Annotated in this window: 48 protein-coding genes and 1 riboswitch (2 of these 49 only partly in view); of the genes, 17 read left to right on the top strand and 31 right to left on the bottom strand. The window is 53.1% G+C overall.

Annotated elements, in window-relative coordinates:
* The 3 genes from MKZ24_RS06280 to MKZ24_RS06270 form a co-directional block, all read right to left on the bottom strand.
* Nucleotides 1-150: the start of an ABC transporter permease gene (locus tag MKZ24_RS06280; RefSeq protein ID WP_340781741.1), read on the bottom strand. It extends 558 nt beyond the left edge of the window; 150 of the gene's 708 nt are visible here — the first part of the coding sequence; its start codon is at nt 148-150; its stop codon lies off the left edge, out of view.
* Nucleotides 134-1,072, bottom strand: coding sequence for an ABC transporter ATP-binding protein (locus MKZ24_RS06275; protein ID WP_042240581.1), 939 nt, complete (start codon nt 1,070-1,072; stop codon nt 134-136). The genes MKZ24_RS06280 and MKZ24_RS06275 overlap by 17 nt, the downstream gene beginning before the upstream one ends.
* A 221-nt stretch (nt 1,073-1,293) precedes the next feature.
* Nucleotides 1,294-1,983: a response regulator transcription factor gene (locus tag MKZ24_RS06270; RefSeq protein ID WP_042240584.1), complete on the bottom strand. Its 690-nt coding sequence runs from the start codon at nt 1,981-1,983 to the stop codon at nt 1,294-1,296.
* A gap of 402 nt (nt 1,984-2,385) precedes the next feature.
* Here MKZ24_RS06270 and MKZ24_RS06265 point away from each other — a divergent pair, with 402 nt between their 5' ends.
* From MKZ24_RS06265 to MKZ24_RS06250, 4 genes are all read left to right on the top strand, one after another.
* Nucleotides 2,386-3,093, top strand: coding sequence for a futalosine hydrolase (locus MKZ24_RS06265; RefSeq protein WP_340781740.1), 708 nt, complete (start codon nt 2,386-2,388; stop codon nt 3,091-3,093).
* Nucleotides 3,093-3,944 (top strand): 1,4-dihydroxy-6-naphthoate synthase, encoded by an 852-nt coding sequence (locus MKZ24_RS06260; RefSeq protein WP_340781739.1) that lies wholly within the window; start codon nt 3,093-3,095, stop codon nt 3,942-3,944. The genes MKZ24_RS06265 and MKZ24_RS06260 overlap by 1 nt, the downstream gene beginning before the upstream one ends.
* A 111-nt stretch (nt 3,945-4,055) precedes the next feature.
* Nucleotides 4,056-4,880 carry a class I SAM-dependent methyltransferase gene (locus tag MKZ24_RS06255; RefSeq protein WP_340781738.1) on the top strand — a complete coding sequence of 275 codons (825 nt, stop codon included), beginning with the start codon at nt 4,056-4,058 and terminating at the stop codon, nt 4,878-4,880.
* A 124-nt stretch (nt 4,881-5,004) separates the two neighbouring features.
* Nucleotides 5,005-5,679 (top strand): hypothetical protein, encoded by a 675-nt coding sequence (locus MKZ24_RS06250; protein ID WP_340781737.1) that lies wholly within the window; start codon nt 5,005-5,007, stop codon nt 5,677-5,679.
* 1,013 nt (nt 5,680-6,692) lie between these two features.
* On the opposite strand, the gene MKZ24_RS06245 is transcribed toward MKZ24_RS06250, so the two are convergent.
* Genes MKZ24_RS06245 through MKZ24_RS06230 form a run of 4 tightly spaced genes read right to left on the bottom strand, consistent with a single transcriptional unit; the run spans nt 6,693 to nt 10,519 of the window.
* A complete protein-coding gene (locus MKZ24_RS06245) occupies nt 6,693-7,766 on the bottom strand; it encodes an ABC transporter substrate-binding protein (RefSeq protein ID WP_340781736.1) in 1,074 nt (357 codons plus the stop codon).
* Nucleotides 7,763-8,602 carry an ABC transporter permease gene (locus tag MKZ24_RS06240; RefSeq protein WP_042240597.1) on the bottom strand — a complete coding sequence of 280 codons (840 nt, stop codon included), beginning with the start codon at nt 8,600-8,602 and terminating at the stop codon, nt 7,763-7,765. Before MKZ24_RS06240 ends, MKZ24_RS06245 begins: the two co-directional genes overlap by 4 nt.
* Nucleotides 8,599-9,405: an ABC transporter permease gene (locus MKZ24_RS06235; protein WP_340781735.1), complete on the bottom strand. Its 807-nt coding sequence runs from the start codon at nt 9,403-9,405 to the stop codon at nt 8,599-8,601. The genes MKZ24_RS06240 and MKZ24_RS06235 overlap by 4 nt, the downstream gene beginning before the upstream one ends.
* Nucleotides 9,395-10,519 carry an ABC transporter ATP-binding protein gene (locus tag MKZ24_RS06230; RefSeq protein WP_197073006.1) on the bottom strand — a complete coding sequence of 375 codons (1,125 nt, stop codon included), beginning with the start codon at nt 10,517-10,519 and terminating at the stop codon, nt 9,395-9,397. The genes MKZ24_RS06235 and MKZ24_RS06230 overlap by 11 nt, the downstream gene beginning before the upstream one ends.
* A gap of 293 nt (nt 10,520-10,812) precedes the next feature.
* On the opposite strand from MKZ24_RS06230, the gene MKZ24_RS06225 reads away from it, so the two are divergent.
* Complete coding sequence (locus MKZ24_RS06225) at nt 10,813-11,913, top strand: FUSC family protein (protein WP_340781734.1); 1,101 nt, start codon at nt 10,813-10,815, stop codon at nt 11,911-11,913.
* A 449-nt stretch (nt 11,914-12,362) separates the two neighbouring features.
* Nucleotides 12,363-12,456: riboswitch (cyclic di-GMP riboswitch) on the top strand.
* A 102-nt stretch (nt 12,457-12,558) separates the two neighbouring features.
* Nucleotides 12,559-14,184, top strand: coding sequence for a flagellar assembly protein A (locus MKZ24_RS06220; RefSeq protein ID WP_340781733.1), 1,626 nt, complete (start codon nt 12,559-12,561; stop codon nt 14,182-14,184).
* Between the two features lie 61 nt (nt 14,185-14,245).
* Here the strand turns inward: MKZ24_RS06220 and MKZ24_RS06215 are convergent, their stop codons facing one another.
* The gene (locus MKZ24_RS06215) at nt 14,246-15,163 is read right to left on the bottom strand and encodes a DMT family transporter (protein WP_340781732.1); all 918 of its coding nucleotides are present in this window, start codon (nt 15,161-15,163) and stop codon (nt 14,246-14,248) included.
* A 96-nt stretch (nt 15,164-15,259) separates the two neighbouring features.
* On the opposite strand from MKZ24_RS06215, the gene MKZ24_RS06210 reads away from it, so the two are divergent.
* Both MKZ24_RS06210 and MKZ24_RS06205 read left to right on the top strand, forming a co-directional pair.
* Nucleotides 15,260-16,195: a LysR family transcriptional regulator gene (locus MKZ24_RS06210; RefSeq protein WP_340781730.1), complete on the top strand. Its 936-nt coding sequence runs from the start codon at nt 15,260-15,262 to the stop codon at nt 16,193-16,195.
* A gap of 5 nt (nt 16,196-16,200) precedes the next feature.
* The gene (locus tag MKZ24_RS06205) at nt 16,201-17,169 is read left to right on the top strand and encodes an aldo/keto reductase (protein ID WP_340790073.1); all 969 of its coding nucleotides are present in this window, start codon (nt 16,201-16,203) and stop codon (nt 17,167-17,169) included.
* A gap of 369 nt (nt 17,170-17,538) precedes the next feature.
* Here the strand turns inward: MKZ24_RS06205 and hcp are convergent, their stop codons facing one another.
* Nucleotides 17,539-19,191 (bottom strand): hydroxylamine reductase, encoded by a 1,653-nt coding sequence (gene hcp / locus MKZ24_RS06200; RefSeq protein WP_340781729.1) that lies wholly within the window; start codon nt 19,189-19,191, stop codon nt 17,539-17,541.
* A gap of 144 nt (nt 19,192-19,335) precedes the next feature.
* Here hcp and MKZ24_RS06195 point away from each other — a divergent pair, with 144 nt between their 5' ends.
* Both MKZ24_RS06195 and MKZ24_RS06190 read left to right on the top strand, forming a co-directional pair.
* Nucleotides 19,336-20,040 carry a Crp/Fnr family transcriptional regulator gene (locus tag MKZ24_RS06195; protein WP_340781728.1) on the top strand — a complete coding sequence of 235 codons (705 nt, stop codon included), beginning with the start codon at nt 19,336-19,338 and terminating at the stop codon, nt 20,038-20,040.
* Between the two features lie 71 nt (nt 20,041-20,111).
* Nucleotides 20,112-21,503, top strand: a complete 1,392-nt coding sequence (locus MKZ24_RS06190; protein WP_340781727.1) for an aldehyde dehydrogenase — start codon at nt 20,112-20,114, stop codon at nt 21,501-21,503.
* Between the two features lie 151 nt (nt 21,504-21,654).
* Here MKZ24_RS06190 and MKZ24_RS06185 read toward each other — a convergent pair whose 3' ends face one another.
* A complete protein-coding gene (locus MKZ24_RS06185) occupies nt 21,655-24,609 on the bottom strand; it encodes an ABC transporter substrate binding protein (protein ID WP_340781726.1) in 2,955 nt (984 codons plus the stop codon).
* A gap of 339 nt (nt 24,610-24,948) precedes the next feature.
* On the opposite strand from MKZ24_RS06185, the gene MKZ24_RS06180 reads away from it, so the two are divergent.
* Nucleotides 24,949-25,926, top strand: a complete 978-nt coding sequence (locus MKZ24_RS06180; protein ID WP_340781725.1) for a LacI family DNA-binding transcriptional regulator — start codon at nt 24,949-24,951, stop codon at nt 25,924-25,926.
* Nucleotides 25,927-26,840: 914 nt separating this feature from the next.
* Complete coding sequence (locus tag MKZ24_RS06175; protein WP_340790071.1) at nt 26,841-27,329, top strand: DinB family protein; 489 nt, start codon at nt 26,841-26,843, stop codon at nt 27,327-27,329.
* A gap of 248 nt (nt 27,330-27,577) precedes the next feature.
* Here MKZ24_RS06175 and pgmB read toward each other — a convergent pair whose 3' ends face one another.
* The 5 genes from pgmB to MKZ24_RS06150 all read right to left on the bottom strand — a co-directional run bounded on the left by pgmB (nt 27,578) and on the right by MKZ24_RS06150 (nt 36,041).
* Nucleotides 27,578-30,589, bottom strand: coding sequence for a beta-phosphoglucomutase (gene pgmB / locus MKZ24_RS06170; protein WP_340781724.1), 3,012 nt, complete (start codon nt 30,587-30,589; stop codon nt 27,578-27,580).
* Nucleotides 30,590-30,725: 136 nt separating this feature from the next.
* Nucleotides 30,726-31,817, bottom strand: coding sequence for a carbohydrate ABC transporter permease (locus tag MKZ24_RS06165; RefSeq protein ID WP_340781723.1), 1,092 nt, complete (start codon nt 31,815-31,817; stop codon nt 30,726-30,728).
* Nucleotides 31,817-32,932: a carbohydrate ABC transporter permease gene (locus MKZ24_RS06160; RefSeq protein WP_340781722.1), complete on the bottom strand. Its 1,116-nt coding sequence runs from the start codon at nt 32,930-32,932 to the stop codon at nt 31,817-31,819. The genes MKZ24_RS06165 and MKZ24_RS06160 overlap by 1 nt, the downstream gene beginning before the upstream one ends.
* A gap of 239 nt (nt 32,933-33,171) precedes the next feature.
* A complete protein-coding gene (locus tag MKZ24_RS06155; protein ID WP_340781721.1) occupies nt 33,172-34,602 on the bottom strand; it encodes an ABC transporter substrate-binding protein in 1,431 nt (476 codons plus the stop codon).
* A gap of 434 nt (nt 34,603-35,036) precedes the next feature.
* Nucleotides 35,037-36,041, bottom strand: coding sequence for a LacI family DNA-binding transcriptional regulator (locus MKZ24_RS06150; protein ID WP_340781720.1), 1,005 nt, complete (start codon nt 36,039-36,041; stop codon nt 35,037-35,039).
* Nucleotides 36,042-37,051: 1,010 nt separating this feature from the next.
* Between MKZ24_RS06150 and MKZ24_RS06145 the strand changes: the two genes are divergently transcribed.
* From MKZ24_RS06145 to pepT, 4 genes are all read left to right on the top strand, one after another.
* A complete protein-coding gene (locus MKZ24_RS06145) occupies nt 37,052-38,068 on the top strand; it encodes an LLM class flavin-dependent oxidoreductase (RefSeq protein WP_171719127.1) in 1,017 nt (338 codons plus the stop codon).
* A gap of 547 nt (nt 38,069-38,615) precedes the next feature.
* Nucleotides 38,616-39,644 (top strand): hypothetical protein, encoded by a 1,029-nt coding sequence (locus MKZ24_RS06140; protein WP_340781719.1) that lies wholly within the window; start codon nt 38,616-38,618, stop codon nt 39,642-39,644.
* 28 nt (nt 39,645-39,672) lie between these two features.
* Entirely contained in the window at nt 39,673-40,332 is a 660-nt protein-coding gene (locus MKZ24_RS06135) for a sortase (protein ID WP_340781718.1), read from the top strand.
* A gap of 96 nt (nt 40,333-40,428) precedes the next feature.
* A complete protein-coding gene (gene pepT / locus MKZ24_RS06130; RefSeq protein ID WP_340781717.1) occupies nt 40,429-41,661 on the top strand; it encodes a peptidase T in 1,233 nt (410 codons plus the stop codon).
* A gap of 44 nt (nt 41,662-41,705) precedes the next feature.
* Here the strand turns inward: pepT and MKZ24_RS06125 are convergent, their stop codons facing one another.
* The 5 genes from MKZ24_RS06125 to hxlA all read right to left on the bottom strand — a co-directional run bounded on the left by MKZ24_RS06125 (nt 41,706) and on the right by hxlA (nt 45,371).
* On the bottom strand, nt 41,706-42,113 hold the full coding sequence (locus tag MKZ24_RS06125; protein ID WP_340790069.1) for a winged helix-turn-helix transcriptional regulator: 408 nt from the start codon (nt 42,111-42,113) through the stop codon (nt 41,706-41,708).
* A gap of 217 nt (nt 42,114-42,330) precedes the next feature.
* Nucleotides 42,331-43,467: an NADH-dependent flavin oxidoreductase gene (locus MKZ24_RS06120; protein WP_340781715.1), complete on the bottom strand. Its 1,137-nt coding sequence runs from the start codon at nt 43,465-43,467 to the stop codon at nt 42,331-42,333.
* A gap of 40 nt (nt 43,468-43,507) precedes the next feature.
* Nucleotides 43,508-43,891, bottom strand: coding sequence for a winged helix-turn-helix transcriptional regulator (locus MKZ24_RS06115; protein ID WP_042240661.1), 384 nt, complete (start codon nt 43,889-43,891; stop codon nt 43,508-43,510).
* A gap of 283 nt (nt 43,892-44,174) precedes the next feature.
* Complete coding sequence (gene hxlB, locus MKZ24_RS06110; protein ID WP_042240663.1) at nt 44,175-44,732, bottom strand: 6-phospho-3-hexuloisomerase; 558 nt, start codon at nt 44,730-44,732, stop codon at nt 44,175-44,177.
* 6 nt (nt 44,733-44,738) lie between these two features.
* Nucleotides 44,739-45,371, bottom strand: coding sequence for a 3-hexulose-6-phosphate synthase (hxlA, locus tag MKZ24_RS06105; RefSeq protein WP_042240666.1), 633 nt, complete (start codon nt 45,369-45,371; stop codon nt 44,739-44,741).
* Between the two features lie 290 nt (nt 45,372-45,661).
* Here hxlA and MKZ24_RS06100 point away from each other — a divergent pair, with 290 nt between their 5' ends.
* Nucleotides 45,662-47,041 carry an MATE family efflux transporter gene (locus tag MKZ24_RS06100; RefSeq protein ID WP_340781713.1) on the top strand — a complete coding sequence of 460 codons (1,380 nt, stop codon included), beginning with the start codon at nt 45,662-45,664 and terminating at the stop codon, nt 47,039-47,041.
* Between the two features lie 209 nt (nt 47,042-47,250).
* Here MKZ24_RS06100 and MKZ24_RS06095 read toward each other — a convergent pair whose 3' ends face one another.
* The 11 genes from MKZ24_RS06095 to MKZ24_RS06045 all read right to left on the bottom strand — a co-directional run.
* Nucleotides 47,251-48,576 carry an extracellular solute-binding protein gene (locus tag MKZ24_RS06095; RefSeq protein WP_042240672.1) on the bottom strand — a complete coding sequence of 442 codons (1,326 nt, stop codon included), beginning with the start codon at nt 48,574-48,576 and terminating at the stop codon, nt 47,251-47,253.
* Nucleotides 48,577-48,688: 112 nt separating this feature from the next.
* Nucleotides 48,689-49,489 (bottom strand): response regulator transcription factor, encoded by an 801-nt coding sequence (locus MKZ24_RS06090; RefSeq protein WP_042240676.1) that lies wholly within the window; start codon nt 49,487-49,489, stop codon nt 48,689-48,691.
* Nucleotides 49,473-51,248 (bottom strand): cache domain-containing sensor histidine kinase, encoded by a 1,776-nt coding sequence (locus MKZ24_RS06085; RefSeq protein WP_340781712.1) that lies wholly within the window; start codon nt 51,246-51,248, stop codon nt 49,473-49,475. Before MKZ24_RS06085 ends, MKZ24_RS06090 begins: the two co-directional genes overlap by 17 nt.
* A 154-nt stretch (nt 51,249-51,402) precedes the next feature.
* Nucleotides 51,403-51,651, bottom strand: a complete 249-nt coding sequence (locus tag MKZ24_RS06080; protein ID WP_042240679.1) for a hypothetical protein — start codon at nt 51,649-51,651, stop codon at nt 51,403-51,405.
* Nucleotides 51,652-51,858: 207 nt separating this feature from the next.
* Complete coding sequence (locus MKZ24_RS06075) at nt 51,859-52,089, bottom strand: cold-shock protein (RefSeq protein WP_039304815.1); 231 nt, start codon at nt 52,087-52,089, stop codon at nt 51,859-51,861.
* Nucleotides 52,090-52,288: 199 nt separating this feature from the next.
* On the bottom strand, nt 52,289-52,489 hold the full coding sequence (locus tag MKZ24_RS06070) for a cold-shock protein (protein WP_019914790.1): 201 nt from the start codon (nt 52,487-52,489) through the stop codon (nt 52,289-52,291).
* Nucleotides 52,490-52,769: 280 nt separating this feature from the next.
* Nucleotides 52,770-53,048 (bottom strand): hypothetical protein, encoded by a 279-nt coding sequence (locus MKZ24_RS06065; RefSeq protein ID WP_340781691.1) that lies wholly within the window; start codon nt 53,046-53,048, stop codon nt 52,770-52,772.
* Between the two features lie 69 nt (nt 53,049-53,117).
* Nucleotides 53,118-54,230, bottom strand: a complete 1,113-nt coding sequence (locus tag MKZ24_RS06060) for an MBL fold metallo-hydrolase (RefSeq protein ID WP_042240685.1) — start codon at nt 54,228-54,230, stop codon at nt 53,118-53,120.
* Between the two features lie 30 nt (nt 54,231-54,260).
* On the bottom strand, nt 54,261-54,974 hold the full coding sequence (locus MKZ24_RS06055) for an HAD family hydrolase (protein ID WP_042240689.1): 714 nt from the start codon (nt 54,972-54,974) through the stop codon (nt 54,261-54,263).
* 17 nt (nt 54,975-54,991) lie between these two features.
* On the bottom strand, nt 54,992-56,308 hold the full coding sequence (locus MKZ24_RS06050) for a hypothetical protein (protein ID WP_340781689.1): 1,317 nt from the start codon (nt 56,306-56,308) through the stop codon (nt 54,992-54,994).
* Nucleotides 56,274-57,671, bottom strand: the 3' portion of a protein-coding gene (locus MKZ24_RS06045; protein ID WP_340781688.1) for a DUF2339 domain-containing protein. It continues 1,173 nt past the right edge of the window; 1,398 of the gene's 2,571 nt are visible here — the last part of the coding sequence; its start codon lies off the right edge, out of view — the gene reads right to left on this strand; its stop codon occupies nt 56,274-56,276. Before MKZ24_RS06045 ends, MKZ24_RS06050 begins: the two co-directional genes overlap by 35 nt.

Here is a 57,671-nt window from a genome sequence, read left to right as displayed (position 1 = left end):
ATACAAGGACGCAAATACACTCTCATATCCGGTAAGTTTTCCTTGATCCAGCATAAGGAAGCCGCCCAGTACTATAGACAAAGCCAAAAGGATAAAAAAGCTCCGGTCATGCACCAGCTTGTAAATTTCTGCTTTAATGAGACAATGCATGCTTCTCTCCTCCAATACGGTCGAGGAAGTAACTTTCCAGAGTATCTCCAGCCATTGTCATCCCCGTAATCAGGACGCCTTCCTTCATTAATGTGGACGAGATGCCTTCCATGTCATCCAAGTGATCATACAGCTTAATGGTTCCGTCAGGCATAACCTGATAATCTTTGATATGCAGCCGGTTTTCTAAAGCAAGCAGGGCATTCTCTACATGATTGGTCTGCAGCGCAATATGGCGTTTGCACTTCTCATTCAGCTGGCTTTGTGTTAATTCTTCAATCAGGACACCTTGATTAATAAGGATATACTGCGACACCGTCTGATAAAGCTCGTTAAGGATATGGCTCGATATCAATATCGTGGTCCCGCGTTCCGCATTTAAGCGTTTCAGCAAGATCCGCATTTCGGCGATCCCCATGGGGTCTAGCCCATTAATCGGCTCATCTAAAATAAGCAGTTCAGGGTCATGCAGCAAGGCAATCGCAATACCCAGCCGCTGGCGCATTCCCAGAGAAAAATTACGGACCGCTTTTCTGCCAGTAAGATGATCATCCAGACCGACCAGCTCCAGCGTCTCCCTGATAACATGCCGATCGGGTATTCCCCGCTGAATCCGCTGGACTTCCAGATTCTGCACAGCAGTCATATTGGGATATAGAGCAGGCGTTTCAACCATACAGCCGATCCGTTTACGCTGCTCTTGCAGCGCCTGCTTCCCTGTCTTGCCGAACAGGTACAACTCGCCGCTTGTCGGAAAGGATAACCCTACAATAAGGCGGATCAGCGTTGTTTTCCCAGCCCCATTTTGACCAATGAAGCCATACATCTTTCCTCTTTCAATGTTCAGATTAATATTATCCAAGGCCAATGTATGATTATATTTCTTGGTGAGATTGTTGGTCGTAAGGATGATGTCACTCATGTCTGTCACGCTCCAGTTCTACGGTTAAGCATTAAGTATATATTTACCGTTACTGACTATAGTAAGAGGTAATCTTAAAGAAATTCTTAATTTCCTCCGGGATCTCTTTAAAGAATTCTTAAAGTTATGGTTCATGCGAGCTTTTGCTCCCAACAGGAAGAGCCGCTTGCGCCATGAGCAAACGGTTCCTTCATAATAAGGCATATAATAATCAACCGGTTCTAGTCTGTTTTATACAAGCGGTAGCCTATTCCCCAAACGGTTTCTATGTATAACTTATCCGGACTGGCTGCCTTCAGCTTATTGCGTATATTGCTAATATGAACATTTAGTGTATTGTCTTCACTCATATATTCTTCATTCCAGATGCTTTTGAACAGATTGGCTTTGGAGTATATTTTCTCCGGATGTTTCATAAGCAGTTCAAGAATTCCATATTCTTTGGCTGTAAGCGCAAGCTCGCGACCCTTAACCTCTACATTATGCTTCATCTCATCGAGCTGAATATCCTGATAGGTTAAACATCTGTTTCCCGCAGTATCCTGGTTCATTTTATTCCGCCGTAAATTACTTTCTATCCGCGCAAGGGTCTCATCGAGATCAAAAGGTTTAGTGATATAATCATCTGCCCCGATCCGTAAAAGCTCAATTTTGGTTTGCGTTGTATCCTTGGCTGAGATCACAATCACTGGTACTGCAGAATGTTCCCGTAATTCACACAGAAGCTGATCTCCGCTCTTATACGGCAGCATCAGGTCTAGCAGAATCAGATCATAAGATTCTCTTTGAATAAGTTGCAGGGCCTCTAATCCGTTATACGCAGAAGTAGTCAAATAACCGTGTTCCGATATGAAGCAGCGAAGCAGACCGTTAATTTCTTTCTCATCCTCAACTATCAGTATATGCTCCAATTTTCCACATCCTTATATACCTGCATTCACTGCTCACAAATCCGGCCAATCTCGGACTCATGGAATTTTTACGTATATTTTTTCCTCTTATCCTTTATTTTAACACTTATTCTTGAAAAAACGATTATCAACATCCTGTTATATCTTTGCGCATAGAACACATTTTTTTCAACATAAGATCAATATTTTCCAGTCCGATAGCCAAAGAAATACTGTTCGGAATAGCATTTGTATCTGCCGTTATACACGTCTGGAGATTCCGTTAGAACACCCCCTGCGAATTTGACCTGTTCTCAGAAACGGCGTAGACTTTCAAAGGTAAAGATGAATTGAAGGAACAGAATCCCGGCAAGCGGTTTTATCGAAGATCTTTAGATACAAACATATAAAGGGAGGCAGATTATGGAAGCGAAGGTTGAGTTGAATTCGCAGACCGCCGCGGACCTTGTTGCAGCGCAAGAAGCACGCGCGGCGCGCGTGCTGATCGTAACCGCTGTCGCAGCCGAGCGGGATGCCGTCCTGCGCGGCCTGCAGGGCAGCCGCAGGTTCCATGTCATCGCAGCGGGAGCCGGCACCGCTGCGGCGGCGGCGGGCACCGCCGCCGCTCTGGCAGCCGGCTCCTACGGCTGCGTCATCAGCGCCGGGATCGGCGGCGGCTTCCCCGGCCGTGCACCCGTAGGCTCGCTGGTCGTCGCCAGCGAGATGCTTGACGCGGCCCTCGGCGCAGAGACGCCGGAGGGCTTCCGCAGCGCTGCCGAGCTCGGCTTCGGCAGCGTGTCCGTGCCTGCGCCGGGCGGCACGGTCCAGGCCCTTGCGGCCGCGCTGGCAGCGGCCGGGCTCACGGTAAGCACGGGCACCGTGCTTACCGTGTCGACCGCGACCGGCACCGCCGGGACGGCCGCGGAGCTCGCCGCGCGCCATCCGCAGGCGGCGGCGGAAGCGATGGAAGGCCACGGGGTCGCCGTGGCCGCCAAGGCCCTGGGAATCGCAGCTCTGGAGCTGCGCGCGATCTCGAACCCGGTCGGCCCGCGCGACCGGGCCGCGTGGAAGATCAAAGAAGCCCTGGACGCCCTCACAGCGGCAGCGGCTATTCTACTGGAGGTGCTGTAATGACAACCGAACTTCATATTGCTTTTTCTCCATGTCCCAACGATACCTTCGTATTCCATGCCTGGGCGCACGGTCTGGTGCCGAATGCACCCAAGCTGGAGGTAACCTTTGCCGATATCGATATCACCAACGGCCTCGCGGCAGACGGCGCCGGTCCGGAAGTCCTTAAGATCTCCTACGCCGCGCTTCCCTGGGTGCTGGATAAGTACAAGCTGCTGCCTTGCGGCGGTGCGCTTGGACGGGGCTGCGGCCCGCTCGTACTGACACGCAAAGGTGCAGATGCCATCAAACATCCGCGTCAGCTATCCGGCCGCAGAATAGCCGTGCCAAGTGAGCGCTCCACCGCCTACCTGCTCTTCCGGCTGTGGGCTGCGCAGCAGGTGCCGGACGGCCCGGCTGAGATCGTCGTCATGCCCTTCGATGAAATCATGCCTGCTGTACAGAATGGCACGATTGATGCCGGGCTGGTCATTCATGAAGCCCGCTTCACCTACCCGTCCTATAATCTTAACCTGCTGACTGACCTCGGCAGCTGGTGGGAAAGCGACACCGGCCTGCCTATTCCGCTGGGCGCAATCATCGCCCGCCGGGATCTGGACCACGAGGCCATTACCGGCTGGATCCGCAGCTCTTTACAGTATGCCTGGGATCATCCCCTGGACTGCCAGGAATATGTCCTGAGCCATGCCCAGGAGCTCTCCCCGGAAGTAGCCAAATCGCATATTGATCTTTACGTCAACGAGTTCACGATGAACCTGGGCGAGGACGGCTACGCGGCAATCTCTGCCCTGCTAACCCGCGCCGCCGCTGAGGGTCTCGTGCCTGCCATTGATCCGGAGCTGCTGCGCTAGCTCAGAAGTTGCTAGCTTTTTATCCGCCTATGTTTATCCGGATTTTTGAATATTGACGCTTAGACTATCTATGATAAAGCACAAACACAACTCATATGGAGGCTGATTCCTATGATTCCTGCAGGTAACAGCAAGCCTAATATTGACCGCTTCTTGGGATATCAGGATGAATACGACCGTTACCGGCCCGAAGCGCCGCCGCTCGTTATTGAGCTGCTGAGTAATTACCTGGGCAGCCGTCCGGCCGTGGTCGCTGATATAGGCTGCGGCACCGGTCTGTCCACCTTCCTGTGGAAAGACGCCGCCGACTCCGTAACCGGAGTGGAGCCTAACCCGGATATGCTGAGCAAAGCGCAGGAAAAGCTGAATCGCCTGGGCGACGGGGCGCAGGTCTTGTCTTTTGTCCAAGGCTACTCCAATCAGCTTCCCTTCGCCTCAGAGGGCGTCGACATCATTACCTGCTCGCAGTCTTTCCACTGGATGGACCCGGCCAGCACACTTCAGGAAATCTCCCGCTGTCTGCGTCCGGGCGGAGTGTTCGCAGCCTATGACTGCGATTGGCCTCTGGTACTGAACCCTGCTATTGAAGCCCGTTACAATAGGCTGATCGCCACTTCAGACGCCCTGCTTAAGGAGCTCCAGCCTGATTCCGATCAGGCCCGCAAGTGGGATAAGGAAGGACATCTGGGCCGGATCAAAGCCAGCGGATGTTTCACTTACGCGCGAGAAATCGTTTTTCACAACACAGAAGCCTGCAATGCAGAGCGCTATATCGGCCTGGCCCTCAGCCAAGGCGGAATGCAATCGGTTCTGAAGCTTAGCCCGGCCTCACTTGAGCAAGATATTGCCGAGTTCTCGGCAGAGGTTAAGAACTACTTCCGGGGCCGGACATTGCAGGTGCTGATTAGCTACCGGATGCGGATCGGCGTGAAATAAAGGCTTTTCATGCTGTCATTCTAGCCATATCCAAGCTTAATAACAGCGAGACGAAGAACGTCCCGGTTTTCCCCCAATTGGGGGAGCCGGGGCGTTTTCTATTTTCGGGGGAGGCTTGAGAATCATGACATTTGAAGAAGCACATCTGCAGTTTATCAACGGGCATCTGGGCAGCAGACCTAAAGGAGAACGCCGGGCGCGCTTGGAGCGGGGGCATAGGCATGCCGAGATCCTGTTTCTGAATAAAGTCTGGTGGCCGCTGCGGGGACATTTTGAAGGGCTGCATCCAGAATACGAGGTCATGGACTGGCGGGGAAGATCGTATTTTGCAGATTTCGCCTGGTTACCGGGATACGTGAAGCTGCTGATCGAGATCAAAGGCTATGCCTCACATGTACGCGATATGGACCGGACTAAATACTGCGGCGAACTTAACCGGGAAACTTTCCTGTACGCCATGGGCTATCATGTGATTTCATTTGCGTATGATGATGTTGAGCAGCGCCCTGAGCTTTGTATGACCCTGCTGCGGCTCGTACTGGGCAGATATCAGCCTGCCGAGGCACCTGTGTCACGTGTACAGCTAATGGAGCAGGAGGTAATCCGGCTGATTATCCATCTGGCCCGGCCCATCCGCCCGCAGGATGTGAAGGAACATTTCTCTGTCGATTACAGAACCGCAGTCCGGACGTTACACAATCTGGCTGACAAAGGCTGGCTCCTTCCCGTCCCCACCAGTAATCAGGAACGGACTGCACGGTATGAGCTGAAACGCAGTGTGCTTGAATATTTTAATTAGTCTCATATGGAGCAATCTACTTGCGTTTCCGCAGCAGACCAAATTTAATGTAACGGCTGCGGGCTGGGGCTGCGGACCAGCATTAATGCGACCCGTTGCGGGCCATACACTGACGTAGACGAACATTGCAACACAAGTGGATCTCCACTATACTTTGTCCGCTCGACGTTTGCCCAGTAACATGTATCCGAAAAGTACGCTGAGCTTTAACCAGAACCGCCAGCAACGTTCAGGTGGATCGTTGAACCCGCTGCTGGCTGTAGGCTGTAGTGCCGCGAATCAACTGCTGTAACAGTAAGTGGAAAAAGGTATCTTAATTTATCGATTTCGTTGGATCGTGGGCAAGCAAGTGGAAAAACAGCAACTAATTGGGGTGGTTTCAGCTACGTGGGGTGAAATGTAATAATTTAAGTGCTGTTTATCCACCTGCTGCATTCGCAGGGTTCATTCGTTCACCAGCAAGTGTAGAAAATCCAACTAATACTGCCTCTATTGCCTCAGTAGCCGGTGAGGGCCATACAATTCTCCAACAAGTCATGCCCCTCACCAGTGCTCTGACCCTAGCCTTCAGCTTCGCCCGTCTAGCCAACCCCTCTGACCCTAGCCTTCCGGCTTCATCCTTCTCACCCTCCCTTTAATCTCATCCTTAGCTTCGTCCTACTCCCCCTTCCTCTAGCCTCAGCCCTCCAGCTAACTCTTTCTCTTCAATCCCTCTAGCCCCAGCCTCCCCCCTTCCTCTCCCTCCAACTTCACCCTTCTAGCCCAATCCCTCTAGCCTTATCCCTCCAGCTTCCCCCTTCTCTCCCTCAAGCCCTAGCACCCAGCTTCATCCCTCTAGCCTTAGCCCTCCAGCCTCACCCTTCTCCCCCTCCCTCTAGCCTTATCCCTCCAGCCCCATCCATCTATCCCATCCTGCCAGCCATCCCGCTCTGCAGAAGCTCCCCCTACCCTTCCCCAGCAAAAAAACACCCGCATGCGAAACCTCCGCATGCGGGCACTCAATGACCGGCAACCTACTTCTTATTCATCTTAAACTTCAGGAACAGCTCGTTATAATGGGCAAGCATCCGCTTACCGAGGTTATCGTAGACCTCCAGCCGGTCTGTGATCTCGGCGGGCGGGTAGAAGCGCTCGTCGCCGGAGATGTCCTCCGGCAGCAGCTTCAGGGCAGGAACGTTCGGCGTAGAGTAGCCGACATATTCCGTATTCTGCGCCGCCACATCCGGGCGGAGCATGAAGTTGATGAACTTATGTGCCCCTTCGATATTGGCTGCGCCGCGCGGAATGACCATGTTGTCGAACCATATGTTCGAGCCTTCCTCCGGCACTACGTAATCCAGCTTGTCGTTCTCATCCATAATCTCCGAAGCATCGCCGGACCAGACGATTCCGACAGCCGCCTCCTCGTTCGCCAGCAGCATCTTGATCTCGTCGCCGACGATCGCCTTCACATTCGGCGACAGCCGGTTCAGCTTGGCCAACGCCTCCTGCAGATGCTCTTCATTCCTGTCATTGACGGAATAGTGCAGACTGTTCAGCGCCATGCCCATCACCTCGCGTGCTCCATCGACCAGGAAGATATTATTGTCCAGCCGCTTATCCCAGAGCGAATCCCAACTGCTGAAATCGATGCCCTCCGTCATCTCGGGGTTGTAGATGATACCTACCGTCCCCCAGAAATAAGGCACCGAATACAGGTTACCGGGATCAAAGGACAGATCCATGAATTCGGACCCGATATTGGCCAGATTCGGAAGCTTGCTGTGATCCAGCGGCAGCAGCAGGTTCTCTTCGCGCATCTTGGCAATGGCATAGTCGGAAGGGACCACGACATCGAAGACCGTACCGCCCTGCTCAACCTTGGTCAGCATCGCCTCATTAGAGTCAAAGGTCTGGTAGATCACCGTAATGCCGGTCTCCTCCTGGAACTGCTCCAGCAGCTCAGGATCGATGTAATCACCCCAGTTGTAGATCGTCAGCGTATTGCCGCCGGAATAGCCCTCGGCCGAGTTCAGCCTGGAGGCCAGGAACATCAGCCCGAATGCCACGATCAGAATCGCCAGAAACGTATTTACCAGCTGTTTCATCTAGGCACCCCCGCTTCGGCAACCGGTTCTGCAATCTGCATAGGCGGGCGGCTCTTCCGCTGGTTAAGGTAGTAGTAACCTACTACAAGCAGAATCGTGAAGAGGAAGATCAACGTCGACAATGCATTAATCGACAATGAGACCCCTTGGCGTGCCCGGGAATAGATTTCAACCGACAGTGTGGAATATCCATTACCGGTTACGAAGAAGGTTACCGCGAAATCGTCCAGGGAATAGGTAAGCGCCATGAAGAACCCGCTGAAAATCCCCGGCTTGATGATCGGCAGAACTACCTTCGTAAGCACATCGCGGCGCGTAGCCCCGAGATCCCGGGCAGCGTCAGTCAGTGTCAGGCTCATCTCCTGCAGATGGGGCAGGATCATGATGACGGCAATTGGAATACTGAACGCCACATGCGAGAGCAGAACGGAGGTGAAGCCAAGCTTGATCCCGACAATGGTGAACAGGATCAGGAACGAGGCTCCGATAATCACATCCGGGCTGACAATCAGCACATTATTCAGCGAGAGCAGCGTGTTCTTGGCCCGGCGGCTGCGGACATGCTGGATTGCCAGTGCTCCGATGATCGCAATCAGTGTCGCAATCGCCGAAGACAGGAGCGCGATCACCAGCGTGTTAATCACAATAATCATCAGCCGGGTATCAGCAACGACCTCACGGTAATAATCCAGTGTGAAGCCCTCGAATTCATGCATGGTGCCGCCGCTGTTGAACGAGTAGTACATCAGATAGAAAATCGGCGCATACAGAACAAGGAAGACCAGCACCAGATAGATATTGGCAATCCCGTTTTTATTTTTGCTTTTGTTTCTCACCCGCGCACCCCTTTCCGCGAGCTGCCCGTAAGAATCATGAACAGCGCCATAATGGCGATCAGGAATACCGCTACCGTAGAGCCCATGCCCCAATCCTGTGTGACCAGGAAATGCTGCTCAATCGCGGTGCCGAGTGTAATTACCCGGTTGCCGGCAATCAGTCGTGTAATCATGAAGAGCGACAGCGCCGGAATGAATACCGCCATAACGCCGGAACGGACCCCGGAGATCGTCAGCGGAAACACAACCCGCCGGAACGTCGTCCACCCGGAGGCACCCAAATCGCGCGCCGCATCCACCAGCGACAGATTCATCTCATCCAGTGCACTGAAGATCGGCAGAATCATGAACGGGATGAAGATATAGACGGATACAAATACAAAGCTGAAGCCCGTGAAGAGAATCTGCTGCTCTCCTATCCCCATTAAATCGAAGAAATTGTTAACCGGGCCGAAGGTGCCGAAGATCCCGATGAAGGCATATGTCTTCAGCAGCAGATTGATCCATGTCGGCAGAATAATCAGCAGCAGCCACAGCTGCTTGTGCTTCGTGCGCGTCAGCAGATAAGCAGCCGGGTATGCCACCAAGAGCGAGAACAGTGTGATCAGAAAAGCATACCAGAAGGAATTCAGCATCATTCTCATATATACCGGCGTGAAGAAATTGACGTAGTTGTCCAGCGTCAGCTTCCCGTCCAGATCGAACAGGGAATAATAGACAACCAGCAGCACCGGTGCAATAACAAACAACGCAATCCACAGGTAATACGGGATGAGGTAGTACGACTTGCCCTTACTCTTCATCGCTCTCCACCTCGCCGTAAGCCTCCAGACGTTTGTCGAACTCTTCCTCCGTTTCGCCGAAACGCATAACATGGATCGCTTCCGGATCAAAATACAGCCCGATTTCGCTGCCTACCTCCGCCTTGCGGGTGGAATGGACCAGCCATTCATGGCCTGAGCCGTCATAGCAGCTGATCTCATAATGTACCCCGCGGAACAACTGGGAATCCACGCGCACCTTCAGCTTTCCCGCTTCTACTGTGGCAATCTCCAGATCCTCCGGCCGGATGACGATCTCCACCGCCTCATTCGGCTTCAGGCCGGCATCGACGCACTCGAACCGGTGGCCGTTAAATTCAACTACATAGTCCTCAATCATTACGCCCGGCACGATGTTCGACTCGCCGATGAAATCCGCCACGAAGCGGTTGATCGGCTCATCGTAGATATCGTTCGGCGTACCGCTCTGCTCAATCTTTCCGCCGTTCATGACGAAGATCCAGTCGGACATCGCCAGCGCCTCTTCCTGGTCATGGGTAACGAAGATGAAGGTGATGCCCAGCCGCTGCTGCATTTCCCGCAGAATATACTGCATCTCCGTGCGCAGCTTCAGGTCGAGCGCGGACAACGGCTCGTCCAGCAGCAGTACCTGCGGCTCGTTGACAATCGCTCGCGCAATTGCGACACGCTGTCTTTGTCCCCCGGACATCTCATTTATCGCCCGCTGGTCATAGCCGACCAGATTGACGAAGCGCAGCGCCTCCTGCACCTTTTGATTAATAACATCCTTCTTAAGCTTCTTGATCCGCAGTCCGAAAGCCACATTCTCAAATACGTTCAGGTGCGGAAACAGCGCATAGTCCTGGAATACCGTATTGACCTGCCGCTCATTGGCGGGAATATGGTTGATGATTTTGCCGTTCAGATAAATGGAACCTTCAGTCGGCTCAGCGAAGCCGGCAATCAAACGCAGAATGGTCGTTTTCCCGCAGCCCGAGGGGCCCAGCAGTGTATAGAATTTACCACGTTCAATTTCGAAGCTCACGCCTTTTAATACAGCCTCTTCATCGTCATATTGCTTAATAACCTGATCAAAAGAAATAATAGTGCCTTCCTGGGTAGCTATAGCTAACAACCTCCCTACCTTATGTAGTACAACCTATTTTACCCGCTTATTGCGGGAGACAATCCATAAGCAGCATCCTCAGCGCGGATAAGTGACATTTCCTCCCTTTGTTCGACAGACTTCAATATATATAGCATATAGGAATCATTCGATATATGCGATAGCTTACATTATTAATTGCAGTACAGAAACTTAACAAGTTCGTAAAAAATGGACCCGGCGTGGCCTGTTTTGAGGTGCTATAATGAAAACGGCTGAAAAACATAAAATTTTTCTTACATTTGCGAAAGAAGATGACTACCATGAACGAGGGGTTACAAGACCGCCTTGAGAAGTTCGGATTATCCCTTTATATGATACGTGTTACCCTTGCTGCATCACTATCCTGGCTCGCGGTACACAGCTTGTATGGCGACCGTTATCTGTACTTTGCGCCGCTGGCGGCGATTCTTATCACCCAGAGCAGTGTCAAAGCCTCGCTTGAAAAAGGGGCATACCGGCTGCTCGGTATTGTGCTAGGCGGAATCGCCAGCCTGGTCGTGGGCCGCTTCTTCGATGTTGGTGCGCTCTCGATTCTGCTGATGCTGCTGCTCGGTATAGGCGTAGCCACCGCCTGCCGGATTAATATCCAGGCCGTTTCGCAGGTTGGCGTCACTTCCGTCCTGGCGCTCACCTTCTATCAGGATGGGTACATCGTCTGGAGAGTCGCCGAGACCCTGATCGGCGTGCTGATTGCCTTAATTATAAATATGATTATCGTTCCGCCCAAGGGGTTCGTCAAGGTCAAGGACTTGGCACTGAGGGGCAGCCTGACATTGTCCGATGCCTTAACCGGCCTGACGTCCGGCGGACGGGATGCTGCCCAGGCACTGACCGCGCTTAAGCTTTCCGGTGAACTGCTTGGCAAGAGTAAGCAACTGCAGAACGAGCTTCACTTCACGCTCTCCCATTACCAGTGCCGCAAAGAGCTCGGTACACTGTCACAGGCTACCTCCCATCTTAGCAGGGTGCATTCCTACGTCAAAGGAATTTCCGAAGAGCTCTCCCTGCTTCCTGCCCATTATGCCGCAGCCGACTGGATGACAGAGGTTGTGACGGCAACGGCAGACTGCATTGCCTTATATGGTACCCGGACGCTGTCGGATGCGGAATGCGGACGTTCGCTCCCCGAGAGCCTTCGCCGCGCCCGTGATGTGCAGCTGGCCTGGTTCTCTGAGCTGCAGGGTCAATGCCCGCTCGCCGCATTCCGTGATCTTGGCGCGGTGTTCTCGCATCTGAACCGGATTCTTGAAGAGATTGAACGCGCTGATTATGCGGCAATCTCAGCTGGCGCGCAGCCCGCCAAGGCTGCACCGGCGAGCGCGATACGATTCATACAGAAGGGACTCTCCCATAAGCTATAGGCTTGGGAGAGTCCCTTTTTCCTGTGCGGTAAAGCCGAATCAGATTTAGTTCCCATCCTCATGATTTGTTCCCGTAACGACACTATGCCCTCCCGGTTCAACTGGAAGTTACACGCATTGATTTTTAGCGGATTATTGGCAGTCATAGGGCGGAAATATATTATTGTTGTACAATAATTCAATTAGCAGTACGGTTTGAGCAACAAGGGCTCTTGCAGAAGGGGTCCTCCCATAAGCTGTAAGCGCTGGGAAACCAGTTTTCCAGACAACTTAGAGCTGCACATTTTAAGATTATTGATAAATTGGCAGAATAGAGTTGAAAAATAGCTCCTTAAGTACTAGAATTAAGCTTGTTTGCAGAAGTTCCTGCAGCGCAGGAACCAGTTATGACCTTTTTTGTCGATTACAGTCGATTTAAATCGCCTCATGCTGAGTGTATATCATTGATCTATTTCTAAAGGCAAACTTCCTGAAAGGGTAGGACGCAAAGCAATGGGCCTAAGAATGCAGAGAATCCGCGTTTATGGTCGCCAGGCTGCCAATAGAGACCACGTAAGCCATCAGTCACCGGGAGATCCCCCAGGCTTTATGATGCTCTTTTCTGTACGAATGCCATTGATTATACGAAAAAGCGAGGTTAAGCTAATGCCGCAGCAATTCATCGAACCAACCCGATATGATTTCGTGGAATCCTTGATGCTTGAACGTACGGGATTCCTGGATTCTTTCTCTGTGGAGGGCCAGACTTCCGGCGGGATGAATGGAGATAAGGATGGAATTATCCTTGTGCAGAATAATCAGATCTTCATTACTCCCCCGCTCTCTGGCGGCAAGCCAGCCCGGATCTCCGCTGTGCATCCTGTAGTGCTGAAGATCAACTGGAAGACCGTTACAGAGCCTACTGAGGTGACCTCAGCGGATCATATAACCTGGGAAATTTGCGAGAAGCCACAGTATCAGATTACCGTTTCACCTGACAAGCTCAAAGTGCATTTCACCTTGTACCGTGCAGAAAAGTACGCCTGGAATCTGGTTAATTGCCCGGCTTCCTTCGAAGCCGCAGTCCGGGCTGAACCTAACCGGGCGATGCTGCTGTCCACGCTCACTATAGAACAGATTCTCTCTTCGCTGGATAACCGCTCCATTCTGCGGAATCTGAATATCCCGGCCCTATACGCCGAACTGAACAACCCTACATATCTCCCAGTCTGTATCGTAGAAGGGAGAGCCCCGCTGCCCGGCAAGAAATCAAGGCTGCAGCTGTCCCTCCCGGAGCATACGCTCACAGGCAATGGAATGCTCCGGGAGGGAAGAACTGCGGAAGCTGCAGATTTCTTAGATTATCTCCGGTTTCCGGGAGCCCCCTTCGCCAGAGAGGGAGAGGTCTTTGCCCGCAAGTTGCCGCCAGAAGAGGGAATTCCCGGATTTGACGTAGAAGGAGGCGTCTTGCCTCCACCTCCACCCCAGGATATTTATTTCGCAGCCGGAGACCATGCACAGCTGCTTCCAAACGGAGAGATCGCGGCTCTACGTACGGGCAGACCCCGCATCTGCGGAGACTCCGGCAGCGTCACAACCTGCGATTTCCCTGCCCTATGCCTCATCACCAAGGAAATGGCGGCAACGGCCGGTGAGATTATATTTGCAGGTGACATCGTTGTACCCTCAGATATTGAAGGCCCTATGTGTATTGAGGCGTTAGGGAATGTGTATGTCTACGGAAACGTCTGCCAATCTACAATTACGGCTACCGGCAGCATCTATATAAGCGGTCAAGTAACCGGCTGCAGCCTGCATACAGGACTTGCCGGCGTACACCAGCACCGCCTGCACCGCTTCTCCAGTCTGCTGCTGACTGAAGTCGGCGGACTGCGGGAAGCCGCCCGTCTGCTGGCCAAGAATGTAGAATCCCGCCAGCAATCCGTGAAGTACGGTCTGGTAGTTATGCTACTGATGGAGGATAAGTACAGCCATTTGGAGGGTTTGATCAGCGACCTTAAATCCGCACTGCTGTGCATGGAAGGGGCTTCCCAGCCCGGTACGGATCAGCTCAAGCAGATGCTGGAGGTTTTCACCCATCCGGGGCAGTTCACCGAGACTATCACTGACAGAGTTCTGAACAGCTTCTCCCGCCTGCTGCGTAATCTGTGTGAGTACATTGAACTGCTCCAGGAGGAGCATGTCCTCATTAATATCGCCCGTTCCCATAACAGTATTCTGGAGTCCGGCGGAGAACTGATCCTGCGGGATTCGGACAGAGCTCCTGTCTGACCCTGCGGTCCCCCCGACAAGAATAAACGGCTGCTCCTCATCCCTGAGGGCAGCCGTTTATTTATTTCTTGCCCAGACCGGGTACCGGGGTCTGCAGGACACTCCCAGCATTCGGGCCCAGCCTGACATTCACCAGAATAATGCTGCTCACAATCAGCAGCATGCCGATGACCAGATTCACCGTAATCTGTTCATGCAATAAGACAACACTGGAGCCGATGGAAATCAGCGGAATCAGAAAGGTGAAAGATCCTACCTTGCCTGCCTCTCCTTCATTGATCAGCTTGAAGTATACCATCCAGCCCAGCGCAATCACGAAGACCGCGATGAACATTGTATTTAATATAAAAGTACTACTCCAGGTAATATCCGCCCAGCTCTCTGAAGCCGAGCCTGCTGCCAGCAGGATTACCCCGCCGATCATGATCTGCATTGCGGTCATCCACAGCATATCTACTCTGGCTGCGTTACGTTTAGTGTAGACCGTGGCCAGAGCCCAGCTGAGTGCACTGGCCAAGGCCAGCAGTACGCCTATAGGCGAGATACTTCCGGTTAATCCCCCAAGGCTTAACGAGGCTACCCCGAGGAAGCCGATCACAAGGCCGGCGATCTTAAGCCCGTACATCCGCTCGCCCAGCCAGATCCAGGCAAAGATTCCGAGCAGCACCGGCTGCAGGAATACAATGGCCGAGAAGAGGCCGGACGGTACATACTGCAGGCCAATCGTCTGGAAGCCATAGTAGAAGACGATACTGAGGAAGGCTGACACCAGATAGACGGGCCAGAGCTGCCGCAAATTCAGCTGCTTCCGCTTAGGCAGAGCCGCGATGATTAGTATAATACCGGCAATGACCGTTCGGATTCCGGCGAACAACAGGGGCGGGGCATACGTTAAGGCAATTTTGGAGAGCGGCCAGTTGATGCCCCAGACAATAACCAGGAACACTAATAAGCCAATGGTTTGCTTCCGCTTCTGCATGAGTTCACCTCTTGTTCTGATTTCTTCCCAAATGATACAATAGAATCAGTCATAATTGAAATGAATTATAATCATGAGGGGCATACCAAATTAGATATGAACAACACTCAAATCCGCCTATTTGTTTTAATCGCTGAAAGCCGCAGCTTTACCAAGGCGGGTCTTGAGCTGAATATGACCCAGCCCGCAGTCAGCCGGGCCATCTCCGCACTCGAAGCCGAGCTGGACGTGAGGCTGCTGCTGCGAGACCGGCGCAGCGGATTGATGCTGACGGATATCGGCAAGCGGATTCTGGTTATCTGCCGCGGAATCCTCAGCGGCCTCGATAAGATAGATCAGGAGATTGCCGCCGAGAAAGGCCTGGAGAAGGGCCTCATCCGCATCGGCGCCTTTCCGGTTGCCGCTGCCTATTTTGTCCCGAAGATTATCAGCGCCATCACTGTCAAATACCCCGGAATTGAGATCAGATTATATGAAGGTTCGGTCGCAGAGGTGAAGGAGTGGCTGGCCTCACGGTTCATTGACGCAGGCCTGATGATTCCGCCGGTCGAAGAGTTCGCCTCCCTGCCGCTGTTCCGGGAGAAGCTCTACGCCGTATTGCCCGGGGATCACGAGCTTCGGCACAAGCAGATCATCTGTGTGAAGGATCTGGAAGCTCAGCCCATGCTGCTCTGCCGGTCGGGCTACGAGCCTCCGGTAGTGGACTTATTCAACCGGGCCGGAAGCAGGCTGAATGTGAAATACGAGGTCAACAGCTACATTACCGCGCTGAATATGATCAAGGAGGGGCTCGCCGTCGGTGTGATGTCCCAGCTCTCCCTACTGTCGCTGCCGCCGAATGTCGTGGTCCGGGAGCTGGTACCTGATGCTTACCGCGATATTCATATCGCCGTCCATTCCCTGGAGGAGACTTCTATTGCCGTACAATTATTCATTGATACTGCACTGCAGCTGTTCTCCGGCAGTGAAGCTGCTCCCCCGTCTCCGGCCGCAGTTGGCCTAATTAACGTTAATGATAAGGAAAAGGAGTGATTATGATGCATTATAAGCGTCTCGGGAATAGCGGCCTTCAGGTATCTGCACTGGGTCTTGGAACCAACTCGTTCGGCAAACGAGCCGATCAGGAGACCTCGATCCGCATTATTCATGCCGCCATGGATCAGGGAATCAACTTCATCGATACCGCTAATATCTATGCCGGCTCCGAGTCAGAGAGGATTATCGGCCTCGCGCTTGAGGGCAGACGCCATGCTGCCGTTCTGGCTACCAAAGCCGGCCTTCCGAAGCATGACGGGCCTGATGGAAGCGGCTCTTCCCGCCGCCATCTGATGCAGGAGCTGGAAGGCAGCCTGCGGCGGCTGAAGACGGATCATGTAGATCTGTATCAGATTCACACCTTCGACCCCTATACCCCGCTGGAGGAGACGCTGCGCACCCTCGATGATATGATCTCTGCAGGCAAAGTACGTTATATCGGGGCCTCCAATTATGCTGCCTGGGAGCTGATGAAGGCGCTGGGCATCAGCGAAGCGCGCAGCTGGGCCAAATATGTCTCCATCCAGTGCAGCTATTCGCTGGCCGACCGCACACCTGAAGCAGAGCTGCTTCCGCTGTGTCTGGATCAGGGACTGGGCATCATCCCGTACTTCCCGCTGGCCGGCGGCATTCTCACCGGCAAATATACCGGCAGTGCCCCTGCCGGTTCCAGAGCGGAAACCGACCCGAATTTCCGCCGCTTCCTTACCCCAGAACGCATCTCGCTCGGGGAGCAGGTTAGCAGTATAGCGGAAGAGCTGGACACTTCACCGGCGGCGCTGTCTCTGGCCTGGCTGATGAGCAGGCCGGCCGTCTCCACGGTGATTGTCGGTGCCACCCGGGTGGAGCAGGTACAGCATAACCTGCAGAGCCTCTCCGTCCGGCCGGATGCGGCAACGCTTGAGAAGCTGGATCAGGCCAGCGCCTCCTTCCGCAGCGGGGAGCCATTCGCCGTCTACCGGCTGCCGTAACAGCTGTCGGCTCATACACAAATAAGCGGGTTCCCGGTATACCATGGGCCCGCTTTTTTTGTGCGTTACATATTTGTTGTACGTTTTGCAACTTTGATTCATTGATAGCCGGGTGTGGCGAAGGATTGTTGTATGAAATACAAGAATTGTTCCGCTAAGCCGCATGAAGCAGGAAAATTCCTGCTTTTATACAACAATTTTAGATTTGGGCCGGTTTAACGGGCAAGATGTTGTATGCCATGCAGGATTTTTGAATATTACCAGATCTCTGTCACGAATAATGGATAACTCAGGAAATTCCCGGCAAAAGCGGCCATCCGATAGTCTTGTGAGACTTAGCGCTGCAGGTTAGAAGGTCAGCATTCTGTGTTACACCGCTGCAATAAACCGCTCCATGTCTTCCTGTACGGTGGTAATGCCGCCGATACCAAAGCTGTCTACCAGCACCTTAGCTACATTAGGTGACAGGAATGCCGGAAGTGTAGGGCCGAGGTGAATGTTCTTCACACCCAGATGCAGCAGTGCCAGCAGAACAATTACCGCCTTTTGTTCATACCAGGCAATATTGTAGGAGATCGGAAGATCGTTAATGTCGTCCAGGCCGAAGACTTCCTTCAGCTTCAGCGCTATGACCACAAGGGAGTAGGAATCATTGCACTGGCCGGCATCCAGCACGCGGGGAATTCCACCAATATCGCCAAGCGCCAGCTTATTATATTTGTATTTGGCACAGCCTGCAGTGAGAATCACTGTATCCTCAGGCAGCTCCGCCGCGAAGTCCGTATAATAGCTCCGGCTCTTCATCCGTCCGTCACAGCCCGCCATCACGAAGAACTGTTTGATTGCGCCGCTCTGGACGGCCCCGACTACCTGATCGGCCACATTCATCACTGCCGCATGGGCAAAGCCGCCGATAATCTCACCTGTCTCGATTTCTACCGGAGCACTGCAGCCTTTGGCCTGCTCAATCAGAGCCGAGAAGTCCTTGACCCCGTCTGCTCCTGCTGCAATATGCTGAACTCCCGGATAACCTGTGTTGCCTGTTGTGTACAACCGGTTCTTATAGCTTTCTTTTGGCGGTACGATACAGTTCGTAGTCATCAGAACCGGGCCACAGAAGCTATCGAATTCTTCAGTCTGCTTCCACCAGGCATTGCCGTAATTGCCCACGAAGTGGCTGTATTTCTTGAAGGCCGGATAATAGTGGGCCGGCAGCATCTCACTATGCGTGTACACATCGACTCCTGTACCCTCCGTCTGCTTCAGCAATTCCTCCATATCCTTGAGGTCATGTCCGCTGATCAGAATGCCGGGGTTCGTACCCACACCAATATTCACTTTGGTAATCTCCGGACTGCCGTAAGATGCCGTGTTCGCACGGTCGAGCAGCGCCATCACATCCACACCGAATTTGCCGCATTCCAGGACCAGGGCAGTCAGCTCGCCCCCGTTCAGGGTATCATCCAGCACGGCTGTCAGGCCTTTTTCCATAAAAGCATGTGCACCCGCTTCATAGAATCCCAGCACCGCCGCATGCTCCATGTATGCAGCCATTCCCTTGAGACCATAGGTGAGCAGCTCACGCAGAGAGCGGATATCCTCATGCTCTGTAGCAAGCACACCCACGGTTGCCGCCTTATCCATCAGTTCCCCGTCCGTACCGGCGCTCCATAGCGCTGCATCATGTTCTGACAGATACGCGATCACTCCGGCAGCCGCAATTCTGCTGCGCCAGTTATCCCGCAGGGCAAGCCCCTCCCGGATCTTCGCAGTGAAGAGTTCCGGAACAAAGTTAGCATTGGTAATCGTAGCGAACAGGCTCTCAATAATAAATTTCTCTGTGACCGGATCGGTAATGCCCAGCTCACGGCCGCTGCGTGCGAACACCGCAATACCCTTGAGCGTATACACCAGAAGATCCTGCAGATTGGCTACATCACTGGTCTTGCCGCATACTCCCTGAATCGTACAACCCGTTCCCTTGGCTGCCTCCTGGCACTGAAAACAAAACATGTCGCTCATTACTCATTCACTCCTCATCATGAATTGGATAGCTGGACAGGACAGCGCTGCGTCCCGCCTTTACAGTTACCAGTAATTGTAGTAGACTTTCGTCTATCAATCGGTAACGGATGTTACCGATTATTATGAATTCGGAGGAAATGTATGAAACTGGAGCCTGCCGCGCTGCAAGCCTGCCTGTTATTCCGCGGGAAGTCCGCAGAAGAGATCGAACTGCTGCTGCATACGCTGGCCTACACCGTCAGCACTTACCGCAGGAATGCCATCATCCTCGCCGAAGGCGATCCGGCTGACCGGCTGGGAATTCTTCTCTCCGGCCGGGTCGAGGTGCAGAAGACGCATTCCACCGGCAGCAGCGTTACCATCGCCCATCTCAAGGAAGGACAGACCATCGGGGAGGCCGTGTTATTCCGCAGGGATAATGTAGCCCCCGCCACGGTAACAGCAACGGGACCCTGCAAGGTGATGTTCATCGGCAAGCAGGAGCTGCTGCGAATATTCGCAGCGGACACAGATATTCTCACCCGCTTCATTGAGAATCTGTCCGAACGGCTGGTGCTTGTTAACCGGAAAATCGAGAACCTGTCCGCCGGGCCGCTGCGGCGCCGGATTATAGACTTCCTGCTGGAGCAAGGCACGCAGCAGGCCTCCGATACGCTGAAGCTCCCCTTCAGCCGCAAAGAATGGGCCGGGCATTTGAATACCGCCCGTCCTTCACTGTCCAGGGAGCTTGGATTCCTGCGCGATCAGGGCTGGATTGACTTCAAGGGCAGTGAAATCACGCTGCTGGACCGCAGCCGGATGAATGATTACCTCCTGAGCCTGCCCTCTACAGCAGGCAATCTGTGAAGATCCCCGGTGCAGAGCAAACCGGGCTAGACTAGACGAACCCTATAGATTCACCCGAGGAGGATGCAAGCATGTTGCAATTAACCGCACCCCATATCGACCAGTTGCTGGAAGATCATAGACAATGGTTCAGCAGCGGAATCACGAGAACCCCCGGCTTCCGCCTGGAGCAGCTGCAGAAGCTGAAGGACGCTATCAAGCGCAGCGAGCCCCGGATTATCGCCGCCTTGAATAAGGATCTGCGTAAGAGTGAATTCGAGGCCTACGCCACGGAGATCGGCTTCACGCTGGACAGCATCGGTTATATGATGAAGCATCTGCGGCGCTGGATGAAGCCGGTTAAGGTAAGATCACCGCTGCACATGTTCCCGGCGAAGAGCAGCATTCTAGCAGAGCCTTATGGGACTGCGCTCATCATCGGACCTTTCAATTATCCGTTCCAGCTGCTGATTGAGCCGCTGATCGGCGCCATTGCCGCCGGCAATGGCGCGGTATTGAAGCCTTCCGAGAGTACCCCGGCTACTTCGGCAGTCATTGAAGACATGATCCGGGAGACCTTTGACCCCGCATATATCCGGGTGGTGCAGGGTGAGAAAGAGACGACAAATCTGCTTATTCACGCGAAATTCGATTATATATTCTTCACCGGCAGCGTGCCTGTAGGCAGAATCGTCATGGAGGCGGCAGCGAAGAATCTGGTGCCTGTAACCCTTGAGCTGGGCGGTAAAAGTCCGGTCATTGTTGACAAGACCGCCAATCTGGAGGCCGCGGCCAAACGGATCGTGTGGGGCAAGCTGATCAATGTCGGGCAGACCTGTATCGCCCCGGATTACCTGCTGGTCCATAGCGATGTTGCAGCTGAGCTGATCGGGCGGATCAAACACAGCATCACCGCATTCTACGGAACGGATATCCGGCATAACACAGACTACGGACGGATTGTGAATGAACGCCAGCTGCGACGGATTGAAAAGATGCTTGAGCAGGACCGCGATAAGCTGATCCTGGGCGGCAGCGTTGTGCCGGAGGATCTCTACATCGAGCCGTCCCTGATCTACCCGGCTTCCTGGAGCGATGCCTCGATGGAGGATGAAATCTTCGGACCCGTGCTGCCGATTATGGAATACAGCCAGATTAGCGAAGCTATCCGGAGTATCAACGATCACCCCAAGCCGCTCGCCCTCTATCTGTTCACTGAGGATAAGCAGATCGAAGAGCAGGTAATGGACAGCGTTTCCTTCGGGGGCGGCTGTGTGAATGATACCATTACCCATGTCGCCAGCACCCATCTGCCGTTCGGCGGTGTGGGGAATTCCGGGATAGGCGGCTATCACGGCAAGCATAGCTTTGAGCTTTTCTCCCACCGCAAGAGCATTGTTAAGCGAAGCACGAGACTGGATTTCGGGATTGTCTATCCGCCATACGGCAACAAGGTCAAGCTGGCACGGAAGCTGCTGAAGTAGAGAATTAAGGAGACCGGATAGCTCCCCTACCCCACTTTGCGAAAAAGAAAAAACAAAAAGGAAGCCTCCCTTGTTTTGAAGGAGGCTTCCTTTTTGTTTTTATATTACATACCTATACTATAAACGGAGTACATTTCGTATACTTATTGCTTCAGCCCGCACGCCGTCCGGCCACCCAGCCCGCGACCTCTTTCTCCGGGATAGGCCTGCTGATATAATAGCCCTGAATCTTGTCACAGCTCGTCCGCTCCAGAAAAGCCAGCTGCTCCGGGGTCTCCACCCCTTCTGCGGTAACATTCAGACCCATATCGTGGCCGATGGTCACAATGGAGCTGGCCAGCGACATGTTGTTCGGGGTATCGATACTGTCGATGAAGGACTTATCAATCTTCAGTGTGGTAATCGGCAGCTGCTTCAGATAGCTCAGTGAAGAATAGCCCGTTCCGAAGTCGTCCAGCGCGATGCCGATTCCCTTAACCTTAAGTGCTTCCAGCTTAGAGCTGATAGCCTCGAAGGATTCCATGAAGATCGACTCTGTAATCTCCAGCTCCAGATATTCCGGGGCAAGTCCGGTATCCCGCAGCACCGTAAGCACCATGTCCGTGAAATCATCCAGCATCAGCTGAATGACCGAGATGTTAACCGAGATATGACAGCCCGTATACCCCTGGCTCTGCAGATCCTTGATGAACTGGCAGGCGGTGCGCAGCACCCATTCCCCGATGGGCACAATCAGCCGGCAATCCTCGGCAATCTTGATGAAGGACAACGGCGATACGAAGCCCAGCACCGGATTATTCCAGCGGATCAGGGCTTCGAAGCCCCAGATCTCGTTCGAACCGACATCTACCAGCGGCTGATAATGCAGCGAGAGCTCGTTATTGGAGATGGCGTTTCTTAGATGCATCTCAATAATCATCCGCTCATCAAAATGCTGCTGCATCTCACGCCCGTAGATCACATAAATGCCTTTGCCCGCTTCCTTCGCTTTATACATGGCAATGTCGGCATTCTTCAGCAGTTCCTCCGCGTTCACGCCATTCTCCGGATATTGAGCAATCCCGATACTGGCCGAGATATGTACAACACTGGCACTCAGCTGAAACGGCTCCTTGAAGCCCTGCACCAACGAGTCCGCATAGCGGATCACTTCACTATACCCGTCTACATCCTTGAAAAGGATCACAAACTCATCGCCGCCGAAGCGGAAATGCTTACTGCGTCCGTCGGACAGCTCCAGCAGCCGCTCACCGACCTTCACCAGCAGCTCATCGCCGAAGGTGTGGCCCATCGAATCATTGATATACTTGAAATTATCAATGTCCAGGAAGAACAGTGCCGCATGGCCGCCGGAGTGCTCCTGAATAAATTTCTTCAGCTCTTCGGAAAGCGACAGCCGGTTCGGCAGGCCGCTCAGTACATCATTATAGGCCAGCAGGCGGTACTTCTCTTCACTGGTCTGCAGCAGCGCCTGATTCTCCACCACCTTGTTATACTGCTCCAGCAGCTCATCCTGCAGTGCTGTCAGCTCCTCATAGGTAGACTCCAGCTCCTGATAGCTCATCTGCAGCTTGCTCTCATACCCTTTGCGGTCGGTGACATCGACCATCGACCCGGCAAACCGGATATATCCGCCGCCTGCATTACGCAGCACCTTGCCCCGGGCCTGGAACCATTTGTATTCCCCCGACTTGCTGCGCATCCGGTATTCGGCGTAGTAATACGAAGAACGACCCTCCAGATGCTGGGTCCGCAGCCGGTCCTCCTGCTCGGCATCCTCAGGATGCAGGAGGTCTCTCCAGCCGCCGCGGGTCTCATTGACCTCATCCCGTTCATACCCCAGCAGCTCGTACCAGCTGTCCGAGAAGTAATAGATCATCGTGGACATGTCCACGTCCCAGATTACCGCGTCCGCGCCATAGGTGGCCAGGCTGAAGCGTTCATTGCTTTTTTCCAGATTGCTTCTGATCCGTTTCACCAGCTGTACATAGAATAATAAAACAAAGATAAAGGTCAGCAGCACGGCAAAAGCGGCAATAATGCTCAGTACCAGCGCTTTGTAGGTCTGATAGAAGGAGAACGGCTTGTTAATGACTTCGCTGCCCTCCGGCAGCTTGTCCAGCGGTACGCTGAAATGCTGAAGCTCATTGTAGTCAAATACATTGCGGACATTGCTGTCAGTCACCACAGGGATATTATCCGCACGCTCCCCCTGCAGGATACGCAGCGCCAGCTCCGCTGAGGTCTGGCCCTGAATTCTGCCGCTGATCAGACTGCCGCCAAAGGCGCCGTGGTTTAGTCCAAAATCATAGATATGGTACACCGGAACACTGCTGCTCTTGCCCAGTTCACTTGAGAACCTGTCAAACTCAACAATCCTTCCGGTAGAGTCACTATAGTATGTAGTCATCAGCACGATGCTGTCCGGAGACAGGGCGGATGCCGTTGCTTTAATTTGTTCAATAGAAAAACGGTTCATAGGGAAGATCTCCAGCCCCAGGTTCAGGGCGTCAATCTGATCCATCACCATTTTGCCGGTCGACAATCCGCTCTCCGAATTATCAAAAACAACGTAAACCTTCCTCACGGAAGGGTTGATCTCCAGCGCCATTTGGATCGTACGCGTAGGATCAATCTTCTCGATAACGCCTGTGATATTGTGAGTGTCCGGGATGCCGGCCACACCCAGCTCATTGACACCGCTGAAGATGATAGGAGCATCATCCAGGATCTCCCGGCGGTATCTCATAGCAAAGCTCAGGGCTGCATCATCTGTGGCGAGAACCGCATCAATATGGACATTCTGATACTTGAATTTGATCGTTTCGTAGAAATGTTCGAGGTTCTCCTGATTGGGATACCGTTTCCAATCCATATACTCGGTATAGATTACGGGCAGAGCGGCTGCACTTTTGAGGCGTTCTTCAATTCCGGCACTCTGTTCATCGCTCCAGGCAAAACCTTTCTGATAGGAATGCAGCACCAGCACATTCTGAGCGGGAAGTTCTTCGGCGTAGGCGTGTGTGCCTTCTGTCGTACACAGTAAGATAAACAGCGGCAAGAGCAAGCTTTTTAACAACCTGAGATGAATTTTATCTACACCCATTCGCACACTCCCGTTCATCTATCTCAAAGTCAGATTTCGATTATAAAACGAGGAATTTCGACATTATACTAATTCGTTAAACCCATTTCCCATCCCTCTTTTGAGCGAAAAAAGCCACCCCATTCTGCACCGTACGGTATCAGCGTAAAAAATAAGGATAATTTATTGCATAAAGCAAATGAATTCTTATCTTTTAAATTTGCCGCTTTCTTATAATTATAGGGGGAAACGATATTTTAATAAACAACAAATAGAGCGGAGCTGCGGCCTTTGTGGACAGAGAACAGCGCTCACGTTAGAATGAATTTGCAGTTGACTGTTTAGACAGGAGGCCAGGCCATGCCGACCATCAAAGACGTTGCGCTGAAGGCTGGCGTATCGGCAACTACCGTATCCCGGGTATTGAACAACAGGGGTTACTTAAGTGAAGATTTGAAGCAGAAGGTGCACCAGGCGATGGACGAGCTCAATTACCGCCCGAATGAACTGGCCCGCTCCCTCAGTCGCTCGAAATCAAACATCATCGGACTGATTATACCGCATGTTTCCCTGCCTTTTTTCGGGGAATTGACCAGTCATATTGAAGAACATGCCTACCGGGAAGGCTACAAGCTGCTGCTGTGCAACTCGTGGCAGGACAAGCTGAAAGAACAGGAGTATATCAACATGCTGCGAGCAAGCCGGGTGGACGGCATTATTATGGGTAGCCATACGCTTGAAGTAGAGGATTACCGGCAGATGAACCTGCCTCTGGTTACCTTTGACCGGCAGATTTCGCCGAATATTCCTTATGTATGCTCGGATAATTACGCGGGAGGACGGCTGGCCACGACCCTGTTGATTGAAAAAGGCTGCCGCCGCCTGGCCCATATCGGCGGGCATCCCAAGCTGAATATCTTATCGCATCTGCGCTGCGTGGCCTTTGAAGAAACCGCGAAGCAGCACGGCGCCCAGTACGTTTCGCTGCATACGGACAACAACAGCTTCGACTTCGAAGCCTATGAGCTGCTGCTGGCCCAGCTGTTCCGCGAGCATCCTGAGGTGGACGGCATCTTCGCCGGCAGTGACATCATTGCCGCCTGTGCCCTGAAGGCCTGCCAGATCAGAGGGCGGCGCGTTCCCGAAGATGTGCGGATTATCGGCTATGACGGCATCACTCTGCGCAGCCTGCTGTATCCGGCCATCAGCTCTATCCGCCAGCCGATGGAGGCGATGGGCAAGCTGGCCGTCGATTTAATCCTGCGCCAGGTACAGGGCGAACCCGTCGAATCAGCCTACATCCTGCCCGTGGAGCTGGAGGAGGGCGCTACGACTTAGCCTTTGACATGGGCATAGGCACAGACACAGACACAAAGTCACCCTAACGGGTGAATCAGGCTGGAGTTTATACGGTTAAATGACATATAAGGCCTGCTGGGCAGCTCATGCAGATATCCAGGCCGCCACGCATGGCTTCATTCAGGCTGCTTCTGGGTCGCCCCGGTGAAGCCTGGGAAATCAAGGGCACTTTTGCCCCTCATTTCCTCCTTTGGGCCGCAACTGGCGAAATCAAGGGCACTTATGCCCCTCATTTCCTCCTTAGGCCCGCAACTGGCGAAATCAAGGGCACTTTTGCCCCTCATTTCTTCCTTAGGCCCGCAACTGGCGAAATCAAGGGCACTTTTGCCCCTCATTTCTTCCTTGCGCGCGCATCTGGCGAAATCAAGGGCACTTTTGCCCCTCATTTCCTCCTTAGGCCCGCAACTGGCGAAATCAAGGGCACTTTTGCCCCTCCATTTCTTCCTTGCGCGCGCATCTGGCGAAATCAAGGGCACTTATGCCCCTCATTTCCTCCTTAGGCCCGCATCTGGCGGAATCAAGGGCACTTATGCCCCTCATTTCCTCCTTTGGGCCGCAACTGGCGAAATCAAGGGCACTTATGCCCCTCATTTCCTCCTTAGGCCCGCAACTGGCGAAATCAAGGGCACTTATGCCCCTCATTTCTTCCTTGCGCGCGCATCTGGCGAAATCAAGGGCACTTATGCCCCTCATTTCCTCCTTAGGCCCGCAACTGGCGAAATCAAGGGCACTTATGCCCCTCATTTCCCCTTTCCGCCCACTTCCGGCGGGGATTAGAGGAATACAGCAATAGTTTCTCAATAGTCTCTATATAGTGTCTATATTTGAATTCAGGGATAGACTCCTGATCCAATCCTATTCACACTTTATAGTTGAAAGGAAGCGATGTTTTGATGCTAACGCCTATGATTGCAGAGCTGCAGCTGCTGCTGGCAGCAGTACCCGCTGCGTATAACCGTCTTACTCCAGAGGAATCCGCCGCACCGCGTCCGGGAGGCAAATGGTCCTGTTTGCAACTACTCGGACATTTATGCGATTCGGCAATCAACAATCTCACCCGGTTCATCAAGGTTCAGTACGAGCCGCAGCCCCTGCAGCTGGCTTATTATGACCAGAATGAATGGATGAATGCCCAGCATTATGCCTCGGCTCCGCATGAAGAAGTGCTGACCCTGTGGATCAGCCTGAATCAGTCGGTCCTGCGCGTAATTTCGCGACTGTCTGCTGAGCAGCTGAACCTTCTTTTCCTCCGGAATGACGGTACTACAGTCACCCTGCAATGGCTGGTTGAGGAATACGTGAATCACATGAAGCACCACCTGCGGCAAATGTTCCCGGAGCAGGGCTGGGATAGCTCAGCGATAAATAACCTTAACCCGTAAGAAATAGCCTTGCCGTCATTAATAAGGACCGTCCATTCCAGCGGGAAATAGGAAGGAGAAGTAATCGTGTGAAACTTATACATTCTTGAATTTCAACAAAGACGCCCATGCTCCCCCCACCAACTAAGGAGAACACGGGCGTCTAATATTTCTCTTAACCGCAAAGCGGAGCACTTCAGCATACTACGGCTCCCTTCACATGCCGTACATACACCGGTTTCAACACCGAAAGTTCGCTGCTCTGCCGGTTACCGTGCGCACAGCTCCAGCAGCTTCCCGGCATCCAGCGCCGAGGTAGACGGCAGCAGCAGGTCAGCCGCGCTCAGCTGCGCCGCGCTGCCAATGCCTACGGCCTTCATGCCCGCCGCCTTGATCGCGGCGACCCCTGCGGCCGCATCCTCCACGCCGATGCAGTTGCCCGGCGCGGCCCCAAGCAGCTCCGCCGCCTGGAGGAAGATCTCCGGGTCGGGCTTGCCCTTCCGGAGCTCAGCCGGGTCGGCGACCGCCTGGAACCAATGGGCTGCGCCTAGGCGCTCCAGAATCAGCGGCGCATTCAGGCTGGCCGAGGCCAGCCCCGCAGAGATTCCCCGCTCACGCAGGGAATCCAGCAGCTCAGGAATCCCCGGCAGCAGGTCAGCCGGGGTGATGCGGCCGATCATCCCCTTGTAATGATCGTTCTTCTTCTCCGCCAGCCGGAGCTTCTCAGCCTCAGGCAGCAGCGCAAGCTCGCTGTCCTCCAGCACAATCTCCAGCGATTCCATCCGGCTGACGCCCTTCAGCCGTTCATTCTTCTCGCGGCTGAAGGGAATGCCCAGCTCATCCGCGAGTGCCTGCCAGGCCAGATAATGATATTCGGCGGAGTCGGTAATGACGCCGTCGAGATCGAAGATCACCGCCTGAAGGCGGCGCGCAAGCGAGAGAGTCACCGGCTCCTGCGGAAGCAGCCGCATCGGCTGTTCCTTATGCCTGATATCCAGCCCAGTACCTTCCAGCAGGGTATATACTACTGCTTCACGATTAACGTATATGTCCAGCAGCTGCCCGCGTACGGTGATCTTGAAGCGGTAGCTCTCCCACTGCTCCGGCAGGGAAGGGTCAAAGCTCAGCTCCCCCTCATACAGCCGCAACCCTCCAAAACCGTTCACGATCGACATCCACGAGCCGGCCATCGCCGCCATATGCAGCCCGTCCTTGGCGTTGCGGTTAATGTCATCAAGATCCATCCGCACGGTGCGGTCGAAGTAGGCATATGCCCCGGTTAAATCGCCGATCTCAGCAGACATGATGCTGTGAATACAAGGTGACAAGGAGGAGTCGTGGGTGGTTAGCGGCTCATAATAATTATAGTTGCGGATTTTATCCGCCAGGCTGAACTTATTCCCGAGCAGGAACATGGCCATTACGAGATCCGCCTGTTTCAGCACCTGGTGGCGGTAGATCACCAGCGGATGATAATTCAGCAGCAGCGGATATTTATCCGGCGGCGTATGCTCGAAATCCCATTTCTGCTTCGCCAGGAACGTATCATCCTGGGCATAGATGCCGAGATCATCGTCAAAAGGAATAAACATCCTTCCGGCGGCTTCCCTCCAGCCCTCCGCCTCTTCCATGGACAGTCCTATGGCCCGCTGCAGGCGTTCATAGTCAGCAGGATATTCCTGCTGGAGAAGCAGGGCGGTCTCATAGGCATATATGAATTGGTCCTGAACCATAAGATTGGTGTAGGCATTGTTATTCACAATCGCCGTATATTCATCCGGTCCAGTCACAGCATCAATGCAGAAGGCACCTCCGCGCGCGGGGTTGTAGTGACCGAGATCGGCCCAGAAGCGCGAGGTCTCAAACAGAATTTCCGCCCCTTGGGCAACCAGGAATTCCGTATCGCCCGTTGCCAGCACGTATTGCTTCAGCCCGTAGGCAATATCCGCATTGATATGCGCCTGGGCGGTCCCGGCAGGGAAGTAGGCAGAGTTCTCCTCGCCGTCTATCGTCCGCCACGGGTACAGCGCCCCCTTCTGCGACATGACCGCCGCACGTTCCCGCGCCTTGCCGAGCGTAGCATAGCGGAATTCCAGCAGCGCCCGGCTGACTTCAGGCTGCGTGAAGGTGAAGAACGGCAGCATGTACATTTCCGTATCCCAGAAATAATGGCCTTCATAGCCTTCTCCGGTCAAGCCTTTGGCTCCGATATTGGTCGCGCCATCCCGGCCTGCCGATTGCAGCAGCTGAAAAGCATTAAAGCGGATACCCTGCTGCAGCGCCGGGTCGCCCTTGATTTCCACATCCGTATGCGCCCAGAAGGTATCCAGATATTCCTGCTGCTCCCCGGCCAGGCCAGTGAATCCAAGTTCTCCGGCCATCTCCAGCACCCTGTCACTCCGGCCATGCAGCTCCTCCTCCGCGTAATCCTTGGAGGTGTGATAGGTTATATATTTGCTGAGTCTTACGGTCTCACCGCTGCGCACCGCTGCCGCATAACATACCGATATCCGCTGCCCGATCAGCTGGTGGCTCATCTCGCGGCCGGACTTCGCCTGCAGCGCATGGCTGACTGCGGTCAGCAGCGCAAACCGCGTATGCCGTGTCCGCTGCTTCATCCACAGCTTGCGGGCAGCAGCATCGTAGCCGGTATCCTCCAGCAGCAGGCTGGGCTCGGCACTGCCTGCACCCAGCCGCGGATCATCCGTGGCCTCCGGCCGCCGGATCTCCCCGTCCACGGCAGATTCAAACTTCAGCGTGCCGGAGAAGTTCAGCGCGGTCACTGCATAATCGATTGCGGCCAGATGCTTGTGCTCAAGCGACACCATCCGGCGGATCTGAAGCAGCACCCGGTGGCCGGCAGGGGATTCCCACTCCACCTCCCGGTGCAGAATACCGCTCTGCATATCCAGCCGGCGTTCATACCGGTGCACCTTCCCTTGGTCCAGCCGGAAATCATGTCCTTCAATACTGAGTTCGATCTGACGCGCATCAGTCACATTCAGCATCGCCTGATTCCGGGAAGGGAACCCGAAGGCCCCTTCCGGATAGACAATCGGCTCAGAATCATAGAATCCGTTCAGATAGTTCCCGGCTACGGAAGTGCCCGCCTTGCCGTAGTAGCCTTCTTCGAAATTACCACGCATACCGATATATCCGTTGCCGAGCGCGAATACGCTCTCGCTCCGCTGATTATACTCATCCTCGTAGTGTTCCTCACCGAGACTCCACTCGCGGTAAGGATATAATGCCGGCGGATGCTCATAGGGCTTCATCTTCATCTCTGTCTTCTCCTCCTGATTGCGAATTTCTCCTGACCGCCGCATCGGATCTCCGGGGGGACAGACCTCCGCTCTTTACATTGCCGCCGGAAATGGCGGTACTCATGCATACCCGTACCTGCTCTGAGCCACAGGCTCAGCCTTTCACCGATCCGCCCATCAGACCTCTGACGAAATACTTTTGCAGCAGGAAGAAGATCGCCAGCGGCATCAGCATTGAGATAAACGCAGCCGAAGTCAGCAAATGCCAGTCATTGCCGCGTGAGCCGACCAGATCGGCGATCTTCATGGACATCACCTGCACCGACGGCTGGTTGCCGATGAAGATCAGCGACACCAGATAATCATTCCACACCCAGAGGAACTGGAAGATTCCGATGGAGGCGAGCGCAGGCACAGAGAGCGGCAGAATCAGCCTGCTGAAAATGGTAAAGTGGCTGGCCCCGTCAATGAAGGCTGATTCGAACAGGTCCTTCGGCAGCTGGCTGATGAAGTTATACATAAAGTACGTAACCAGCGGCAGGCCGAAGGCCGTGTGCGCCAGCCAGATTCCGAGATAACTGCCATTGAGCCCCAGCGACGTGTAATCCTTCAGTACCGGAATCAGCGCAACCTGTATCGGAATGACCAGCATCGCGATAATGATAACGAACAGCGTCTTGCGGCCAGGAAACCGTAGCCAGGCGAAGGCGTATGCGGCAAAAGAGGCGATCAGCACCGGAATCACCGTAGCCGGAACGGCAATCGTCAGCGTATTCCAGAACGCCTGCGATAATCCGCTGCCCTTCTGCACCGTCTCACTGCCGTCGGCTTCCTTAAGCTTGTATTCCTTACCGGACAGTACATTCTTATAATTATCAAGCGTCAGGTCAGGCGTAGTCTTCCAGCCCTGCTCCTGCATATTGACCGTGCGCGCTCTGCGGTTCTCCCACATCAGGCGGCTGTCATCCGCCTTCACACCTGCTTTGAGCTGATCATCACTGTAGGTTTTGCCGTTCACCTCAATCGGCTGCCGCAGATCCACATCCTTGGACAGCTGCAGCGTTTCGCCGGCCTTCCACTCCTGATGGGGGAAGACCTTCCACCAGCCGGTGTGCAGAATATCCGCAGCCGGACGGAAGGAGGAGGCAAAGAGCCCGAACGTCGGCAGAATCCAGATGAAGCAGATGACGCCCAGTATCAGGTTAACAATGGTTTTGCTGCTTTTTCTTTTCTTTTTGCCGACCATTAGAATCCCCCCTGCTTGCGGAACTGACGCAGATTAATAAGAATAACAGGCAATACCGCGATCAGGAGTACGATAGCAAGTGTTGAGCCGTAACCGAAGTTGCGGTACATGAAGAATTGCCGGTAGAACTGTGTCGCTACTACTTCTGTATCGTATTGACCTCCCGTCATCACCATGACGACGTCAAATATTTTCAATGTAAAGACAATAATGGTTGTGGTTACCGTCAGAATGGTCGAGGAGATAAACGGAATCATGATACCGAAAAAAATCTTCACCTCACCGGCTCCATCCACCCGTGCGGCTTCCAGAATATCGTCAGGAACACCTTTGATGGCTGCAGAGAAGATGACCATGGCAAACCCCGTCTGCATCCAGATCAGGATAATAATGAGGAAGAAATTATTCCAGGGCTGCAGCATACTCGTCCAGGCCTGCGGTTCGCCGCCGAAATAGGTTACGATCGCGTTCAGCAGTCCGATCTGCTCATCGCCCGGCTGATAATAATAGACAAACTTCCAGATCACGCCTGCGGCTACAAAGGATATGGCCATCGGCATGAAAATGATCGATTTGGCGATACGTTCATAACTGCTGCGGTCGGCAAGAATGGCAATAAGCAGCCCGAAGCATACACAGGCCAGTGTCCCCACAAATACCCAGAGCAGATTGTTGCGCAGTGCGGTTGCCAACAGATGATCGCTGAAAATGGCAGCATAGTTGCTGAGTCCGACGAACTTCTCCGAAGAAGCATTGAAGAAGCTTAAGTACAGGGTCCGCAGCGCAGGCAGGATTAACAGCCAGCCGAGGATAATAACCGCGGGTCCGACAAATACGTAGGGCAGCACTTTCCTGCGGATACGATCGGGATATTGCTCAACCGCCCAGGTCAGGGTGTAATAGATCAGATATACCCCCAGTACGCCCCACAGCACGGCAAGCACCGCAGTCAGCAGCGGATTAAGCGTAGAATCGCGGAAAAACAAGAAGATCAGCCCGTTGATCACAATGTTGGCGAGCAGCACTCCCAGCGATAAAAGCACCGCCCGGCCGCTGATTCTCTGCTTGGCCTGCGTACCTGGGGCACCGGCCTCCGGCTTTATTTGTGCATCCATATCAGTTCCTCCTAATAAGTTTTGCGCAGCAAAACTCTCTACATAAGCATTCTTTAACAAGTGGAAACGGCTTTGCCGTCCTTATAAGGACGGTATCGTTTCAGCGCGAAATAGAAGGATAAATTATGGTGTGAAACATATAAATTCTTATATTTCAAGAAAAAGAGGGGCAGGATTCATCACTGCTGCCCTGCCCCTCTTCATCATTTCCGTCCCCCTAAGTCCCGCTTACACGCTCCTTAGTTGTTCCAGCCCGACTGGATTTGCTCCAGCGCCTGATCCAGAGTAGCCGTTCCGCTCACATAGTCGGTCATGCCTTTCCAGAACGTGCCTGCACCCACCTTACCCGGCATCAGGTCAGAGCCGTCAAACCGCAGGGTCGAAGCATCCTGCACCAGCTGCGCCATCCGGCGGTCGGATTCGGACTGGTACCAGTCCAGCGGAGCATCATTCATTGGCGCTACTACACCGCCGGATTGTACCCAGCTCTTGATCGATTCACCGGTAGTGAAGAATTCCATTACTGCACGTACTTCAGGGCGGTCATTGAACATCGCGTAGATGTCGCCTGCTACCAGAACCGGCTTGCCGTATTGCTCATCAATCGGCGGGAGGTAGAACCAGTCATAATCTACATCAACCTTGGCAGTTTCCGGGAAGAAGCTGGTGATGAAGTTCCCCATCAGGTTGAACCAGGCTTTGGGAGGATTCTCGAACATTGGCTTCGGAGCATCCCCGAAAGCCGTGGTTACGATGGATTTAGCGCCGCCGTATACATAATCCTTGTTCAGCCAGATTTTGGACATCACATCTACTGCATTCTTCACTTCAGGAGAAGTGAACGGCAGTTCTCCGGCTACCCACTTGTCATAGTTCTCAGGAGTTGTGGTACGCAACATAATGTTCTCTACCCAGTCGGTGGCTGCCCAGCCGGTAGCCGCGCCGCTCTCAATGCCAATCGCCCAGGCAGGATCACCGTCTTTGGCAATTTGCTCTGTCAGCGCCATCATCTCATCCCAAGTCTGCGGGACCGTGTATCCGGCTTCGTCGAATTGCTTCTTCGGATACCAGACCAGACTCTTCACGTTGCTGCGGTTCCAGATCCCGGCCATAATTTTGCCGTCTTTACCGTCCATGGTGGACATATCCAGCCAGCTCTTATTGTAATTGGCTGTCAGCTTCTCCTGATCCAGCACCCCGGTCAGATCGACTACCTTGCCGGTCTTCGCAATGGAAGCCAGGAGGCCCGGCTGCGGGAAGTCAGCGATATCCGGAGCGTTGCCGCCGTCGACACGGATATTAATCGTAGCTTCGAATTCCTTGGAGCCTTCATATTGAATATCTATGCCTGTTTTTTCTTCAAACTCTTTGATGCTGCTCTCAAATTTCACCTGGTCGGCGTCCACAAACGGGCCGAACATCGTTACCTTAGTCCCTTTATATTCACCTTTCATCGCTAAGTCCAGCGGGCTGCCAGCAGCTGTAGCCTCCGCATTATTTGTCGATTCCTGGTTGTTATCTGCTGCTGTTGCTGCCGGGGCCTCTGTTGCTGCCGGGGCTTCCGTCGGTGCCGCATTATTGTTATTCCCGCCGCATCCGCTGAGCATCATGGTGAAGGATAAACACAGCACCATAGCGAGTGACAGTTTACGTCCTGGAGCCTTCTTCATTGTTTCATACATCCCCTTTAATTGTTTTTAGAGACTGCATTAGGTCAGCTTAATTCCCGGAATGGCTACCGGCTGAGCACTGGACCACCTCCTTGCAAAGCTTTTCAGAGAATGATAATTTGTACAGTTTAATGTCAGGGATTCCTGAGTCAGCAACATTAATATAGCGCTTACATTTCCATAATATCACATGTTGAATGCGTTTCCAATACTGTAAATTCATCTTTTCCAGGGTTTTATTTTTAATTTGAGGTATTTCTGCACCTTTCACCTCTGGCAACCGTATTTTCGGCAGATTTTCGTGTAAACTAAGCGTAATAATTTACATTAATCTGCTGAATTTTGGTGAAAAGCTTTTCAGATTTAGAAAAAGAGACCGCTCTGCCCCTCCACAACCCAGGCCGCAGCGCTTCAATCCTGTCCGCAAGCAGGTTTCATTTCTCACGCGAGGATTCTCTTACAACCAGCTTATGCTCCATCTTTTCTTTCATGACAGCCACAGAGCCGGTCGTTAATAACTCATGCAGCTTCTCCGCAGCCCGGTAACCCAGTTGATAAATCGGCTGTGCGATCGTTGTCAGCTTCGGAATGAACATGCCGGACATCCGCAGATTGTCGAAACCGATCACCGACACCTGACCCGGCACCAGAATATTGCGGTCCTTCAGATAAGAGATCGTTCCCATGGCGAACTCATCGGCCACACAGAATACAGCGGTCAGCTCCGGATAGTCACTGAACAGCTCATGCGATGCCTGATACGCCTGTTCAAAGCGGTGATTGGCGTATTTGACCTTCTCCACATTACGTTCCAAACCGAATTCCTTGAGCGCTCTGACGAATCCGGCAACACGCGGGGGCCCGGACACCGAGTTATCATGATTGAAGCCGATCATTCCGATCTCCTGGTGACCCAGCTCAATCAGGAATTTCACCGCATCATACGCTGCCTTCTCATCATCGACCTCCACCGAAGCCACCTCATACTCATCGGAATGGGAGGAGACCAGCACGAACGGAATTCTGCAGCCTACCAGCTTCTCATAATACTCGGGGTACAGCACATCACTGGCGAACACGACTCCGTCCACCTGCTTCTCATGGAAGGTATCGATATAAGACAGCGTCCGCTCCTTGTCCCGGTCTGTATTGCAGATCATCAGACTGTAGCCGAGCTTAATGCAGGCATCCTGCATCCCCCGGATCACCCCTGCGAAATACAGGTTCTCAATATCGGGAATAAGCAGGCCCAGTGTATAAGACTTCTTGTAAATCAAACCGCGCGCAAACGCATTAGGCTGATACTTCAGCGCTTCTATGGCTTCTATCACCCGGCTGCGTTTACTCTCAACTACTGTGTCCGGCGCATTCATTACACGGGAAACCGTGCTGATGGATACACCGGCCATTCTGGCTACATCTCTGATTGTTGGCTTCATAGCTTCTGACTTCCTTTTTATAAAGATAAGAGTTTAATGCTTACGCAATAAATGTTCCTTATCTTTCTCGCTGAAACGGATACCTGAGCCGATATGTACTATCGCTGCTCCGGAAGCATAGGCTTTCCTGAAGCACAGGATAGCCGTTTCTATTTAGAAAAGCTTTTCAAAGCGATTATAGCAAGGCTCCCGTAAATTGGCAAGATCTTTGTTATACGCTTACATTCCGCTTCCCCCAGAAGAAAATTCTGATAATTAATTCCCTTTATGCTATTCACCAGCTGCGGATTCTGCCTATCTGGCTATTGGACAACGCCCCTTTTTAAACACCTCCGTCCATCTGAAAAGCTTCTCAACTCACTGCTGACCCTTGCTCCCTTACTCTGCAGACCATTATGTAGCTATAGCACATTAATCGCTGTACCTATATGGAGTGACCTTACGTATATAGATCTATCTTGCTGAACAACGCCTGTATATCTGTTGAGAGTAGCGAGTGTGGAATGCACAGCATTTAATTGTATTTCCTGCAGACAACCATTCAAATTACCGGTCAGTCATTGCAGGACTGGCGGAGTATGTCAATGCTTTACACTTAATTCACCAGTAGCAGAGTGGGGACTTCTTAGGAAGCATTGTAGAAACTGCAGACATTGTAGACACTACATAACTGTAGACAAAAATGTTGTACGTTTTACAATTTGGATTGATGGTTAGCCGGGTGATCGGGCGGATTGTTGTACGAAATACAAGAATAATCCTGCTGAACCACTTGAAAAGGGTGAAACGCTGCCTTTTGTCAACAATTTTGGATTAAGACCGGCATGAGGAGGAAAATGTTGTATTTGGTGCAGGATTTTTGCCCCTTCATCCGCAATATCCCCTCTTCCTCCATACCGCTTACTTAAAGTGTGTAAATAATATTATTTCATGTTATAATTGGCGGGTAGATCAATCTATAGCTGCAAATACTGCTTACTGATGCTGAAGCATCCATTATGGGAGGGATTATGGTGAAGCAATTGCACGACATTCCGTTCTCCGTGCTGGATTTAGCCCCTATTCGCGAGGGCGGAACAGCGGCGGATTCATTTCATAACACACTTGATTTAGCACGTCATGCCGAAGAATGGGGATACCACCGTTACTGGCTGGCGGAGCATCATAATATGCCCGGCATTGCCAGCTCTGCCACGTCCCTTGTGATTGGACATGTAGCCGGAGGAACCAAGCGTATCCGCGTCGGCTCGGGAGGCATCATGCTCTCCAACCACGCACCGCTTGTTATCGCCGAGCAGTTCGGCACGCTGGAGTCCTTATATCCCGGACGCATCGATCTTGGCCTCGGCCGGGCCCCCGGCTCCGACCAGGCGGCTGCCAGAGCGCTGCGACGAGGTCTTGGCAGCGACGGCAGCGAATTCCCCGAGCAGCTCAGCGAGCTCCGGGCTTATTTCGACGCTAACGGGGCGGGCGGCCGCCCGCTCGGTGTACGCGCCGTTCCCGGCGAAGGACTGAATATTCCGATCTGGCTGCTTGGCTCCAGCGGCTTCAGTGCCCAGCTTGCGGGCCAGCTCGGTCTGCCGTTTGCTTTTGCCAGCCACTTTGCACCGGATTACCTGCTGCCGGCACTGCATTTGTACCGCAGCAGCTTCAAGCCTTCCGCTGTGCTCGATAAGCCCCATGTCATGATCGGACTGGGAATTACCGCTGCAGATACGGTGGAGGAAGCGCGCAGACTGGCTACCTCACAGCAGCAGCAATTCCTGAATATCATCCGCGGCCGTACCGGCAAGCTCCAGCCTCCGGTGGACAGCCTGGATGGAATCTGGACGCCGCAGGAGAAGGCGATGCTGCTAAGCAAACAGCAATATTCCATTGCCGGCGATCCTTCGCTAATCAAAGAACGGCTGCTGGAGATTCTCGAGGAGACGGCTGCCGACGAATGGATTATTGCATCACAGATTTATGATCACTCCGCACGCCTGCACTCTTATAAGCTGGTATCCGAGCTGCTGCAGGAGCAATAAGCCGATACCGCCCATCAAATAACCGGCCCATTTAACTACACACGGAGAGATCCGTGCATGTAACTTAAATGGGCTATTTGTATGCAAGAAACACCGCTAGTCTCTTCATTTACAGATTAACAATGAACTGTTCTCTATAAAATACTACGTATTCATTAATATCCGGAGAAATAATGAGTGAACAGCAGTAAACTGTAGAAAACAAATTATTATGTGCATCAAACCTTCATTTATACCTCATTTAGACCGATTTCTGTGTTTTTATTTATCTTTAAATTTGATTATACTGTAGTTATTCGTTATAACGAACAAATGCGCAATTTGCATTCTTCAGGTTCGTTCTTTCGGGTACTATCGCCCTGTTTCGTAGTGGTTCTATTAAAAACCACTTTATTTGACATGACATGCGTAATAAGCATGAATTTCGGCGAATCGTGGCTGGAAACTGCAGAATTAGGCGGTTATAGGCTAGGAAATACGGGTTGTAGGCGGACGAGTGAACTAGAAATAGAGTAAAGATGACTTCCCAGAAGAGAGGGGCGGGAATGTGAAAAAGAGCTATCGCGCGTCCTTGCTAGGCGCTTATATTCTAGTTGTTCTGGCTGGTGTCGTATGGCATGCCGGAGGGGCCAGTGCCGAGGACACGATTAAGCTGACCGTGAATTCGCATACGACCAGCACTGCGACCATGAACAACATGCAGCCGGGAGATACTATGGCTTCAGACTATACGGTGATCAACGACGGAAATGACCCGTTTGATTATTCTGTAGACTTCAAATTCCTCTCCGGGGACGCAGAATTGTACAAAATCCTGCAAATGACCCTGCAAAAAGAGGGAGTAATCATCTATACAGGGGTAATGAGCGAGGCAGAAGGCCGGGTGACTATCGGCTCGCTTGAGGGCGCTGCACAAGAGGCCATCCAGATGGACGTGTTATTCCCGCCTGAAGCCGGCAATGAATTTCAGGGGAAGACGGTGAGCGTAGCCTTTGAATTCACCGCTACGGCAGATCCTGCGCCGACTGCTGAGCCTACGTCAACGCCGATACCGACCGCTACACCAGACCCGACAGCTGCGCCTACGTCAACGCCGGTACCGACCGCTACACCAGACCCTACAGCTGGGCCTACGGCAGAACCGACTGCTACGGCAACGCCAGAGGGACCCGGCAGCACGCCAACAGCAACAGCAACACAGGCACCGACGGATCCGCCATCCAGCAGCACGGCACCTGGCCTAACGCCAGCACCATCACCAACCGCTACGGCAACACCGGCAGTTGATGAAGTGACTGTAAGTGAAGCACCGGTACCGCTGGGCGATGGGGATAACAATGTAGGCAGCAGCCCGACTGCTACGCCAGACGCCGGAGCTGTCACCGCCGGCAGTACACCAGCGCCTTCACCGGATAACGGGGTAACCCATACCGATGACGAGCTTCCGCTCGCCGGACCGGATGAGGACGGCAAGCTGCCAGATACCGCTGAACCTTGGTACAATCTGATTCTGGCCAGCATGGCCGTAGCTATTATCAGTCTGATTGCCATTCGCAAGCTGGGATCGAAGAAATAATATTTTACAGAAGGCTGGAGGAGAGAGTATGAAGAAGCGTTCCGGTATATCCATGGCCGTGAAGCTAATCTTCATACTCTCTTTATGCGTCATGCTGTATTCGGCCGTCCAGATCTTCAAAGCTCCCGCAGAAGCCCGGAAAGCCCTGCAAACCTGGGAGAAAAAGAGGGAGGAAGCCCAGTTCCCCACCGCAACAGAGGAAGAGACTCCGCTGCCTGACGGCATGATCAGCCCCCCAGCAGAACAAGGCGGCGTCAACCCCGCATATACGGAGGGGGAGGTTATTGGCGAGATCTATTTTCCCAAGCTGGACAAACGGGTGGCTATTCTGGAGGGGACGGGACGGGCCGCTCTAAAAAAAGGGGCAGGACATGACGAAGGAAGCCCAGCCATAGGCTCCACCGGCAACAGCGTACTGGCAGGACATCGCGACACAGTGTTCCGGAGCCTTGGGGATCTGGATGTGTCCGATATCATTGAACTCGAGACGGCGGACGGGAAGTTCACCTATGAAATCACAGGGAGCAGGATTGTAGACGCAGAAGCACGGGGAGCGATTAAGCCAAGCGAAGAAGCTGTCCTTACCCTGATCACCTGTTATCCCTTCTCCTACGTTGGTTCAGCTCCTGACCGCTATTTGCTCTCAGCCAAACTGATTGCAGGCAAGCCGCTGGTACGGCAGCCGTAAGCAGACATTTCTCTCTTCGGAAGTCCGCACGGGGATGAGACCTCTGGCGGATCGTGATAATATAGACATACGAAGATGAAGAGGAGATGACCTGAATTGAAACAAGAGCTGATCAAGCGTTTTATTTCTTATGCTGAAATGGATACCCAATCGAATGAGGACAGCGAGACCTGCCCTTCCACCCCCGGCCAAATGGTGCTTGCCCATAAGCTGGTAGAGGAGCTGCAGGAGATCGGGCTGACGGAAGTCACAGTGGACGGGCATGGGTATGTAATGGCTTCACTGCCAGCCAACACGGACAAGGATGTTCCGGTAATCGGCTTCCTGGCCCATTTGGATACGGCGACTGATTTCACCGGCACGGATGTGAAGCCGCAGATTATTGAGAACTATGACGGGAACGATATTGTGCTGAATGAGGCGCTGAACGTCGTCCTTACCACACAGAGCTTCCCGGAGCTGAGCGGCTACAAGGGGCATACTCTGATTACCACCGACGGCACTACCCTGCTGGGGGCAGATAACAAGGCTGGTATTGCGGAGATCGTTACGGCGATGGTGTATCTGCTCGCGCATCCGGAGATCAAACACGGCAAGATCAGAGTTGCCTTTACCCCGGATGAAGAAATTGGACGCGGCCCCCATAAGTTCGACGTTGCAGCATTCGGCGCTTCCTATGCCTATACCGTTGATGGCGGCCCGCTCGGAGAGCTGGAGTATGAGAGCTTCAATGCCGCTGCCGCCAAAATCAGCTTCCATGGGGTCAACGTGCATCCCGGTACAGCCAAGGGCAAGATGATCCACTCTTCCAAAATCGCCATGGCCTTCCATCTCCGGCTTCCTGCCGGTGAAGCGCCTGAATTCACGGATGGATACGAAGGCTTTTACCACCTGATCTCCATGCAGGGCAACGCCGAGCACAGCAAGCTGCATTATATCATCCGTGACTTTGACCGCGAGCATTTTGAGAACCGCAAAGCCCATATCGCCGCCATTGTGGATGAATTCAAGTCGACTTACGGAGCAGACAATGTAGTGCTGGAGATGAATGACCAGTATTATAATATGCGTGAAAAAATCGAACCGGTGCGCCACATCGTTGATATTGCCCGGGAAGCGATGGAGGGTCTGGGAATTACTCCGGTGATCCGCCCGATCCGCGGGGGAACTGACGGCTCACAGCTGTCCTACATGGGACTGCCGACACCGAATATCTTCACCGGCGGCGAGAATTTCCACGGCAAATTCGAATACGCCTCTGTAGACGTGATGCTGAAGGCTGTTCAGGTTATCGTAGAGATTGCCCGTCTGGCTGAGCAAAAAGCTTAACTCCTCCCGCATAGCACAAATACCCCCGGTAAAGCGCACCTCGCTTATCCGGGGGTATTTGTGCTGCGCGGAGCTGCTTCCATGGAGTCTTCTCTGGCCCGGCCGCCTGCAGGCTGCAGCTCAGGTCCACTCTGGGCCAGTACCTCCCTGTATCCTTCGCCCCAGTATTTGATACTAAGCAGGCCGGATTCCAGACCCCGGGCCCACTCGGTCAGAGAATACTCTACCTTCTGGGGCACCTGCGGGTACACCTCACGGTGAACCAGACCGTCACGCTCCAGCTCCCGCAGCTGCATGGCCAGCATCCGCTGGGTAATGCCCGGACATAATCTGCGCAGTTCATTGAACCGCTTTGTACCGCTGATTAGATGGTAGAGAAGGACTCCTTTCCATTTACCGCCGATGACCTCAAGCGTCCGCTGAAAAGAAACCATTTCTTCATCACGCCTCATCTCTTCCGCATCGCCGGAACTATCGTTTCTCCCCTGTACATTCATATCTGCAAACTCCTCATTGTAGGATGCTCCGTTAATTAATACGATTGTATCATATATAGATTTCCACGTTTATGCAATATGGCAAAAAACCTCTGGAAGCCTTAAATATAGGCACCCAGAGGTCATGAATAGGTTACAGACGCAGGACAGACACCCTCCTGCTACCTGCTATTTACTGCTTCACCGGCAGCCAGCCCGGCGTATGAATCAGTGCATTCCAGAGCGGGTCCGGGATTACAAGCTCAGCTTGGGCGGAAGGGTCCAGCTCAGTCTTAATCTCAGCTGCACGCCCTTCGGCAACCTTCTGAACCCAGTCCGGTTCAATCAGGAGCGGACGGCCCAGAGCGACCAGGCTGATCCCGCTGTCCAGACCCTTCAGGGCATCAGCAGCGGTATAGAGCGAGCCTACTCCAATTACAGGGGCCTTGCCTCCCACGCGGTCTACAATTTGCTCGATCCGCGGACGGCTATCCTCGGTACCCCGGCGCGGCAACGACCACAGCTCCATCAGGGAAGCATGCAGATAATCAAGCCCTTCCCCTGTCAGTGCATCGATCAGCGCAAAGGTATCGGCCATCGTAATTCCCGGTGTTTCCGGCTCTTCAGGCGAGAAGCGGTACCCTACAAGGAATTCACCCTGTGCATGCCGCTTCACCGCATCCTTGACACTGCGCAGAACAGCCAGCGGGAAGGTCAGGCGCTTCTGCAGATCGCCGCCCCAGCGGTCTTCGCGCCGATTGGAATGCGGGGAGAAGAACTGCTGCAGCAGATAGCCGTTGGCACCGTGAATTTCCACACCATCGAATCCGGCCTCGATCGCCCGGCGTGTAGCTTCTCCGAAATCAGCGATAATTCCGGTAATTTCTTCATCAGTCAGTGCGCGCGGAACCGGTCCTTGCCCGCCGCCCGGAAGTTCCGAAGGTACTTCACTTGCGCTGACCGTCTGTCCGTCAGGCAGCTGTGCCGGAGGGCATTGGCGCCCGCCATGGAAGATCTGCAGAACCGCCTTCGCCCCTTCACCCTTAATGGCCTCGGCCAGCTTGCGCAGGCTCGGAATCAGCCCGTCATGGTCAGCACCGAATTCACCCGGGAAGCCTTTCCCGCCGCGTGATACATATACACAGGCTGTAACAACCATTCCTGCCCCTTTGGATCGGCGGATGTAATAATCAAGCTCCGGCCCTGAGACGGTTCCATCCTCATTCGAGGAGAAATTGGTCATCGGTGCCATCACCACACGGTTCTTCAATTCAATGCCGTTCGCGAACTTAAACGTCTCCAGCAGCGGGCTATATTCTGTCTTCAGCATGATTATCAATCTCCTCCATTTGTCTAAATCTATATGAATTTCATTTCATCGATCTGTTGCGTTCAGGGTCGTCCTTCCAAATGACGTTCTCCCCGTAATTCTTGCCCCAGTCATACATCATGCGCAGCACAGGCATCAGCGTATGCCCATACTCCGTCATGGAGTATTCTACTCTCGGCGGGACCTCAGCATACACCCGCCTGAATACCAGCTGATCTTCCTCCAGCTCACGCAGCTGATTGGTCAGCATTTTCTGGGTAATATGCGGAATCAGCTTCTTCAGCTCGCTGAAGCGTTTGGTCCCTTCCAGACCCAGGTGCCACAATATGATAAGCTTCCATTTGCCGCCGATGACGGCAAGCGTAAGCTCCTTCTCGCAGTTAATTTCCTTCAGATTGATACGGTCTTTAATCTCAGTCGCCAATACAAGTCCCTCCTTTCGTTCCTTAATATCATACTACAATACACCCGGGGACTGCACACCGCCGGAAGACGCCCTGGGGCAGACCCATAAATACGTAACAGACCGCTGGCCTAAGGCCCGCGGTCTGTATGCTGCATAAGGGCCTTGCCCCTGCCATAATAGACAGTGCTGCTGCCCATTCCGGCAGCAGTATCAGTATCAGCTTCAGCAGCGCCACCCCCTGACACGCTTAGAATGCAGCCAGCCTGCCCGGAGGTTCCGGACAGGCTGGCTTTACGTTACGTTATTCCAGATTCGCATGGTTACCGTACATCTTACCGGTGGTCTGCCCCGTTTGCTCCATCATCCGTAGGATGACGGCATCGTAGAATACCAGCAGCGTCTGCTCAAACAAGGAAGCCATCGGCTGGATCGTAGCATAGCTCCCGCCTGTCTGATCCTTGGGCGAGCCCGGCAGCTTGACGATATAATCTGCGAGACGCCCGAGTGACGAATCTGGGGTGACGGTCACGAGCACTATAGCTGCGCCGATCGCCTTGGCTTTCTCCGCCATGGATACCAGCCCCTTAGTCTCGCCGGAGCCGGAGCCCAGCACAAGCACATCGCCGGAGCCGATCCCCGGGGTGACCGTCTCCCCGACGACAAACGCAGCCTGCCCGGCTTGCATCAGCCGCATCGCGAACGCCCGGCCCATCAGTCCGGAGCGGCCGGCACCGGCTACAAAGATCTGCCCGGAGCGCAGCAGCAGCTCCGCCATGACTTCGCCTTCTCCGGCGTTCAGCCCGGAGACCGAGCCCTGCAGCTCCTTCACAATTTCCTGTGCGTAATCCAGCGTATCCATAGCTGCTTAGGCCTGGCTTACAAGGCGCTTCATCTCCGCCGCAGCCGCTCTCTGATCCGCTTCGCCGGTAATCCCGCCGCCCACGATTACCAGATCAGGATTCGCAGCAATCACTTCAGGCAGCGTGCTCAGCTTAATCCCGCCGGCAATCGCTGTTTTCGCTTTTGTAACCACACTCTTAATCGCTCTCAGATCCTCGAAGGAATTCTTGCCTTCTGCCTGATGATCATATCCGGAGTGCACACAGACATAATCAACGCCAAGTGCGTCCACTTCAGCGGCTCTGGTCTTCAGATCCTTTACGTTGATCAGATCAACCAGGATTTCTGCGCCGGTCTTCTTGGCTTCTTCCACCGCGCCGCGGATCGTTGAATCATCGGACACGCCAAGCACGGTAACGATTCCCGCCCCTGCTTCTACAGCCTTCATCACTTCATAGCCGCCGGCATCCATGATTTTGAGATCGGCCAGGACGGTCAGGGCCGGAAAAGCGTCCTTGATCGCTTTTACCGCATGCAAACCTTCATTAATGACAACCGGTGTTCCAATTTCCACGATATCTATAAATTCGGCAACTTCCGCAACAATGGCCTTGGCTCCCGCAATATCCACCAGATCGAGTGCTAGCTGTAATTTCATAGGTTTAGAATCTCCTCGTCGTTAATATATTTTAGTAAGTGATGTACTAAGTTTAGGGATATACTGCCGATAAGGGAAGTAGGCACTTTATTGTGATGTAGTTACCTGAAGGATACTATTGGGCGGGGAAGGGGCTCACTGATGCCTCTTTTTTGAAAAACGAAGGTTGATTTTATTTACGATTTTCTTAAATTCACTGCATTTTCACATAAGCTGTGCTACCATACATTAGATTTACAAATTCTCCAGCGGCAATCCTATTTTATCAACAAGAAGGTGTAAGGTTTATTATGGAAGCAAACAAACCCAAAGAGTTCAATTTAATTAAGCTGACCTGGCCGATTTTCCTCGAGTTGTTCCTGTTTATGCTCATGGGGAGTGTAGATACATTCATGATCAGCTCCGTATCGGATGATGCCGTCTCCGGTGTCGGGGCGGCCAATCAGATTATTGCCATAGCGATTCTCGTGCTCAGTGTTATCGGGAACGGCGCGGCCATTGTCGTGTCGCAGTATCTCGGTTCCAAGCAGCCCAAAGAAGCAGCCAAGGTAACGGGCAATGCCATAACACTCAATCTTGCAGTCGGAATTATTCTGAGTACAATTCTGCTGCTGTTCGGAGGCAGTCTGCTGAGCGCACTGAACGTGACGGGCGATATTCTCATCTACGCCAGATCGTACATAAATATTGTCGGGGGCGGGATCTTCCTCCAGGCACTGCTCAATGCACTGGCTGCCACTATCCGTACACACGGTTTCACGAAACATACGATGATCGTCTCCATGCTGATGAATGTGATCCACGTCGGGGGCAACTATCTGCTGATTTTTGGACATTTCGGACTGCCTGCGCTCGGTGTAGAGGGGGCTGCAATTTCAACGCTTACCAGCCGCCTGATCTGTCTGATCCTCTACTTCCTGCTGCTCTACCGGATTATGGAGGTGCGGGTCAAATGGACCTATTACATTCATCTCTCCAAAAAATATGTGCGGCAGATTCTCAAAATCGGCATTCCGTCCGCATTTGAATCGGTGATCTATCAGTGCTGCCAGCTGGTCTTCACTTTATACATCACCTATCTGGGTGCAGAAGCCATGGCTACCCGCCAATACGCGCTGAACATCTCCAGCTATATCTTCCTCTTCAGCGTAGCCGTATCCATGGGCACCTCGATCATTGTCGGCCATCTCGTGGGCGCAAGGCGGCCTAAGGAAGCTTACTCGCGGGTGTTCTCCAGTGTGAAATGGGCGCTGCTGGTCACCGTAATTATGGATGCGGTTGTCATTCTGTTCCGCGTACCGCTAATGGGCCTGTTCACGGATAATCAAACGATTATAACTATGGGCGCCCAAGTCATCCTGCTCAGCTTCTTCCTTGAGACGGGACGCACCTGCAACCTGGTCATCATCAACTCGCTGCGCGCTTCCGGCGATGCCAAGTTTCCGGTCTACATGGGCCTGATCTCCATGGTCTGCATGAGCCTGCCGCTGGGCTATTTCCTGGTATTCACGCTTGATCTCGGTCTGGCCGGAGTCTGGCTGACCACTGCATTCGATGAATGGGTGCGGGCGGTCATTATGTACTTCCGCTGGAAGAGCAGAGCCTGGGAGAAGCACGGCCTGATCCAGCATGAACCTGCAGAACCGCTGAGCACTGCGCCGGCGCATTAACCTGCGACAACAAACAGGCGGTTCACCCTGATCTCTTCGATTGGGGCGGCCGCCTTTTGAATACATAATCCTATTCATTTGGCAGGAAGAATGAGGAAGACTATGACAACACGTCTGACTGCCTTAATTATCCGGCTCCGCAAATAAGGGATGCCCCGGCCGTGTAATCCGGCTAATTGGCATCCCTTTGTGATAAGGTTGTACGCTTATTAGGTTCCTTTGGCTACAGCTTCTTTATGCTTGGCCGCGAACTGCTCAGGTGTAATCGCTTTGCCGAACAGTGCTTGAATCATATCCAGATGGACCTGGGCGGCGTTCGGCTTCATCTGGATATCAGCAAACAGGGTGATACTGCTCGCATGGTTTAATTCATTCAGCAGTTCGACATACAGCTGCGGCAGCTCTTCATTCGTGGTATCCACTTTGGTCGCCGGAATCACACCTGCACTGGTTACAGACGCCTCCCCCCATTTGTATACGAAATATTCGACAAATGCTTTCGCTGCTTCCTTAACCTTGGAAGCTTCGGCTACGAACAGTCCGACACCCGGTCCTCCGACCCAGCTGTTGATATTGCCCTTTCCGCCTTCCACAGTCGGAAATTTGAAGAACCCTACTTTATCTTTGAAGTCTTGCGGGATCTCCGGATTCGTCGTGAAGTTGGGAAGCTCCCAGGTACCCGTCAGATACATTGCCGCCTTCTCATTCAAGAATTCCGATTTGCCCTCATCATTGGATAGCCCGTTGAAACCGCTGTTGAAGGTGTTCATATCCACCAGCGTCTGCACTTCAGCCGCAGCCCGGACCAGGCCGGGATCATCGAAGTAGCTTGTCCCCTTCGTAGCGCGCTTCAGTGTATCACTGCCGGCGATACGGTCAGCAAGGTACATATACCATAGTGAGCCGGTCCAGCGGTCCTTGTTGCCAAGGGCAACCGGAGCCACGCCATGCTGGGATAACGTTCTTACCGTTTGCTTGAACTCTTCGTAAGTAACAGGCACCTGGAGATTATATTTCGCAAAAATATCCTTGTTATAGTATACCGGTGAAATGTTCAGCTCAATCGGCAGTGCGTAGGTCTTATTATCGACTACATAGGCTTCAGTAGTGCCTGTTACGAATTTACCCTTTAACCGCGTACCATTCAGGATGTCATCCAGCGGAGCGAATAATCCGCCCTTCACATAAGGCTCCATGAAGCCCGCAGCCCAGGTGATTCCTACATCCGGCAGGTCATTCGAGGCAGAGAGCACCTTCAGCTTATTCTTGTACTGTTCATTCTCCAGCACGCCCTGCTGGATAATAATATTAGGATTCTCTTTCTCGTATTCTCCGATGATCTGGCTAACCAGCTTATTCTGCTGGGCGGAGAGGCCGGCCGGCCACAAGTGCATCATATGAATCGTTATTTTTGGGGCCGAAGCATTGGTGGCTGCCTCCGCACTATTATTATCCTGTGTAAAGCTGCAGCCTGTTAGAGCAAGGGCCAATGTAAGTGTCAGGAACAGTCCCTTGGTTATGTTATTCCTCAACATTGCTATAGCCTCCCATATCACATTACGCGGCCTGATGTAATCGCTACCAATCAAATTCTAGCATCGTACCCGGAGGGATATAAGACTACACTTATTGGCTAAAATTCCACATTTAATGGATTTCCTGCGATCCGCCCTTCATCTTATGCCTATAGCGGCTTGGGCTTAACTGTTCCAGCGACTTAAACACCTTAATGAAGTACTTATCCGTCCGATAGCCTACACGCTCCCCGATCTCCCCTATAGAAAGTGTGGTCTGCAGCAGTAATTCCTTAGCCCGCTGAATTCGCAGACGTGCCAAATATTCGCTGAAGGATACTCCGGCCTGCTCCTTGAACAATACGCTGAAGTAGCTGGCATTCAGATGGATGAGTCCCGCTACCTCTGCCATTGTCAGCTGTTCATGCAGGTGCTGCTCCACATAGGCGATCGCATCTTTGACCGGCTGCCCCATTCGTGCCTGATCCGGGTCTATCTCCATCAGCTTATGATCCACCAGCTTCTCCAGCTTCACGTGGCGCTGCTGCTCTTCCTCCCGCTTCAGCGCATCCTCAACCACGGACAGTAACTCGGACTTGTCCAGCGGCTTAAGCAGGTAGTTGACCGCCCCCAGCCGCATAGCCTGCTGCACATAATCAAATTCGGCATAGCCGGATATGACAATAATAACCGGCTTCCAGGCTGTCTCCTGCAGGGAACGGATCAGATCCAGTCCGCTTACTTCGGGCATGCGCACATCTGTAATCAGGAGATGGACCCGCTCCTGCCGCAGCCGCTCGCGCGCTTCAACCCCGTTGTCGCAGGTCTCCACGGCATACCGGCCTGCCGCCCATACTTCCAGCGTCTGCTTGATTCCCTGCCGTGTTCTCGGTTCATCATCCACGATCAGAATCGTCCTATTGCTCAGGCTCATAGGTATATCCTCCATTGCTTGGAATTTCAAAAGTAATAACGGTCCCTTCGGATACCTTGCTCTCAATCATCAGACCCTCTGACTTGATGCCCTCTTCCCCGTAATACAGCTTGAGCCGCCGCTGCACATTCACCAGGCCGACCCCATTGCCTTTGGCGGAGATCGACGGGCCGCCCTCCAGTGTATTGCGCAGCGCCCGCAGAGTATCCTCATCCATGCCGGACCCATTGTCAGATACCTTCACCGAGGTCCAGCCGTTGCGGGGTGATGGCGTGATCATAACCTCCACACTGCCGCTACCGACACGGCTCTCCACTCCATGAAGAATGGCATTCTCCACAATCGGCTGAATCAGCAGCTTGGGTACCGGAACAGCAGCCTCGCTTGGGTCCAGTACAATATCCCAGGACAGGCGCTCGCCCATCCGCATCTCCATGATCTTCAGATAACGCCTGATCTGTTCAACCTCTTCACTAAGTGCAACCCACTCCTCTTTATTATTGGGACGGCCAATAATATAGCGGAACAGCCTGGACATGACTACGACCAATCCGGCCAATTCCTCCTCCCCCTTTTCCTCAAGCGACCAGTTAAAGGCTTCCAAGGTGTTGAACAGAAAATGAGGGTTGATCTGCGCCTGCAACGCTTTGAGCTCAGTCCGGCTCTGTAATACTTCCTTCTCATAGACAACCCGGATCAAATCATTCATATTGGCAACCATACCGTTATAAGTATAATTCAGCTCCCGCAGCTCCATCGTAGATACCTTCTGCGAGTTGGGCGTCAGCACGCCTAAGCGCGATTTGCGCATGGCCCGGATCAGATGAATAATCGGCCTCGTGATCATCGTTGACAATAGAAACGACATAATCAGGAAAAGCAGGGCTCCCAGCCCCCCTGACAGCAGCAGAACCGTCCGCAGCACAGACAACCCCTTGGTGACATAGCTGACAGGGGTCAGCACAAGCAAGGTCCAGCCGGTCTTGTCCGAGCGCAGCTTAACCTGTACATACTCCTTGCCGTGAAAGCTGACCGTCTGGTCCACACTATCCAGCAGCGGCATCAGGTCTGCCTCCGGTGTTCCATTGCTGCCCAGGAGGCGGCCTTCGTCATTCACCAGCAGCACAGACTCGCCTCCGTCACTGCCGGAGATCGGATCATCCAGCTGGAAGTAGCTGCGCTGGATGCGCGCCATCAGATACCCTCCCCGCGAGAACCAGCGGTCCATGAGGCTAACCTGGCGGATAGCCAGCAGACTCTGGCTGTCATGCGGATCGACGCCGATCCAGACCAGCCGCCCTTTCTGGACATTAGCCTCGCTGATATATGGCTCGTTGATTCTCGTCCCCAGACTGCCGTCCTTGATCGGGAAGAGCAGCCGGTAATCGGCAGTATACAGCTCAAGAGATCCTACGCTCGGCATATACGCCTGATAGCTGGAGATAATCTGCTGCAGCGACTGCCGTTGATTGAATGACACTTCATTGCCGTTCAGCTCCTCCAGCAGCAGCTGCTGCACCGTAGGATGATTGGCCACCTGCTCCATCAGGCTGTCAATCTGGCCAATCAGCGCATTCAGCCGTCCGTTCGCCTGAACCGCCGTCTGCTGGATATGCCGCTCGGCATTATTTTTGAGCAGAATAGATACCCGGTCATATACAAACGCCCCTGAAACCAGAAGAATGATTAGCATAACCAGCACAAAGCCGATGAATATTTGATTGCGCAGCGTGTTGAGTTCTTTGAATCTCTGGAGCATCGGAATTCCTTCTTTCCTTGGCAGCGTTTCCAACTCTATTCTCCAAAACTCCCGGAGTTTGTCAAGAGAAAATAGTTGTCCGGCACAGGGCAGCAAAGAGCCCTTAAGCAATGCTCCTTGTTCCAGAGCTGTTTAAGGGCTGCAGCAGAAGGGACTAGATGAACATTATCGGAGTGATCCACTCCCGGTCCAGGGCTATCCACAGTAAGGCCAGCAGGACAGTACCGATGCTGTAGATCAATACTTTCCGTCGGGTGGGCTCCAGGTAAATATCCAGAATAACGACTATAATTCCTATAACAAGCACGGCTGCAAGCAGGACTGGATTGTGATATTTAATATTTACTGCATTCAAGATAACCATAACCAGGGCCAGGAGCCTAAGATATTTGTTCATAGCCACACCACGACCCCCTTGTCGTTGAGACCATTTTCCAATTATGTATCCTTCATCCTCATCTCTAATATCCCTTGATTCCCCGCTATTGTCAACCCCGGCCACCCATCCGCTGCCAAGACAAAAAAAATAGCCCGTTCCCCACAGGGAACTGACTGCTATCGTGTTGCTGCTATCATCTGATTCTGTACAGAGCGTTCAGGAATTGGCAGATTACCGGATGGTAATGCCCTTCTTGATCGCCTTCATGTCAAAATTCGTATTCACAAGCATAGGCAGTATCTTCATGCTTCTGGTCATAGGCGAGTTGCATTGCCAGCAGGTTGGGACATATTGGAAGGCGAAGTTATCACGCATCCACCCGGAGCAATCTTCCTTGGTGCAGGACCAAATGGCTGTGTCTTCTTGCGGAAGATCCTCCAGCGCTTTTTTACGAAAATACATAAGTACCCCTCCTAATAGCTTTGTTAGCATATACTTCCTGATTCGGTTCGTAATACAAAGCTCGCTTCGGAAGCATATCCTTCGAATAAAGACATATTTCCAGCCCAACTGGACTGTTATGGCAGGATGGTAGCTTGTTCTGGCCTGTTCAAAAAAAAAGCTGCCCTCAACTTGTGTTAAGGGCAGTCTATTTTTAATACTACAGTTTTACAACGTTTTCGGCTTGTGGTCCACGAGCGCCTTGAGTTACGTTGAACTCAACGCGTTGGCCTTCGTCCAAAGATTTGAAGCCGTCGCCAGTGATTGCGGAGAAGTGTACGAATACGTCGCTTCCGCCTTCAACCTCGATAAAACCGAAACCTTTGTCTGCGTTGAACCATTTTACTGTACCTGTTTGCATGATATTACCTCCAAGTTTTATTTAACACATGTCCTTTTATTCCTACGTATTGTACGAACAAATAAAAATTCACACATTGGAAAAGGATTCATACGCACAAATGATAACCTTTTACAATATGTGAATTAAGGGTTAAATTTATGATTGACTTAATTGTAGCACACTAATTCTCTAAAAGCAAAGGATTACTTAAAATTACTTAAAAATAAGTGGAAATATATCGTACCGGGCGCGCAGTGCTCTATGAATAACCGCACCACGCACCCGGCAGCTCCAGGGTTTAGTCGATATATCCGGCCAGTCCCTTGTCCATCAGATAGTCCATCTCAGCATCGAGGATAGTCTCTACGGTCAGCTCGTCCAGCTTAACATCGCGCTGCGCAGTAACATAATCGACCAGATCATCATTATCGATATCAATCTCGCCCTTGGCATTGGCCTTGGCTTTGTTGATAAAGGCCTGCTCATGCTTCAGTACCAGCCGGATGACTGCCGGATCCACCTTCGTCTGTGCAGACAATACTTCCACCAGTTCCTGCTCATTCACTTCATTACTCATATTCGTTAGTCAGCTCCTTGGCATTTATGCACACTGATTGTACCATAAGTCCCCTCAGGCCGCGCAGCCTCATCTCCACCAGGGAAGAGCAGGATACTCCGCAGCTCCGGCCACTACAGTCTCCCCAATTCTTGGTGTAGCCAGCCGTACCCCTTTAGCTGCAGCCGCAGCTGCGATACGCTCCACCGGATCGGTCCAGTCATGCATCGACAGGGTGAAGGCCCCCCAATGAACCGGAATAAGCAGACCTCCCTGCACATCTATATGTGCTTCAACCGTCTGTTCCGGCAGCATGTGGATATCGGCCCAGCGCGGATCGTATTGGCCGCATTCCATCAGCGTAAGATCGAATGGACCATACTTGCGTCCAATCTCGGCAAAATGCGGCCCGTAACCGCTGTCCCCGCTGTAGAAGACCTTCGTCTCCGTCCCGCGGATGACCCATGAGCACCACAGGGTGGTGTTACGGTCCAGCAGACTGCGGCCGGAGAAATGCCGCGCCGGCTCACAGCTGAACGTAATCCCCGCATACGCAAGCTCATCCCCCCAGTCATGCTCGCGGATCTTATCTCCGCTTACTCCCCAGCGGCGCAAATGGGCGCCGACTCCGAGCGGCACAATGAACAGGCCTACCTTATCCTTAAGCTTGCGGATGGTGCCGTAGTCCAGATGATCATAATGATCATGGGATAGCACAACCGCATCAATCTGCGGAAGCTGGGAAATCTCCAGCGGCAGCTGCTTGCTGTAACGGCGGCCGCCGATGAACGGAAACGGGGACGGCGCATTCCCCAGCATAGGGTCCAGGAACAGCGTAACCCCATCCATCTCCAGCAATACCGCAGAGTGGCCGAACCAGGTAACGCGGGTGCCCGGGCCTTGCCCGATAGATGCAGGCTGCAGCGGTAGCGGCTGCAGCGGCTCGGCCGGTCTGGACCGGGGATTACCTTTAATGAAATCCTTCAGAATGGACAGGCCCCCACCGCCAGCCCTCTCGCCGATGAGTTCAGCCGTCTGCGGATAGGCAAATTTGCCCTTGCTATAATTAAGCGAGCGGCTGTTCAGCGCCTGTTCCTGCTTCCCTGCCCTCCGTCCAAACGCCGGATAGAGGGTCATAAGCAGATACGCCGCTGCAACAAGTATCACCAGTGAAGCTGCAATATCAATAATAATCAGAGTCATGCGGTAAGCCTTCTTTCTGCCAGTTCATTTCTACAGGCTCCAGCCCGGAATTTTGCGCAGATCCCCATCCCAGATCTGCACCGTGCTCTTCACCGGAACGTTATCCGGAGAGGAAGCTGTATGAATATAACACGAATCCATGCCGATTGTATTTGCTCCGGCAATATCCGTACGCGGATCGTTGCCGATCATAATTGCCGAACTTAGCTCGGCCCCATAGTTATCTGCTAAATACCGGTAAAATAGCGGGTCCGGCTTGCTTACACCGGCTTCAGAGGAAATGGCTATCCCATGGAATAAATGCAGAATGTTCAGCATGGTTAATTCTGCCTCAATGAAGGTCTTCTGGCCATTCGAGAGCAGATAGACCTTCTTGCCGCGCGACCGCAAGGTCCGGAGAATCTCCGGGACTCCGTCATAGAGCGCGATATGGTTCATGGATAAGGTCCGCAGCCAGCGGACAGTCTCATGCAGCCAGGCCTGCCCGGGGTCCCCCCCTAAGTCGCGGGCTACGGCACGGAAGACCTCTTCCATGACGAAATCGGGAAACTGGCATGTCTGTGCAGCGGCTTGAAGCTGACGGTCACGCTCCGCAAGGAAACGGGACTGCAGATCCGCACCTTGCGTGCGCAGCCCGTGATAGCTGAAATGAAGCGCCAGCCGCTCCCATACCTCGGGATGCTCTTCATCTGTCTCAATATCAATTAAGGTTCCATAAAGGTCAAAAATATAAGTCTGATACATAGATCCGGCATCCCTTCCTATTTGGTCCGGCCCAGCTTACGGGCCACGATGAGAATAAGCAGCAGGGAGACCACGATAATAATAAGGTTGAATCCCCACTCACTCTGGAACCATCCGCCTTGTGCCGGTGACTCTGTCGGTGCCTCAGGTATCATATTCACTGCACCAAGCGTAGCTGTGACCCGCTTGTCCCCGGCAATCTGGTCTTTGAAATTAATAATATCATACTGCGGAGCAAGTGCCAGGGCATTGCCGTAGATCAGCGAATACAGTCCCTGCTCCTGCTCTCCTCCCGCAAAGACAAGGCGGTCCACCAGATATTCTATTTTCAGGCCGTTAATTGAAATCGGGGCATCATCCAGATTATAGATTATAATCCGCAGGGCAGCAGAGGAAGATGCGTGAAGCGGCTGGATGTCCGTCCGTGAAATCCGGGTATCCTTGAAATCGAGCCGGTACAGCTCCCCGCTGCCCGCCACCGGCAGCCTTTTACCGTCACTGTCATACAGCTCATACCGCCGCGAGAAATTCCCGGTGCTGCCGAGTGTCAGCCTGGCAATCTTCAGCCGGTCCTTGTTGCTGATGACGATCTCTGTGCGGTTCTCCACCCGGCTGATCTCATACTGCGGCGTCTTCTTCCGCATGAATCCGGCCATCTTCACCTCCCGGCTGCTGTCCACCAGGGTCAGGCCGGGGAAATCCAATCCCTCCGGATTACTCTTTACTACAAGCCGGTAAAAGCTGAACTTGCAGCTGCCTTGCAGCTCAATGCTGTCCGCACTTAACCCGTTCGTAGCGTACAAATCCCCTTTGGCCAGCGGCTCCCAGGCATTCCCGTCATAACCTCCCCACACCTCCACATGTTTCAGGAAAGACTCATCCGGAAGCTCAAACACCAGCTTGTTTCCCTGAATATCCACATGCTCAGCAAGCGGTGTAATCTGATAATCCAGCAGGGTGTCCGTTCCTTGATCCGCCCGGCGGATCAAAATCGATGAATAGGCAGTGCTGCGCTCCTCCACCGTTCCCTCTCCGCTCTCCAGATAATAAGGAACCGGCTCGCCGGTGCTGCTGGTAATACGCAGATCGCGCAAATCCTCCGCTGCCGATCCATACACGCCTTCATCCAGATATACCTCATAATAAGGGGCCGGCTCTGGAATTCCGATGGCCCGCGAGAACTTCCACTGCCCGCTGTCAGCCTTCTCCGCCAAGCCAGTTGCCGCTGCCGTGCCCTCCGCCGGATAAGCGGAGGTGAACAGCAGCAAGCCTCCCAGCACCGAGAGCAGCACTGCCGCCCTAGCTCTCCGGCTGGTCTTTCTCTGCGAGCGCATAGGCTTCCTCCATTCTGGCTGACACCCGCTGATAGAGATACGAAATCCCCAGCAGGCAGAGTCCGAAGCTGAAATAAGCGATGATCTTGCTGCCGGTGTTCAGCAGGGTCAGATCATAGAGCAGCAGCTTGCCCGTTGCCAGCAGTGACAGGCCCAGCCCGAAACGGCGGATGTACAAATACCGCCTGCGGAAGCCGTACATAATGAACAGCACCGAGAGCAGCAGGTAGACCAGACTGAACGCCAGTCCTCCATCATGCAGCCGGATCTGCACACCCAGGAATGCAGTAATCATCACCAGCAGATAGATACCCATAGCGACCGGAACCAGCTCCATATTCTTGGAATCGCGCAGGAGCGTTGTCCGCAGCAATCTTCCGCCGCTGAACCACACGAACAGATTGAGGAGGATAAGCAGACCCAGCACCAGAAGATCTGCCCCGGAGCTTCCGGACAATCCGCCTTGCAGGCTGGGCATCCCCAGCGTAATGCCGATGCAGATAGCATAAGTGATCCCGTACATCAGCATAACCATGTAGCCGACCACCGCATCATAGAGCACCTTAACCTTCGGCAGCCCATAGGCAAGGCCGGCCGTGAGCAAGGCTGCCAGCAGCAGCTTGTAGAATGTACTGTGCGCCATATTTTCCGGGACTGCCCGGTCGTACATACGCAAGGCTTCATACACCAGATATACATAGAAATTCAGGATCGCCGCATATTTGAACCAGACTACACCCTGCACCTCGGCAGGTGAGCTGCGGAGCAGAAGCTCCTCCCGGGAAAGGCGGACCGCATAGAACAAGGCTACCGTAACCATCCCCGCAGTAATAAACGTATATTTCAGCTCAAAATACGGATTGCTGTAGATGACCACTGGGCTTAGCTCGGATATCCGCAGCAGCCCTTCAATGCCGAAGAACGTCCCCAGGCAGAGCAGGAGAATCCCCCAGCCCGAGCGTTCCACCGCCTTGAAGCGGTACAGCTGGCCGTAGACCGTCAGAAGCACTCCCTCAATCAGCCATCCGATGGACCACCAGGCCGCTCCTAACTGGAACGGGATCATCAGTACGGCAAAGGTCAGAGAGGTGGCGTAGAAGAGCAGTCTGCTCTCCCGTTCCTGCGGCATCCGCTTCTCCAGCAGAACGCCAAGCCCCAGGTACATCAGACAGAAGAACAAGGCAAGCGCACCTTTGAATTCGCCCAGACCTGCATCCTGGAAAAGAATATACAAGGTTACGCAGCTGATGGCCGTATTGCAGCCCAGCAGGCAGAAATCCAGCCACGCAAGCTTCGACTTGTATTTGAACGGGTACCAGAGTGTGATGCCCAGATACATGACAAAGGTCAATATAGCGCAGAG

Origin of the sequence: Paenibacillus sp. FSL R7-0297 (assembly GCF_038009025.1) — a bacterium.
Classification (GTDB): Bacteria; Bacillota; Bacilli; order Paenibacillales; family Paenibacillaceae; genus Paenibacillus_AQ.
The sequence above is the reverse complement of the archived record's forward strand: the minus strand, read 5'-3'. Positions and strand labels throughout refer to the sequence as shown.

Excerpts from the sequence above, each read along its gene's own strand:
- MKZ24_RS06275 (WP_042240581.1), bottom strand. The coding sequence starts at position 1,072 with ATGAGTGACATCATCCTTACGACCAACAATCTCACCAAGAAATATAAT.
- MKZ24_RS06265 (WP_340781740.1), top strand. The coding sequence starts at position 2,386 with ATGGAAGCGAAGGTTGAGTTGAATTCGCAGACCGCCGCGGACCTTGTT.
- MKZ24_RS06260 (WP_340781739.1), top strand. The coding sequence starts at position 3,093 with ATGACAACCGAACTTCATATTGCTTTTTCTCCATGTCCCAACGATACC.
- MKZ24_RS06255 (WP_340781738.1), top strand. The coding sequence starts at position 4,056 with ATGATTCCTGCAGGTAACAGCAAGCCTAATATTGACCGCTTCTTGGGA.
- MKZ24_RS06250 (WP_340781737.1), top strand. The coding sequence starts at position 5,005 with ATGACATTTGAAGAAGCACATCTGCAGTTTATCAACGGGCATCTGGGC.
- MKZ24_RS06245 (WP_340781736.1), bottom strand. The coding sequence starts at position 7,766 with ATGAAACAGCTGGTAAATACGTTTCTGGCGATTCTGATCGTGGCATTC.
- MKZ24_RS06235 (WP_340781735.1), bottom strand. The coding sequence starts at position 9,405 with ATGAAGAGTAAGGGCAAGTCGTACTACCTCATCCCGTATTACCTGTGG.
- MKZ24_RS06225 (WP_340781734.1), top strand. The coding sequence starts at position 10,813 with ATGAACGAGGGGTTACAAGACCGCCTTGAGAAGTTCGGATTATCCCTT.
- MKZ24_RS06220 (WP_340781733.1), top strand. The coding sequence starts at position 12,559 with ATGCCGCAGCAATTCATCGAACCAACCCGATATGATTTCGTGGAATCC.
- MKZ24_RS06215 (WP_340781732.1), bottom strand. The coding sequence starts at position 15,163 with ATGCAGAAGCGGAAGCAAACCATTGGCTTATTAGTGTTCCTGGTTATT.
- MKZ24_RS06210 (WP_340781730.1), top strand. The coding sequence starts at position 15,260 with ATGAACAACACTCAAATCCGCCTATTTGTTTTAATCGCTGAAAGCCGC.
- MKZ24_RS06205 (WP_340790073.1), top strand. The coding sequence starts at position 16,201 with ATGCATTATAAGCGTCTCGGGAATAGCGGCCTTCAGGTATCTGCACTG.
- hcp (WP_340781729.1), bottom strand. The coding sequence starts at position 19,191 with ATGAGCGACATGTTTTGTTTTCAGTGCCAGGAGGCAGCCAAGGGAACG.
- MKZ24_RS06195 (WP_340781728.1), top strand. The coding sequence starts at position 19,336 with ATGAAACTGGAGCCTGCCGCGCTGCAAGCCTGCCTGTTATTCCGCGGG.
- MKZ24_RS06190 (WP_340781727.1), top strand. The coding sequence starts at position 20,112 with ATGTTGCAATTAACCGCACCCCATATCGACCAGTTGCTGGAAGATCAT.
- MKZ24_RS06185 (WP_340781726.1), bottom strand. The coding sequence starts at position 24,609 with ATGGGTGTAGATAAAATTCATCTCAGGTTGTTAAAAAGCTTGCTCTTG.
- MKZ24_RS06180 (WP_340781725.1), top strand. The coding sequence starts at position 24,949 with ATGCCGACCATCAAAGACGTTGCGCTGAAGGCTGGCGTATCGGCAACT.
- MKZ24_RS06175 (WP_340790071.1), top strand. The coding sequence starts at position 26,841 with ATGCTAACGCCTATGATTGCAGAGCTGCAGCTGCTGCTGGCAGCAGTA.
- pgmB (WP_340781724.1), bottom strand. The coding sequence starts at position 30,589 with ATGAAGATGAAGCCCTATGAGCATCCGCCGGCATTATATCCTTACCGC.
- MKZ24_RS06165 (WP_340781723.1), bottom strand. The coding sequence starts at position 31,817 with ATGGTCGGCAAAAAGAAAAGAAAAAGCAGCAAAACCATTGTTAACCTG.
- MKZ24_RS06160 (WP_340781722.1), bottom strand. The coding sequence starts at position 32,932 with ATGGATGCACAAATAAAGCCGGAGGCCGGTGCCCCAGGTACGCAGGCC.
- MKZ24_RS06155 (WP_340781721.1), bottom strand. The coding sequence starts at position 34,602 with ATGAAGAAGGCTCCAGGACGTAAACTGTCACTCGCTATGGTGCTGTGT.
- MKZ24_RS06150 (WP_340781720.1), bottom strand. The coding sequence starts at position 36,041 with ATGAAGCCAACAATCAGAGATGTAGCCAGAATGGCCGGTGTATCCATC.
- MKZ24_RS06145 (WP_171719127.1), top strand. The coding sequence starts at position 37,052 with ATGGTGAAGCAATTGCACGACATTCCGTTCTCCGTGCTGGATTTAGCC.
- MKZ24_RS06135 (WP_340781718.1), top strand. The coding sequence starts at position 39,673 with ATGAAGAAGCGTTCCGGTATATCCATGGCCGTGAAGCTAATCTTCATA.
- MKZ24_RS06125 (WP_340790069.1), bottom strand. The coding sequence starts at position 42,113 with ATGAGGCGTGATGAAGAAATGGTTTCTTTTCAGCGGACGCTTGAGGTC.
- MKZ24_RS06120 (WP_340781715.1), bottom strand. The coding sequence starts at position 43,467 with ATGCTGAAGACAGAATATAGCCCGCTGCTGGAGACGTTTAAGTTCGCG.
- hxlB (WP_042240663.1), bottom strand. The coding sequence starts at position 44,732 with ATGGATACGCTGGATTACGCACAGGAAATTGTGAAGGAGCTGCAGGGC.
- hxlA (WP_042240666.1), bottom strand. The coding sequence starts at position 45,371 with ATGAAATTACAGCTAGCACTCGATCTGGTGGATATTGCGGGAGCCAAG.
- MKZ24_RS06100 (WP_340781713.1), top strand. The coding sequence starts at position 45,662 with ATGGAAGCAAACAAACCCAAAGAGTTCAATTTAATTAAGCTGACCTGG.
- MKZ24_RS06095 (WP_042240672.1), bottom strand. The coding sequence starts at position 48,576 with ATGTTGAGGAATAACATAACCAAGGGACTGTTCCTGACACTTACATTG.
- MKZ24_RS06090 (WP_042240676.1), bottom strand. The coding sequence starts at position 49,489 with ATGAGCCTGAGCAATAGGACGATTCTGATCGTGGATGATGAACCGAGA.
- MKZ24_RS06085 (WP_340781712.1), bottom strand. The coding sequence starts at position 51,248 with ATGCTCCAGAGATTCAAAGAACTCAACACGCTGCGCAATCAAATATTC.
- MKZ24_RS06075 (WP_039304815.1), bottom strand. The coding sequence starts at position 52,089 with ATGTATTTTCGTAAAAAAGCGCTGGAGGATCTTCCGCAAGAAGACACA.
- MKZ24_RS06070 (WP_019914790.1), bottom strand. The coding sequence starts at position 52,489 with ATGCAAACAGGTACAGTAAAATGGTTCAACGCAGACAAAGGTTTCGGT.
- MKZ24_RS06065 (WP_340781691.1), bottom strand. The coding sequence starts at position 53,048 with ATGAGTAATGAAGTGAATGAGCAGGAACTGGTGGAAGTATTGTCTGCA.
- MKZ24_RS06060 (WP_042240685.1), bottom strand. The coding sequence starts at position 54,230 with ATGACTCTGATTATTATTGATATTGCAGCTTCACTGGTGATACTTGTT.
- MKZ24_RS06055 (WP_042240689.1), bottom strand. The coding sequence starts at position 54,974 with ATGTATCAGACTTATATTTTTGACCTTTATGGAACCTTAATTGATATT.
- MKZ24_RS06050 (WP_340781689.1), bottom strand. The coding sequence starts at position 56,308 with ATGCGCTCGCAGAGAAAGACCAGCCGGAGAGCTAGGGCGGCAGTGCTG.